This is a genomic window from Terriglobia bacterium (assembly GCA_020073205.1).
In the GTDB taxonomy this organism is placed as follows: Bacteria; Acidobacteriota; Polarisedimenticolia; order Polarisedimenticolales; family JAIQFR01; genus JAIQFR01.
In genome coordinates this window covers 1-54,278 of sequence record JAIQFR010000019.1, presented here as the reverse complement: position 1 = coordinate 54,278, position 54,278 = coordinate 1, and the positions used below count along the sequence as shown (strand labels likewise).

The following is a 54,278-nucleotide window of genomic DNA, read 5'->3' as shown; positions in this document are numbered from 1 at the left end:
CAAGCGCTTCGGCGCCTACGCGCTCGCGAGGGCGCACCGCGGCGTCCACGTCCTGAAGAGCGAGGCGGAAGAGCGCCTGGCGGCGCGCGCCGTCCCGCTCGACCGCCTGGCCCTGCCCCCCGCGGCGCGGGACGCGCTCGCCCGCCTGGGGATCGCGACCGTGGGCTCCTTCACGGACCTCCCCGAGGGGGGGATCGCGGCGCGCTTCGGCCCCGAGGTGCACCGGCTGCACCGGCTCGCTTCGGGCGACCTCGAGGCCCCGCTCCAGCCCGAGCGGCCCGACGTCCCCGCGACGCGCCGCCTCGTCCTCGACCACCCCGAGGAGGACGCGGGGCGCCTGATCGCGGCGATCGAGGGACAGCTCGGCCCGCTCCTCGACGAGGTCGGCGAGAAGGGGAGAACGCTCGCGGATCTCAAGGTGGGCTTCCGGTTCGAGCGGCTGGGCGACCACGTCGAGAGCTTGAGGCCCGCGTCGCCGACGCTCGACGCGAGGCTCCTCATGGAGCTGGTGCGGCTCCGGCTCCAGGCGGTGCGGAAGCTCCCCGACCGGGTGGTCGAGGTGCTCCTCGCGGCCGGCGAGACCGAGGCGGCCCCGCGGCGGCAGCGGCTCTTCGCGGAAGCGGGCGGGCGGGACCTCGCCGCCGCGAACCGGGCGCTGGCGCGGGCGCGGGCGCGCCTCGGCGACGACGCGGTGGTGCGGGCACGGCCGCGCGACGCGCACCTCCCGGAGGCGAGCTTCGCGTGGGAGAGGCTCGAGGCGCTCGGCGACGCCGCGCCGCGCCCCGTGAGCGAGCCGCGCCTCATCCGGCGGATCCACGCGCGCCCGCAGCCGCTCCCGCCGCGCGAGCGGCACGAGCCCGACGGCTGGATGCTGCGCGGGTTGGAGCAGGGACCGGTGGTGCGCGTGCTGGGCCCGTACGTGGTGTCCGGCGGCTGGTGGGACCGCCCCGCGCACCGCGACTACCACTTCGCCGAGACGAAGGACGGCGAGATCCTCTGGCTGTTCTACGACCGGGGGACGCGGAGGTGGTTCCTGCAGGGGAGGGTGGAATGAGCCGGAACAACTTGTCGGTACTCGTATGGAGCGCGAAGCACCCGGTGTGGACGCTGTGGCGGGAGGACACGATGGCGACGAGCTACAAGCACTGCCAGAGCTGCGGAATGCCCCTGAGCAAGGACGAGCGAGGAGGGGGCACGAACGCCGACGGGAGCAGGAGCCGCACGTACTGCAGCCACTGCTACACAGGCGGGCGCTTCACGCGGCCCGACATGACCCTCGAGGAGATGCAGGTCCGGGTGAAGGAGAAGCTCCGCGAGGTCGGCATCCCGGGCGTCTTCAGCTGGATGTTCACGCGGAAGATCCCGAAGCTCGCGCGGTGGAGCGGGACGCGCGACGGAGGATAGCGGACGGGCGGATGCATCCGAAAGAACCGGCTCGCGTGATGGAGTCGCCCTTCCCGAGAAAACGACGATGGCGGTAAGATTCGAGGACTCGCCGACGCCTCAAGTGCCAGCAACACGGCGGCTGAAGGACTCGGACCATGAAGACGAAAGGCCTCGTCTATCAGTTTCGAATCGCGTTCGAGGACGAGGAGCGGTGAGAAGTGGCCGAGCGGTCGCAGGGCGCCGACCGACGCCAACCCGAAGGAGCGTGGGTATGACGGGTGAGAAGAAGAAAGACCCGCAGGCGCTCGTCAAGGCACCCGCCTCCATCCGTCGGATGCGCGGTCGAGCACGGGCCGAGGCCGCCTTCCCGGTGGCGCCGCCGAGGGTGGGACTGCCCGCGAGCTACGGGAAGGTCCTCGCACAACTGAAGGCGAGGGTCCAGCAGGTTCGGCTCGGGACCGTCATGGCCGCGAACTCCGCGCTGATTCTCCTCTACTGGGACATCGGGCGGGTCATCCTCGAGCGACAGCACGAGGAGGGCTGGGGCGCGGGGGTGATCGATCGGCTGGCCGCGGACCTGAGCGGCGCCTACCCCGACATGACCGGTCTGTCTCCGCGGAACCTCCTCTTCATGCGTTCCCTGGCGGAAGCGTACCCGGACGCCGTGAAAGTGAAACAGCTTGTTTCACGATTGCCCTGGGGCCACGTCATCCGCCTCATCCAGCGGGTGAAGGAGCCGGAGGTCCGCGAGTGGTACATGAGACGCTGCATCGAAGAGGGCTGGAGCCGCAGCATCCTGGAGACGCAGATCGCCCGCCGCGCGCACACGCGGCAAGGGAAGGCGCTCACGAACTTCAAGGCGACGCTCCCGCCGGCCGACTCCGACATGGCCGCGCAGGTCTTCAAGGACCCGTACCTCTTCGATTTCCTCGGCACGGCCGATCCTCGCCGCGAGCGCGAGGTCGAGCAAGCGCTGGTGGACCACGTCCAGCGCTTCCTGCTGGAGCTCGGGGCCGGCTTCGCGTTCGTCGGGCGACAGGTGCCGCTCGAGGTGGGCGACCGGGACTTCTACGTCGACCTGCTCTTCTACCACCTCAAGCTGCGCTGCTACGTCGTCATCGAGCTGAAGGCGGTCGCCTTCGATCCGGCCTTCGTCGGACAGATCAACGTCTACCTCTCGGCGGTCGACGATCTCCTGCGCCACCCCGACGACAAGCCGACCATCGGCCTGCTCCTGTGCCGCTCGAAGGACAGGATCGTGGTCGAGTACGCGCTCCGCAGCCTGAAGAAGCCGATCGGCGTCGCCGAGTGGGAGACGAAGATCGTCGAGAAGCTGCCGAGGGAGCTGAAGGGCAGCCTGCCGACGGTGGAGGAGATCGAAGCGGAGCTGAGCAGCGAGGCGAAGGCGGGTACGTGACCATGGCACGAGTAAAGCGACTTCACGGCGGAGCGGAGTGTGGGTTAGGATCGGGCGAGAAGAAACCGCCCGAGGCCAAGGAAGACACGCGATGACAGAACAACCCCTGACCCTCCCGAACGGGGCGCCGTGGCCGCCGAGCGAGTGAGTTGAAAGATGCCCGACCACACCTACTTCTCGAACCTCATCTGGCAGATCGCCGACCTGCTGCGTGGCCCCTATCGCCCGCCGCAGTACGAGCGGGTCATGCTGCCCATGACCGTGCTCCGTCGCTTCGACTGCGTGCTCGCACCCACCAAACCGAAGGTGCTGGCGGAGTACGAGAAACGCAAGGGCGGGAGGCTGGAGGGTGACGCCCTCGACAGGAAGCTCAACGACGCCGCGGGCGAGCGCTTCCACAATCACTCGCCGCTCGACTTCGAGAAGCTCAAGGGCGACCCGGACCACATCGAGAAACACCTCGTCAGCTACATCAAGGGGTTCTCGGCCAACGTGCGCACCATCTTCGATTTCTTCGAGCTCGAGAACGAGATCGAGAAGATGCGCGAGGCGAACATCCTCTACCTCGTCGTCTCGAAGTTCTGCGACGTGGACCTGCACCCGAGCTCGGTGCCGAACGAGCAGATGGGATTGATCTTCGAGAATCTCATCCGCCGCTTCAACGAGTTGGCCAACGAGACCGCCGGCGATCACTTCACGCCGCGCGAGGTCATCCGGCTGATGGTGAACATCCTGTTCATCGACGACGACAAGCTGCTCGCCACGCCCGGCACGGTGCGGAAGCTCCTCGATCCCGCCTGCGGCACAGGTGGGATGCTGGCCGAGTCGCAGAACTACCTGCGGGAGCACCACCTGGCGGCGAAGCTCTACGTTTATGGCCAGGACTACAACAAACGCGCCTTTGCCACCGCCGCCTCCGACATGCTCATGAAGCAGGTGAACCACAGCGGGGGCGGCGACAACGTTCGCTTCGGAGATTCCTTCACCGATGACCGGTTCCAGGGCGAGACGTTCGACTACTTGCTCACCAACCCACCTTTCGGCGTGGACTGGAAGAAGCAGCAGCGGGAGATCGAGCGCGAGCACGACAAGCTCGGCTTCGCCGGGCGTTTCGGTGCCGGTCTTCCTCGCGTCAACGATGGCGCGCTTCTGTTCCTTCAGCACATGATCGCAAAGTTCGAGCCGGTGCTGCCCACCCAGCAGAAGCAGGGCTCCCGTTTGGCCATCGTCTTCAGTGGATCGCCGCTCTTCACCGGCGGCGCGGGCTCGGGCGAGAGCGACATCCGGAAGTGGATCATCGAGAACGACTGGCTCGAGGCGATCATCGCCCTGCCGGAGCAGATGTTCTACAACACCGGCATCGGCACCTACGTCTGGATCGTCACCAACCGCAAGGCGAGGCGCCGCAAGGGCAAGATCCAGCTCCTCGACGCCCGCGAGTTCTACGTGCCCATGCGCCGCAGCCTCGGCGACAAGCGCCGCAAAATCGGCGAGAAGGAGGACGGGCGCGATCAGATTGCCGAGATCGTTAGGCTTTACGGGCGCGTCGCGGACGGTGAGACCTCGAAGATCTTCGACAACGCGGACTTCGGCTACACTCGGGTGACCGTTGAGCGGCCGTTGCGGCTGCGCTACCGGATGACCGTCGAGGACAAGGCCCGGTTCCTCGACGCCTGCCCGCACCTGCTCGACGACGTGCAGGCCATCAATAGAGCCCTCGGCCGCGAGCCACAGCGCGACTGGAACGCCGTGTGGAAGCGGATCGAGGAACTGCTGCACAAGCGGGAGTCGCGCTGGAAGGCTACGGAGCAGAAGCTCTTCCGCAGCGTCTTCACGCAGAAGGATCCCGAGGCAGAGCCGGTGTTGAAAGGCGGCCGCAACGAGGGTTACGAGCCCGACCCCGATCTGCGCGACTTCGAGAACGTGCCGCTCAAGGACGACAGTGACGCTTACTTCGAGCGCGAGGTGCGGCCCCACGTTCACGACGCATGGATGGACCGCAGTAAAGACAAGGTGGGCTACGAGATCAACTTCAACCGCCACTTCTACAAGTACACGCCTCCGCGGTCGCTCGCGGAGATTGATGCGGAGTTGAAGCAGGCAGAGGCCGAGATCATGCGGTTGCTCCGGGAGGTGACGGAGTGAGGCACCTGGACTGGGTCGACGGACTCCCGGACCAGTGGGAGGCGAAGCCTCTTCGCGCGACTGCAGGCTACGTTGTCAGTAACGTGGACAAGGTGCCGGCGGAGTGCGAAATGCCCGTTCGCCTCTGTAACTACACGGACGTTTACAACAACGAGTTCATCACGCTCGCTTTGGACTTCATGCAGTCGACCGCGTCGGAGGACGAGATCAGAAAGTTTAAGTTGCTGGTTGACGATGTGGTCATCACGAAGGACTCGGAATCCTGGGATGACATCGGCGTACCTGCACATGTACGGGAGACCGCCGGCGATCTGGTCTGCGGCTATCACCTCGCGCTTCTTCGGCCGCACAAGCAGAGGGTGGACGGGGCGTTCCTATTCCGGTGCCTCCAGGCGAAGCCGATTCGTGTGCAGTTGGAGTTGGCGGCGAATGGTGTGACGCGTTTCGGGATTCCGAAATCGGAGATCGGGGCGATGATGCTACCCGTTCCGCCACTGCGGCAGCAGCGCATCATCGCCGACTACCTAGATCGCGAAACCGCGCGGCTAGATGGACTGGTGGCGGCGAAGGAGCGCGTGCTGGGCCTGTTGGCCGAAAAGCGCCGGGCGCTCGTCACTCGCGCCGTCACCCGGGGCTTCGATCCTCGCGCCCCCCTCCGCTACTCGGGCATCCCTTGGCTTGGTGAAATCCCGATACATTGGGAACTGAAGCGGGCGAAGTGGCTGTTCCGAGAGCGAGATGAGCGATCCACTACGGGAGAGGAGACCCTCCTGTCCCTACGCATGGAACTCGGGCTGGTTCCACACAACGAAGTGTCGGAAAAACAAACGCGAGCCGAGGAACTGATCGGGTACAAGAAAACGTCGCTCAACGAGATCGTTCTGAACCGGATGCGCGCGGCGAGCGGCTTGGTCGCGGTATCCCCGAAGGACGGGTTGGTGAGTCCGGACTACGCGGTCTTTCAAGCTGCGCCTGATACTGATCCGCGTTACTTCGCGCATCTATTCAGGACCGAACTGCTTCAAGCTGTTTTCCGTTCGGAATCAACGGGTCTAGGTACGGGATCATCCGGGTTTCTTCGGCTCTACTCTGAGAACTTCCTGTCCTTATGGCTTCCCTGCCCGTCATATCGAGAGCAGCGCTCGATCCTCGAACACGTTGCGAACGAGACCGCCAGGCTGGATGCCCTTCGCGCCGCGACCGAGCGCACAATCGCTCTGCTCAAGGAGCGCCGCGCTGCGCTCATCGCCGCGGCGGTGACGGGGCGGATTGATTTGCAAGGAGTCGGGCACGAGAATGATGTTGCGGCAGTCCATGACGACCGGGTCCTGAGGCGGCAATGATGCGTGTCGAGGTGAAACCGGAGTTGCTGCGCTGGGCGCGGGAGCGTGCCGGGTTCGATCTCGACGCGCTGATCCAGCGCTTCCCGCGGCTCCCGGCCTGGGAACTGCGCGAGGCGCAACCGACGCTCAAGCAACTCGAGCGATTCGCCAACGCCACGCATACGCCCGTAGGCTTCCTCTTTCTCCCAGAGCCTCCTGTCGAGCGCGTTCCGATCCCGGACCTCCGCACCGTGGGCAATGCGCATATCGAGCACCCGAGCCCGGACCTGCTCGACACCGTCTACATCTGCCAGCAGCGCCAAGAGTGGTATCGCGACTTCGCGCGATCCGTGGGAGAGAAACCGGTTCCGTTCGTCGGCTCCGTGGATCTGGCGGCCAACGTCGAGGAAGCCTCGGCGAGCATCCGGCACGCACTTGGGTTCGATGTCGAGGAGCGTCGCCAGACACCGACCTGGACCGACGCGCTGCGCCGCTTCATCGAGCAGGCGGACGAGTTGGGCGTGCTCGTGATGGTGAGCGGTGTAGTCGGCAGCAACAACCGGCGCAAGCTCGATCCGGAGGAGTTCCGCGGTTTCGCCCTGTCCGACGACCTCGCACCGCTCGTGTTCATCAACGGCGCGGACACCAAGGCCGCGCAGATGTTCACGTTGGCGCACGAGCTGGCCCACGTTTGGCTCGGTCAATCCGCGCTCTCCGACGTCGGACCAGTATCCATGCCGTCGCACCGCGTCGAGGATTGGTGCAACCGGGTCGCCGCCGAGTTGCTGGTGCCGCTCGCGTTTCTGCGGGACGAATACCGAGGAGGCGCCGAGCTGCGGACTGAAATCGAGCGACTCGCTCGGCGCTTCAAGGTCAGCACGCTGGTTGTCTTGCGACGGATCCACGACGCCGGCGGGATGACGCGCGACCAGCTCTGGGAGGCGTACGAGGTGGAGCTGGAACGGCTGCGCGTGATTCCGAGGGGAAGTGGCGGTGACTTCTACCTGACGCTCGGTGCCCGGGCGAGCAAACGATTCGCCCGCGCTCTCGTGGCCAGTACGCTGGAGGGGAGATCGTCGTTCACCGAAGCGTTCCGGCTTCTCGGGTTCAAGAAGATGGCGACGTTCCGCGAGCTCGGGCACAACCTCGGGATGGACTTCTGATGGCCTACTTGCTCGATGCCAACGTCTTCATTGCCGCGAAGACCTTGCACTACGGGTTCGACTTCTGCCCGGCGTTCTGGGATTGGCTCATCGTCAACAACGCCGCCGGGACGGTGTTCAGCGTCGAGAAGGTGGGCGACGAGGTGCAGGCCGTGGCGGACGAACTGTCGGGGTGGGCGACGGCCCGAGGCGACGGCTTCTTCCTACGTCCCGACGCGACGATATTTCCGGCGCTGACTGCGGTCAGCACCTGGGCACAGGGTCAACACTACGAGCCGGCCGCGGTGAGCACGTTCCTTCAAGTGGCCGATTACTACCTCGTCGCTCAGGCTCTTGCAGGACGACACACCATCGTCACGCACGAGGTTCCCGCCACATCGACTCGCAAGATCAAGATTCCGAGTGCCTGTATCGGGCTCGGGATCAAGTGCATGACGCCGTTCGAGATGCTTCGGCGCGAGCGAGCGCGATTCGTGCTGGGACCGCGGCCATGAGCCGGACGAGCGAAGCGGCCTTCGAGACCGTCATCGAAGCCCACCTGCTTGCGAACGGCTATGTGCAGGTTGACCGGGACGGCTTCGACCGCGATCGCGCGATCTTCCCCGAGGTCGTCCTCGGTTTCATCCACGAGACCCAGCCGAAGGAGTGGGCCAGGTTGGAAGCGCTGCACGGGGAGAAGACCGGCGAGCAGATCCTCGGCGACCTGTGCAAGTGGATGGACGCCGAAGGGGCGCTCGCGACGCTACGCCATGGGTTCAAGTGCTATGGACGGACTCTCCATGTCGCCTTATTCAAGGCGGCGCATGAGCTGAATCCCGAGTTGGAGGCGCGCTACGCGGCAAACCGCCTGGGGATCACCCGGCAGCTGCATTTCTCGCCGCGCTCGGAGAAGTCGGTCGACATGACGCTGAGCCTGAACGGCATCCCCATCGCCACGCTGGAACTCAAGAACCCGCTCACGAACCAGACGGTCGAGGATGCGCGCCGGCAGTACAAGCAGGACCGTGACCCGCGGGAGCCGATCTTCGAGTTCAGGCGGCGCACGCTGGTGCATTTCGGAGTGGACACCGAATCGGTGCTGATGACCACGAGGCTCGCGGGCACCGCGACGCACTTCCTGCCGTTCAACAAGGGCTGCCAGGGTGGGGCCGGAAACCCGCCGGATCCGGCGGGGCGTACCTATCGCACGGCCTACCTGTGGGAGGAAGTGCTTCAGCGGGACAGCCTCCTCGACCTGTTGGCCCGGTTCATCCATCTCCAGGTCGAAGAGAGGCGGGACGATCAGGGTCGGAAGGTCAAGACGGAAACCATGATCTTTCCGCGCTACCACCAGCTTCAGGCGGTGCGCACGCTGGTGGACGCGGCCAAACGCGAAGGCGTGGGACACAACTACCTGGTAGAGCATTCCGCTGGAAGCGGAAAGAGCAACACGATCGGCTGGCTGACGCATCGGCTGGCATCGCTGCACGACGCGCGGAATCAGCGGGTCTTCGACAGCGTGGTCGTGGTGACCGATCGGGTCGTGCTCGACCAGCAGTTGCAGGACACGATCTACCAGTTTGAGCACAAGCGCGGCGTCGTCCAGAAGATCGACGAGAGCTCGCTCCAGTTGGCGGAGGCGCTGGATAACGCGGTGCCGGTGATCATCACGACGTTGCAGAAGTTCCCATTCGTCTCGCGCCAACTACTGAAGCTGGCCGAGAAGCGCCGGGAGACGAGCACCGGCGCGCTCCCGACTCGCCGGTGCGCGGTGATCATCGACGAGGCGCACAGCTCGATCGGCGGGGAGCATCTGCCCACGAAACTAAAAGGAGTGCTCGGGGGCGAGGAGCTGAGGAAGGAGGCGCAACGGCGGGCGGCCGCGGAGGGCCAGGAAGGCTGGGAGGAGCTCTTCCGCGCCATGGCCGAACGGGGCCGACTGGCCAACCTGAGCTTCTTCGCGTTCACCGCCACGCCCAAGCACAAGACGCTCGCGGTGTTCGGCCGTGACGGCGAGCCGATCCACCGCTACACCATGCGGCAGGCGATCGAGGAGGAGTTCATCCTCGACGTCCTGAAGAACTACACGACGTACGCCACCTACTTCAAGCTGCTCAAGTCCTGTGACGACGATCCGAACGTGGAGCGCAAGAAGGCGGCGCGCGCGCTGGCGCGTTTTCTCAGGCTGCACCCGCACAACATCGCGCAGAAGACCGAGGTGATGGTCGAGCACTTCAACGCCGTGACCCGACACAAGATCGGCGGCCGCGCGAAGGCGATGCTCGTGACGGGCTCCAGGTTGGAAGCGGTGCGCTACAAGCAGAGCTTCGACCGGTACATCCAGGAGAAGGGATACCCGATCAAGACGCTCGTGGCGTTCTCGGGCATCGTGCAGGACGACAAGATCGCGAACGTCACCTACACCGAAGAAGGCATGAACCTCGGCATCCGGGAAAAGGAGCTTCCCGAGAAGTTCGCAACCCAGGAGTACCAAGTGCTGTTGGTCGCGGAGAAGTACCAGACAGGCTTCGATCAGCCGCTCCTGCACACGATGTACGTGGACAAGCGGTTGGCGGGCATCCAGGCGGTGCAGTCGCTTTCGCGGTTGAACCGGACCCATCCGCTCAAGGAGGACACGTTCGTCCTCGACTTCGTGAACGACCGGGAAGAGATCCGCGAGGCGTTCAAGACCTACTACGAAGGCGCGCAGATGGGCGAGGAGGTCGATCCGGCGCGCATGTATCAGCTCAAGGGAGAGCTGGATGCCTCCGGAGTCTATCTGGCGGAAGAGGTGGAGCGGTTCTACTCGGTCTACTTCAAGCCGAAGCAGCGGCAGAGCCCCGCGGACCACCAGGCCATGAACGCGACGCTCGATCCTGCGGTGGCGCGGTTCACGGTACGCCTGAAGGAGGACGAGGAGGAAGCCGAGCTGTGGCGGGGGAAGGTCCAAGCGTTCCGAAGCCTGTACGGGTTCCTGAGCCAGATCATCCCATACCAGGATTCCGACCTCGAGAAGGCGTACGTCTTCCTGCGCCACCTTGCCGCGAAGCTGCCTCGGCGTGGCGTTGGTCCGTCCTACCAGTTCGACGACGAGGTGCGGCTCGAGTATTACCGCTTGCAGAAGATCAGCGAGGGGTCGATTACCCTTCGGGAAGGGGACGCTTCACGCCTGGACGGCCCGACGGAGGTGGGGAGCGGTCTCGTCCGGCCCCAGCCGGTGCGGCTGTCGCAGCTCATCGACATCGTGAACGAGCGCTTCGGCACGGACTTCAACCAGGCGGATCAGCTGTTCTTCGATCAGATCGTCGAAGCCGCCATGGCCGACGACGACTTGAGGCAAGCCGCGGCGGTCAATCCCGGGGACAAGTTCGAGCTGGTGTTCAGGAACCTGCTCGAGACCCTTTTCGTGGAGCGCATGGACCAGAACGAGGAGATCTTCGTGCGCTTCATGAACGACTTGCCGTTCCAGAAGATCGTCACGGCATGGATGGCCGCGGAGGCGTACCGGAGGCTTCGCGACGGATCGGCCCAAGAGAACGCTGGCGGGGAGCCCGAGACTCGCGACGCGGCCAGGCCAGCACGACTCCGGGTCGTTCGTCCACGTCCGGAGGATCGCTACGTCACCTGCGTCCCCCTGGTGCCGATCGAGGTCGCCGCGGGGGCGTTCGGCGGTCCCCAACATGTCGAGGATGAGGCGTGGGAATGGGTCGCGGTCGACACGCGGCATCGTCTGCGTCGGGGAATGTTCGTCGCACGGGTCGTCGGTCAGTCGATGGAGCCTGCCATCCCGAACGGATCGTACTGCCTCTTCGCGGCGCCTGTCACCGGCACGCGGCAGGGCAAGACCGTCCTCGTCCAGTTGCGTGACGCCGTCGATCCGGAAACCGGGGAACGGTACACCGTCAAGCGTTACGAGAGCAGCCGGGCCCGGGACGGGGGCTCCTGGCGCCACGTCGGAATCACCCTGAATCCCGTCAACCCGGACTTCAAGCCGATCGAGCTCACGGGCGCCGACGAAGGACAGGTCCGGGTCATCGCGGAGTGCGTCGAGGTGCTGCAGGGTTCCGAGTAATCGAGACGACTCCCATGTCCCCCTACGCCCCCCTCTGGTGCAAGTCCTGCTTCTCGTTCCTCGAGGGCGCTTCCCACCCCGAGGAACTGGTGGAGACCTCCGCCGCGCACGGGATCGAGACGATGGCGCTCACGGACCGCGACGGCGTGTACGGCGTCGTCGAGGCGCACGTCAAGGCGCGCGAGACGGGCGTCCGTCTGGTGCTGGGCTCCGAGGTCACGATCGACGACGGCTCGACGCTGGTCCTCCTGGCGACGAGCCGCAAGGGGTACGGGAACCTCACCGAGCTGATCACCGCCGGGCGCCGCCGCTCCGAGAAGGGATCGAGCCGCGTCGGCTGGCACGAGGTGTACGAGCGCGCGGAGGACCTGATCGCGCTCTGGGGGGGCGACCGCGGCCTCCTCGCCGGCGAGGCAGACCCGTTCTTCGTCGCCCACGGCCTCGGGGAGGCGTTCGGCGACCGGCTGTACGCCATGGCCGCGCGGCACCGCCGCGCCGACGAGCCGAGGCGCGAGGCGCGGCTCCGCCAGCGCGCGGAGAAGTACCGGGTCCCGGTGGTCGCCGCCCACGAGGTCCTCTACCACAAGCCGGCCCGCCGCGAGCTGCAGGACGTGCTGACCGCGATCGGCCACCGGGTAAAGCTCCTGGACGCCGGCCGACTCCTGAAGCCGAACCACGAGCACGCGCTCAAGCCGCCGCGCGCGTTCGCCCGGCTCTTCGAGGACGACCCCGCCGCCGTCGCCCGGACCCTCGAGGTGGCCTCCCGCTGCACGTTCTCGCTGGACGGGCTCCGCTACCGCTACCCGTCGGAGAGGCTGCCGGACGGGAAGACCTCCGCCGAGTGGCTCCGGGAGCTGACCGCGGAAGGAGCACGCGGGCGCTGCGGCGGCGTGGTCCCGGAAGACGTGGTCCGCCAGCTCGAGAAGGAGCTCGACCTGATCGTCGAGCTGGACTACTGCGGCTACTTCCTGACCATGTGGGAGATCGTCCGCTTCTGCCGCGAGCGCGGGATCCTCTGCCAGGGGCGCGGCTCGGCGGCGAACTCGGCCGTGTGCTACTGCCTCGGGATCACGGCGGTGGACCCCGTGCGTCTCGGGCTCCTGTTCGAGCGGTTCCTCTCGCGCGAGCGCGCCGAGCCTCCCGACATCGACCTCGACATCGAGCACGACCGGCGGGAAGAGGTGATCCAGCACGTCTACGCCAAGTACGGCAGGAGCCACGCGGCCATGGTCGCCAACCTGATCCGCTACCGGCCGCGCTCGGCGGTGCGCGACGTGGGGAAGGCGCTCGGCCTCGCCGAGACCGCCCTCGACCGGCTGTCGAAGCTGCTGCCGCACTACGGCGACGTGGCCCCCGGGGCGTTCGCGGAGGCGGGGCTCGACCCCGAGCACCCCGTCCACCGGGACGTGCTCCGCCTGTCGTCCGAGGTCCTCGACTTCCCGCGGCACCTCTCGATCCACCCCGGCGGGTTCCTCTTGGGCCACGAGCCGGTGTCCACCCTGGTCCCCATCGAGAACGCGACCATGCCCGATCGAACCGTGATCCAGTGGGACAAGGACATGATCGAGGAGCTGGGCCTGTTCAAGGTGGACCTCCTGGGCCTCGGCGCGCTCAACCAGCTCCACAAGGCGTTCGACCTCCTGGAGCGGCACCACGGCAGGAAGCTCACGATGGCGGAGATCCCGCCCGAGGAGCCGGCCACCTTCGACATGATTTGCAAGGCGGACACCGTGGGCGTGTTCCAGATCGAGAGCCGCGCGCAGATGGCGATGCTCCCCCGCTTGAAGCCGCGGACCTACTACGACCTCGTCATCGAGGTCAGCATCGTGCGCCCCGGCCCGATCACCGGCGGCATGGTCCACCCGTACCTCAAGCGGCGCGCCGGAGAGGAGAAGGTGGTCTACCCGCATCCCTCCCTCGAGCCGGTGCTGGCCAAGACCCTCGGGGTGCCGCTGTTCCAGGAGCAGGTGATCCGGCTCGCGATGGTGGCCGCCGACTACACGCCGGGGGAGGCGGACCAGCTCCGCCGCGACATGGCGGCGTGGCGCAAGAGCGGGCGGATCGAGCGCCACCACGAGCGGCTGGTCCGGAGGATGACCGCGAAGGGGATCGAGCCCGAGTTCGCGGAGCGGGTGTTCGAGCAGATCCGCGGCTTCGGCGAGTACGGCTTCCCCGAGAGCCACGCGGCGAGCTTCGCGCTGATCGCGTACGCGACCGCCTGGGTGCGCCGCCACTACCCGGACGTCTTCGCGTGCTCGCTCCTGAACGCGCAGCCGATGGGGTTCTACTCGCCCGCCACGATCGTCGAGGACGTGAAGCGCCACGGGGTCGAGATCCGCCCGGTGGACGTGACCGCCAGCGACTGGGATTGCACGCTCGAAGCTCGAGGCCGCGGGTCCGCCGACGGCCCGCAGGCGAGACCGGCTGGAGGCGCGGGGCCCCACACGGTCGGCCGCGCGCCGAGCGCGCAGGGGACGGGGCCCCCGAGCGTTCGCGAGGCGCGCGGGCGGCCGAGGTGGGTCGCGCCGAAGCCGGCCGCCGAGGAGCCGTCGGCGGACCCCGGGCCCCGCTTCGCGATCCGGATGGGGCTGCGCTACGTGAAGCGGCTCGGCGAGAGCGAGTGGAGGAGGATCGAGGCGGCGCGGGGCGAGCGGCCGTTCGCGTCGGTCGCCGACTTCGTGCGGCGGACGCGGCTCGACGAGGGAGCGGTGGCGCGGCTCGCCGAGGCCGGGGCGCTCTCGCGCTTCGAGCCGGGGAGGCGGGGCGCGCTCTGGGCGGCCAAGGGAGCGGCGCGGGCCGCGCGCGCGGCCATGGACCTTGAGCGCGAGGAGGCGACGCCGGCGTTCGAGGGGCTCGGCCCCGGCGAGACCATCGGCTGGGATTACCGGACGACCGGCCACAGCCCGCGCGGCCACCCGCTGGCGCCGCTCCGGGAGAAGCTCCGGGCGCGCCGCCTCCCCGACGCGCGCACCGTGTCACGCCTGCCGCACGGCCGCCTCGTCAGCTACGCGGGGATCGTGATCTGCCGCCAGCGGCCCGGCACCGCGTCGGGGGTCGTGTTCATGACCCTCGAGGACGAGACCGGCTTCGTGAACGTCGTGGTCTGGAGCCGGGTGTACGAGAAGCACAAGGTGCTGGTCAAGACCACGAGCTTCCTCGGGGTGACCGGGAAGCTCCAGGTGCAGGAAGGGGTCGCGCACCTCGTCGCCGAGAGCTTCTGGACGCCGAAGGACCTCCTCGAGCCGGCGAAGGTCGGAAGCCGGGATTTCCACTGACGTTTCGAGGCTTGGTTTACCATGGGTGCGGCCGCGCGAGGCCGGGAGGCACCACGATGAAGATGATCCTGCACCTGCTCATCAACGCCGCCGCGCTCTGGGTCGCGGTGCGGCTCATCCCCGGGATCACCTACCACGGGGGGCCGGTGCCGCTGCTCGGCGTCGCGCTGGTGTTCGGCGTCCTGAACGTCCTCGTGAAGCCCCTGGCGACGCTCTTCAGCCTGCCGTTCGTCGTGCTGACCCTGGGCCTCTTCCTGCTGGTGATCAACGCGCTGATGCTGTGGCTCACCAGCGCCCTGTCCGGGACGCTCGGCCTCCGGTTCCACGTCGCGGGGTTCGTCTCGGCGCTCCTCGGATCGATCGTCGTGAGCTTCGTGAGCATGGTGCTCTCCGCGTTCGTGAAGGGTGAGGGACGCGGTTGACCGCGGTACAATCGTGGACAGGGGACGAGGGCTCTCTCCCCGAGGAGACGCCATGCCGACACTCGATCCGCATCCTTCCGATGTGATGGAGCTGCTCCGCCGACGCGGCCCCGGGACCCGCATCGCGGTAGCGGGAGCGAGCACCAACCCGGAGAAATACGGCAACAAGATCGTCCGCAATCTGAAGGGGAAGGGGTACACCGTCCTGCCGGTGAACCCGAAGGAGGACCTGGTCGAGGGTCTTTCCGTCGCGCACTCGATCGGCGAGCTCGAGAAGCCGGTGGACATCCTGGTGATGGTCACGCCGCCGCCGGCGACGCTCCGCCTGATGAAGGAGGCGGCGGACGCCGGCCTCTCCGCAGTGTGGCTCCAGGACGGGAGCTTCGACGACGCGGTGCTCGAGTTCGCGGCGACCGCCCCGTTCAAGACCGTCCACGACGCCTGCGTCATGGTGGCCAGCAACTTCTGAACCGGCCCACGGAGGGGCGCGCCTCGATGGCTCCGCTACCACGGCGCCGCGAGAGGATCCTCGTCGGCGCGCTGTGCGCGGTCGCGGCGATCCGCGTGCTCGTCTTCTCCGCCGCGTTCCCCCTGTTCGACAACGTGGACGAGAAGTCTCATTTCGACGTCGTCTACCGTTACTCCCGCGGCGACCTCCCCAGGGGGCTCGAGCCGAAGAGCGCCGGCGCGGTCCGGATCATCCGGTACTGCGAGACGTGGGAATATCTCTCTGCGCCGGAGAAGTACGAAGAAGGAAGGACCCCGCCCCCGGGCTGGACCGTCGGCCCGGAGGTGCTGCGAATTGCCCTGGATCGGGCCGTCGCCGACGAAGCGCGAGTCACCAACGCGGAGTCGACCCAGCCGCCGCTCTACTACCTCGTCGCCGGAGCATGGTACCGGCTCGGGCAGCTCCTGGGGCTCCGGCAGGGGTTTGGCGCCTACTGGATCCGTTTCCTCAACGTGCCGCTCGTGGCGTTGATCGTGTGGGTCGTGCATCTCGTGGCGCGCGCGCTCGCGCCCGGGGAGGCGGCGATCCGTCTCGGGGCGCCGCTCCTGGCCGCCTTCCTCCCCCAGGACGCCTTCTTCTCCATCGGAAACGACGTGCTCTCGCCCCTCACCGCCGGGCTGGCGTTCTTCGCCCTGCTGAGCATCGGGGCACGGGCGACCGGGGGGATGGGGATTCACGCCCTGGCGGGCCTCGCGGTGTCGGCGAGCCTGCTGACGAAACTGACGAACCTGCCGATTCTCGCGATCGCAGCGGCCGTCGCCGCGATCGAGCTGATCGCCGCTCGGCGCCGCGGGGAGCTGCCTGCGGTCTGGCCGAGGGTCGTCTTGCTCGCATCGACGATCGCGCTCCCGGCGGGGGCGTGGGCACTGCGCAACTACGTGCTCATGGGAGATTTCACGGGCATGGCGCAGAAGGCGGCGCGGCTCGGCTGGACTCCGAAGCCCGCGGCGGAGCTGCTCCACCACCCGATCTTCACGCCCGCCGGATCGTGGCAATTCCTCGGTTTCGTGCTCGCGAGCTTCTGGCGGGGGGAGTTCACCTGGCACGGAACGCCGCTGGCGTGGGGCGGCGTCGACCTTTTCTACGCGGCCTCGTCCCTTCTCCTCGTCGGCGTGGCCGCCGCGGCGGCGTTCGCGCGAGGGCCGGCCGAATCCTGCGGCGAGCGCTTCGGCATTCGCGCGGGCCTCGGGCTCGTGGTCCTGTCGATCCTGCTTCTGGCCTGGGGCTCCATCGCGTACGACTTCGGGCGCTGCCGATACCCGTCTACGGAGTTTCCGTACATCGCGTCCGGTCGCCTGATCGGCGGCGCCATGGCGCCATTCCTGTGTCTGTACGCGATCGGGCTCAAGAGGCTGCTCTCGCGCCTGGGCGCCGGGCGCGCGGCTCTCCCGCTCCTCATTCTCTTGGCGCTCGCCATGGTCTCGATGGAGGTCGTGCTCTCCCTCGATGTGTTCGGGAGCCGTTTCAACTGGTTCCACATGGTCGCGCCGTGACGTTCGTCGCGGACCCCTCCCCGGCGCGCGTCCCCGTATAATCGGGCGCTCCGGACCCCCGGGCGCGCCCGCGCGCGGGAGGCTCCGGCAGGGGGCCTCCCATGCAGCGTCGCCTCGCGTCAGTCCTTCTCCTGCTTCTCGCCTCGGCCGCGGCGACCTGCGGCGGCCCTGCCGGCACCGCGAACGGCGCCAAGGCGGTCGGCGTCACGTTGCTGACGAGGGGCCACCTCTTCTACCGTGACCTCGAGGAAGGGCTCCTCGCGGAGGCGGCGAAGGACGGCTACCGGCTGATCGTGACGTCCGCGGAGTTCGATCTCGGGAAGCAGGCGGCGCAGATCGAAGACTTCGTCGCGCGGAAAGTGGACGCGATCGTGGTCTGCCCCGTGGATTCGAAAGGGGTCGGACCCGGGATCAGGAGGGCCAACGCGGCCGGCATCCCCGTGTTCACCGCGGACATCGCGGCACAGGAGGGGGACGTCGTCTGCCACGTCGCGTCGGACAACGTGGCGGGCGGGAGACTGGCCGGGGAGTACCTCGCGAAGCTCCTGAACGGAATCGGCAAGGTCGCCATCGTGGACCAGCCGGCGATCACGTCCGTGCTGGACCGCGTCCAGGGGTTCCGGGAGGCGATCGCGAAGCACGCCGGGATGTCGGTGGTCGCCGACGTCAACGGGCAGGGAGTGCGGGACCGCTCTCTCGAGGCCGCGTCCGACGTCCTCCTGGCGCACCCGGACCTCGACGGCATCTTCGGGATCAACGACGACTCGGCGCTCGGCGCCCTGGATGCGGTGAGGCAGCTCGCGCGGGACCGGGTCGCGATCGTCGGGTACGACGCCACCCCTCCCGCGGTGGACGCGATCCGGAAGGGGACCGCGCTCAAGGCCGACGTGATCCAGTACCCGCGGAAGATCGGCGCGGCGACCGTCGAGATGATCCGCCGCCACTTCGCGGGCGAGGCGATCCCGAGAACGGTGCCGGTCGACGTGGGCATCCTGGACCGCGCCGCGCTCGACCGATGAGCGCCCTTCTCGAGCTGCGCGGCATCGTCAAGCGGTACGGCGCGGTGCTGGCCCTCGACCGGGTGGACTTCGACGTTGCGCGAGGCGAGGTCCATGCCCTCGTCGGGGAGAACGGCGCCGGGAAGTCCACGCTGATGAAGATCCTCGCCGGCGCGGTTCCCCGTGACGCCGGCAGCGTTCTGGTGGATGGGACGGAGGCCGTCCTCGACTCGCCGGCCGACTCGCAGCGCCTCGGCATCGGGATGATCCACCAGGATCTCAAGATCGTTCCGGAGATGACCGTCGCGGAGAACCTGCTCCTCGGCGCCGAGCCTCTCGTCGAGAGGACGCCGTTCATCGACCGGCGGGCGATGGAGCGGACCGCCCGCGCGGCGCTCGCGCAGCTGGGGGAGGTTCTCGACCCGGCGGCGAAGGCGGGAAGGCTCGGCGTCGCGCGCCAGCAGATCGTCGAGATCGCCCGGGCGATCTCCCGGAAGGTCCGGGTCCTCGCCCTCGACGAGCCGACCGCTCCGCTGACCGGCCGCGAGATCGCGCGCCTGTTCGACGTCGTGCGGCGCTTGAGGGGCGAGGGGGCCGGGATCGTCTACATCTCCCACCGGCTCGACGAGGTGTTCGAGATCGCCGATCGCGTGACGGTCCTGCGCGACGGCCGGACGGTGGCGAGCGCGCCCGCCTCGACGATCGACCGGGCGACCCTCGTCCGGTGGATGGTCGGGCGGGAGATCACGGAAGGCGCGAGGACGGCGGAGCGCGCGCCTGGCGAGGAGATCCTCCGGCTCGAGGAGGTCGCGGCCGGAGGGCTCGGGCCGGTGACCCTGAGACTGCACCGCGGGGAGATCCTGGGACTCGCGGGGCTCGTGGGTGCGGGCAGGACGGAGCTGGCGCGTCTGATCTTCGGCGCGGACCGCGCCGAGAGGGGAAGGATGCTCCTCGAGGGAAAGGTGATCGCCCCTCGCTCGCCGAGGGAAGCGATCGACCTGGGCATCGCGCTCCTCACCGAGGACCGGAACCGGCTCGGCCTCGTTCCCACGATGGGCGTCAGGGAGAACGTGACGCTCGCGGACCTCCGGGCGCTCGGCCGTGGGATCTTCACCAGCCGGCGGCGGGAGGCGGTGGCGACCAAGCGCCACGTGGACCGGCTCCGGATAAGAACGCCTTCCCTCGACACGAGGGTCGACGAGTTGAGCGGAGGCAACCGGCAGAAGGTGGTGCTCGCGCGCTGGCTCGAAGCCCGATCCAAGGTGCTGATCTTCGACGAGCCCACCGCCGGCGTCGACGTGGCCGCGAAGGCGGAGATCCTCGCGCTGGTGCGCGAGCTGGCGGCAGGCGGCGCGGGGGTGATCGTGATCTCGTCGGACCTGCCGGAGCTCCTCGGCCTCAGCGACCGCGTCCTGGTCCTCTGCTCCGGGCGGATCGCCGGGGACCTGGCCGCGTGCGACGCCACGCCGGAGCGGGTCATGTCCCTGGCGACCGGCGGCGGGAGTGAGGCCGCGTGAGCCCGGGGGGGCGCGGGGCGGCGTGGCGGAGGATCGCCGAGCTGGGGCTCGCCGTGGCGCTCGCGGCGGAGTGCGTCGCGTTCGCGGCCCTGTCCCCGCATTTCCTCACCGCCGAGAACCTCCTGAACGTCTCGCTCCAGGCCTCGATCACCGCGATCATCGCCGCCGGGATGACCTTCGTCATCCTCACCGGCGGGATCGACCTCTCGGTGGGGTCGGTGGTCGCGGTCGCCGGGATCGTCGCCACGTCGACGCTCAAGGCGGGCCTCCCGCCGTCGGCCGGCATTCCGCTCGCGATCCTCGCCGCCCTGGCGTTCGGCGCGCTCTCGGGGTCGATCGCGGGCCTCTTCGTGACCCGGTTCAGGGTGGCGCCCTTCATCGTGACCCTGGCGCTGATGACGGTCTGGCGCGGGACCGCGTTCGTGGCGACGGAGGGACGGCCGATCTGGGAGCTGCCGGAGAGCTTCGGCACTCTCGGAAGCGGGCGTCCTCTGGGCGTTCCACTCCCGTCTCTGGTGATGCTCGGGGTGTACGCCGCCGCGCACGTCGTCCTCCTCCACACCCGGTTCGGCCGGTACGTGCTCGCGGTCGGCGGGAACGCCGAGGCCGCCCGCCTCGCCGGGATCAGAACCGGTCGCGTGGTCGCGGGCGTCTATGTGCTCTGCGGCGTCCTCTCGGCGGCGAGCGGGGTCCTCCTCGCGTCGAGGATGAACTCCGGCCAGCCGAACGCGGGGATGATGTACGAGCTGGACGTGATCGCGGCGGTGGTGGTCGGGGGCACGAGCCTCTCGGGCGGGCGCGGCTCGATCGCGGGGACGTTCCTAGGGGCGATGCTGATCGCGGTGCTGAGGAACGGCCTGAACCTCTTGAACGTGAACTCCTACGTCCAGCAGGTGGTCGTCGGCGTCGTGATCCTGCTGGCGGTGCTGGCGGACACGACGAGGAAGAGATGAGGTGGGGCATGTCGATCCGTGGGGCGATCGCGATCCTCCTGCTCGCGGCCACGCCGGCCCTCGGCGGGACTGCCGTGGACCGGCTGGTGGCGCGTCTCGACGCGCAGACCCGATTGTCGCTCGACGACTGGAAGGCGAGCCCCGACCTCAAGACGGCCAGGATCGACGGCGACGCGCCGGCGCGCCCCGAGTTCGACGACTCGCGCTGGGACGATCTTAAGCTCGAGGAGAAGATCTACCCCGACTCGTGCTGGCTCAGGAGAACGGTCGTCCTGCCCGAGACCTACCTCGGCCGGCCCCTCCACGGTCCGGCCCGTCTACTCCTCACCGTGGACGATGCCGGCACCCTCTTCGTGAACGGCGAGAGCAAGGGGTATTTCGGTTGGGACGGCGTCTTCGAACTTTCCGCGGACGTCAAGCCCAAGGACCGCTTCGTGATCGCGATCAAGGCGGTCAACACCGGCGGGCCGCTCCGGATCCTCCGGGCGGAGATCGAGCTCCGCGGTGAAGAGGATCTGCGCCGCAAGGTGGAGGACCTCTCCCTGAGTCTCCGCGTGGGGCAGAAGCTGGCGGGGTTCGACACGTATCAAACGAGCTCCCACGGCAAGGTGGACCCGGGGATCGACGCCTCCACGATTCGCAGGGAGGAGAAGACCCGGCTCGGCGCGCTCCTCGAGGAGACCGCGGGACGCGTGGACGCGGAGGCCCTCGAGCGGGGCGACGTGGACCGCTTCCTGGCTTCCCTCGACGCGGCGCGATCGGCGCTCAAGCCGGTGAGCGAATTCGCGAAGCGCTTCACCCTCTACTTCGACGCGAACGCCCACATCGACGCCGCCTGGCTCTGGCGCGAGCGGGAGACGGTCGAGGTCTGCCGGAACACCTTTTCCTCCGTCCTCAACATGTTCGACGCGCGGCCGGACTTCACGTACACCCAGAGCTCCGCCGCGTACTACGACTGGATGGAGCGGCTCGATCCCGCTCTCTTCCGCCGCATCCGCGAGAAAGTCCGGGAGGGCCGGTGGGAAGTGGTCGGCGGGATGTGGATCGAGCCGGACTGCAACCTGCCGTCGGGCGACTCCTGGGCGAGGCACCTCCTCTACGGCAAGGGATTCTTCCGGGACGAGCTGGGCGTCGACGTGAAGGTCGGGTGGAACCCCGATTCCTTCGGGTACAACTGGAACATGCCGCAGTTCTATCGGCAGGCGGGGATCGACGCGTTCATCACGCAGAAGATCGGGTGGAACGCGGTCAACGTGTTCCCGCACCGGGCGTTCTGGTGGGAGGGGCCGGACGGCTCGCGGGTGCTGAGCTACTTCCCGTTCGACTACGTCGACACCGTCGAGGACCCCTACCGCCTCGTGGATTGGCTCCGGCAGTTCGAGGCGAACACCGGGTTCCGGAAGATGATGGTGCTGTTCGGCGTCGGCGACCACGGCGGGGGACCGTCTCTCGAGATGCTCGGCCGGGTGGACCGCCTCCGCTCGCTCACCGTGTTCCCGGCGGTCGAGTACGGCACCGCGGGGAAGTACCTCGCGTGGCTCCGCTCGCAGGACCTGTCGAAGCTCCCGGTCTGGAAGGACGAGCTGCACCTCGAGTACCACGAGGGGACGTTCACGACCCAGGCGCGGATGAAGGAGTGGAACCGCCGGAGCGAGATGGAGCTGACCAACGCCGAGAAGTTCTCGACGATCTCCACCCTGACCGGCGGCACCTACGACGGCGCCGGCTTGAAGGAGGCGTGGGAGCACGTGCTGTTCAACCAGTTCCACGACATCCTCCCCGGCTCCGGGATCCGCGAGGTGTACGTCGACGCGCCCGAGCGCTACCGGGCAGCGGAGGAGATCTCGACGCACGACCTCGACCGCGCGCTCCTGTCGCTCGCGAGGGCCGCCGACACGTCGAAGACCCAGGGACTCCCCGTCGTCGTGTTCAACCCACTGGCCTGGGAGCGGCGCGACACGGTCCGCGTCGCCTTGCCGGAGGATGCCGGGGACGGGGTGGCGGTCTTCGACGCACGGGGGCGGGAGGTCCCGTCCCAGGTCGTTCCCACCGGCCGGTACGCGCGCGAGGTGCTGTTCGTGGCCGACGCGGTCCCGCCGCTGGGATACGCGGTCTACGACGTGAGAAGGGGGAAGGCGAGCGCGGCGTCCTCGGTGAGGATCTCCGAGAGCCGTGTCGAGAACGAGTTCTTCACGATCGGGCTCGATCCTGCGACCGGGTGGATCAAGAGCATCCTCGACAAGCGAAAGGGCAAGGAAGTGCTCGCCGGCCCCGGAAACGAGCTGCAGCTCCTCGAGGACAGGCCCTCGGCCTGGGACGCGTGGAACATCGGCCTGACGGGCACCCGCTACCCGTCCAAGCTCCGCTCGATCGAGGTGGTCGAGCGGGGGCCCGCGCGGGTGGTCCTGCGCGCGACCCGCGATTACCTCAAGCCCGGCGTCAGGAAGGACTTCCCCACCGAGGATTTCCCGACGAGCTTCTTCACGCAGGACGTGGTGCTCTACCCCGGCGTCGACCGGATCGACTTCGTGACCACGGCGGACTGGTGGGAGGAGAAGACGATGCTCAAGGTCGCCTTCCCCGTGACGGTCGCCGCCGCTCACGCGAGCTACGAGATCCCCTTCGGCTCGATCGCGCGCCCGACGGGGGAGCGCGACAGCTGGGAGAAGGCGAAGCGCGAGGTCCCCGCCCAGAGGTGGGCCGACCTTTCCCAGGACGACTACGGGGTGAGCCTCCTGAACCGCGCGAAGTACGGGTACGACATCAAGGGCTCCACGATGCGGCTGTCCCTCCTGAGGTCGCCGGTCTGGCCCGATCCGACCGCCGACCGGGGCAAGCACACGATCGAGTACGCGCTCTATCCCCACGCCGGGCGCTGGCGGGCCGCGGCGACGGAGAGGCGCGGGGCCGAGTACGGAACGCCGCTGCTCTCCGTCGCCACCGACCGCCACGCCGGCTCGCTCCCGCCGGAGAAGTCGTTCGTGAGCCTGGGCCCCGACCACTACGTGCTCGCCTCGATCAAGTGCGCCGAGGACTCGGGCGCCTGGGTGGTCCGCTGGTACGAGTCCCGTGGCGAGGCCGGCACGGCAGAGCTGACCCTTCCGTTCGCGCCGAGGAAGGTCGTGGCGTCGAATTTCTTGGAGGAGGACGGCGAGCCGGTCCCGGCGATCGGGCGCGTGGTGAGATTCACGACGCCTCCGAACGGGGTCGTGACGCTGAAGGTGTTCCCGTGAGCGGCGCGCCGGCGGGGCCCGGTACAGAGGCGCGGGCCTAGTTGCACACGCAGGGGACCGTCTCGCCGTTCATGCCGCTACCCGAGAGGAAGCAGCTGCCGGAGCGCTCCTCCGCGTTATTCGCCGCGGTGCACGGGAGCCACGCGCCGGTCCCGTGGTCCACGGAGCAGTTGCAGCCGCTCGCGTCGCATCCCCAGCTCGACGCGGCGTTGCATTGCTGGACGCAAGCCGCCGGGTCCCGGAAGCTGTAGCCGATTCCCATGGAGCCGCAGTAGTAAGTGGCGAAGTACTTGTGATCGTAGAACCCGCAGACCTTGCCCGCCGAGCAACCACCGCTGAGGCCGGAATCGCTCGACTGGCAGGTGAGACAGGTCACCGCGAGCAAGAGCACGACGAGAACGCGGGTCCGCATGGCCGCCCCGGACCTGGGCCCGGTTTCCGCCGAGCCCGAAACAAGCCCCGATCCTGACCCGATACGAGCATACCGCCGTTCAGGCAAGGAGTTTCGGACGACCTCCCTCCCGCCGGCGTCCCGGCGTACTAAACTCCGGCAGAGGCCCGGGGCGCCGAGATCGCGAGGAGGTCCGAATGCACGTCACGCTGGTGCACGTTCGCGTCAAGCCTGATCGGGTCGACGAGTTCATCGCCGCGATTCGTGAGAATCACGACGGTTCGGTGAAGGAGCCCGGGAACCTGCGGTTCGACGTCCTCCAATCCGAGGACGACCCGACGCGCTTCGTGCTCTACGAGGTCTTCCGCACCTCGGACGACGCGGCCGCTCACAAGAGGACGCCGCACTACCTCGCCTGGCGAAGGACCGTGGAGGCTTGGATGGCGGCGCCGCGCGAGGGGAAGAACTACCGGGCGCTCGCGCCCGAGGACCCCGGGCGGTGGTGACGCCTTCCTTCGAGATCGCGAAGCTGCCGGCGATCGCGTTCGGCGAGGGCTCGCTGTCCCGCGTCCCCGGCATCCTGGCGTCGTACGGGCGCCGGCTGCTGCTGGTGCGGGGTGCGAGGTCTTTTCGCGGGTCCCGCTATTGGCCTCCGCTCGCGGAAAACCTGACCGCGCTCGGCACCTCGTGGGAGGAAATGGAGGTCTCGGGGGAGCCTTCACCGGCGCTCGTGGACGAGGCCGTCTCCCGGTTCCGCGGCGCGGGTCACGACGCGGTCCTGGGCGTCGGCGGAGGAAGCGTCCTCGACGCGGCCAAGGCGATCGCCGGCTTGCTGCCCGGCGGCCGGTCGGTCATGGACCACCTCGAGGGGGCCGGGCGAGGCGTTCCCTACGCCGGCCCGTCGCTCCCGTTCGTCGCGGTCCCGACCACCGCGGGAACGGGGACGGAGGCGACGAAGAACTCGGTGCTCAGCGTCCGAGGGGAGAGAGGCTTCAAGCGCTCGTTCCGCCACGACGATCTCACGGCGCGCTGGGCGGTGGTGGATCCTCTCCTGCTCGAGAGCTGTCCACCTCGTCTCGTCGCCGCCGACGGCATGGACGCGCTGACGCAGCTCCTCGAGGGATACGTCTCGAGCCGAGCGAATTCGCTCACCGACGCCCTGGCGGTGAGCGGACTCGCCGCGGTCCGGGACGGCTTGCTGCCGTGGCACGACGGGACGGGAGAGCTTCGAACCGCGCGCTCCCGGATGGCATACGCGTCGCTTCTCTCGGGAATCGTGCTGGCCCAGACGGGGCTCGGGTCGGTGCACGGCGTGGCCTCGCCGCTGGGAGCGTTCTTCCCGATTCCGCACGGCGTCGTGTGCGGGACCCTGGTCGCGGCGGCGGTCGAGGTCAACGTGGAGGCGATGCGCCGACGGGAGCCGGAGTGCGCGGCGCTCGGAAAGTACGCGCGTGCCCACGCGATCCTGGCCGGCGCGGCCGAGGACGTCGACCGCGGCCCCGAGGCGCTTGCGAGGCTCCTCCGAGAATGGACCGACCGTCTCGACCTTCCGCGACTCGGCGCCTTCGGCGTCGGCGAGGCCGATCTGCCGCACATCGTGGCCGACAGCCGCGGCGGAAGCATGAAGACCAACCCGATCGCGCTGTCCGACGCCGAGGTCGCCGAGGTCGTCCGGCGGAGGTTGTGACGCGCATCCTGCCGATCCTTGACTTCACCTCCGCACGGCTCCAAGCTCGGTGGAATGACCCGTTCCCCGTGGAGTCGCGCGGCCCGCGGAGACGCGGGCGCGGGGGCCGTCGCGCCGCCCGCACATCTCGCTCTCGGCGCGCTTCTCGCCGTCGCGCTGGGCCATCTGCTGGTCGAGGTCGGGCTCAACGGGTTCCACGCGTACGGCTACTTCAACGACGAGTTCTACTACATCGCCTGCTCGAAACGGCTCGGCTTCGGCTTCGTGGACCATCCCCCCCTTGCGCCGCTGCTCCTTCGCGGAGTCCGCGCGATCCTGGGAGACTCGCTGCCGGCGATCCGGCTCCCCGCGGCGGTCGCGGGGGCGGCGACCGTGTTCCTCACGGGGCGGATGGCCTTCAGGCTCGGGGGAGGGAAGTTCGCCCAGACGCTCGCGGCGCTCGCGGTCGCGGTCGCCCCTGGCCTCCTGGTCCTGTTCGGGTTCTTCTCGACGAACCCTTTCGAGATCCTCGTGTGGACGGCGTCGGCGGACCTCGTCCTGGCGCTGGCGGCGGGAGCCGATCCGCGATGGTGGCTGGTTCTGGGCGGCATCGCGGGTCTCGGCCTCGAGAACAAGCACACGACGGCCGTCTTCGTCGCGGCGCTGGCGATCGCCGTCCTCGCCAGCCCCTTGCGGGAGCGGCTCCGCGAGCCGTGGCCGTGGCTCGGTCTCCTCGTCGCGTTCCTCCTCTTCCTGCCAAACCTCGTCTGGGAAGTCCGCCACGATTGGATCTCGCTTCAGTTCTACCGGGCTGCGGAGACCGTCAAGAACGTCCCCACCTCGTCGCTCCGGGCGGCTCTCGATCAGGTGCTGTTCATGAACCCGGTGACGATGCCGCTCTGGCTGCTTGGGCTGCGGTTCTACCTGCTGGACCGGGAGGGGAGGCCGTGGAGGGTCCTGGGTTGGACCTTCGGAATGCTGTTTGCGCTGACCCTCCTGGTGCCCACGAGCCGCCCGGACCGGATCGCGGGCGCGTATCCGATGCTCTTCGCCGCCGGCGCCGTGGTGTTCGAAAGGTGGGGACGGCGGCCGGCGCGGGTCGCCGTGGTCGCGGCCTGCGCGGTGAGCGTCGCCGTCTTCGCCCCGCTCACGCTGCCGCTCATCCCTCCTCACGCGCTGGCGACCTACGCGCGCGTGCTCCATCTCAATCCGCAGGTCGAGCTGCAGAGGCACAACGCGCTTCCCCAGTGGGCAGCCGACAGCCTCGGCTGGGAGGACCTCGCCGACGCCGTTGCCGCCGTCGCTCGGACGCTACCGCCCGAGGGCCGCGACCAGGCCGCCGTGCTGGCCGGCGACTACGCCTATGCGGGATCGCTCGAGTTCTTCGGCCCCGCGAGGGGAGTGCCCCGCGTGATCTCGGCCCACAACCAATACTTCCTGTGGGGACCGGGCGGCCCTCCGCCGCGGGTCGTCATCGCGCTCGGCACCTCGCGAACCGACCTCGAACGCCTGTTCACGGACGTGGAGCAGGCCGCGACCTTCCGCTGCGAGTTCTGCTATCAGGACGGCATGCCGATCTGGGTGGCGACGCGTCCGCGAGTGTCCCTCAGGGACGCCTGGCCCGGCCTCGAGCACTTCGAGTAGGGTCAGCGTGCCCAGACGACTCCGGCACCGAGCGAGAGGCGCGGCGCGGCATCCGTGAGACCGGCGGACGCGAGGACCTGGACTCGCCAGCTCGTGGAAAGGGTCCACCGGGCGCCTCCGGTCAGGCGGACGGTGTCGTCGCCTCCTTCGTACCGGCTCGTCTCGAGGAGGAGCGAGGAGAACACCTCGATCCCCGAGGCGGCCTCGTAGACGCCGCCGAATCCCGCCAGGATCGAGTTCTTCGCGTCGAGGTGCACGAGCCGGTTGTCGAAGTCGCGGTTCCACCGGACCCCGACGTGGGCTTGCACGAACCCGTCCCCCCGCGTGCGCACGCCGCCGGAGAAGAACACTCCGCCCTCGAGGTTCCCGGTCCCGAGGAAATCCTCCTCGTCGCCCGTGGGGACCGAGGCGAAGCCGCCCACGCTGAACACCGCGCTGCCGGCCCCGGGGAACCGGTACTTCGCCCAGCCCAGCGTGTCCCCCAGCCCCGACGGGCTCCCCAGCTCCCGGTCGTCGAAGTCCCGCGAAACGTAGCTCCCCGCGACGCCCAGCTCGACGCTGGGCGTGAAGGACCAGGCCGCTCGCCCGTCGAGGACCAGGTCGCTTCCCTTTCGGCTCGTGTCGGAGTCCTCGAGCTTGCGATAGCTCATCGAGAGGTCGAACCAGCTCCGATCGATGGTGTCCGCGTCGAACGGGAGCGTCTCCGACTGGCGAGGGGCGGGCTCGGCGGCGCGGGCCGGGTGCGGCGCCAGCGCGAGGAGCGCGAGCGCGGCGATCACGATGGACCTAAGGAGCGAGCGGTTCCGCATCGGGTCTCCTCGGCGCGGTCCCGCCGGGCCGCGCGGGCAGCTTACACCTTCGACGCGATACGACGAAGGAGGAGCCGCGTGCCCTCCGCGAACGCGCCCGGCTCCGGCAGGAGGCTCACGACCACGTACCCGTCGCCGGGGAAGTCGAAGAAGTACCCCGGGTGGACGGCGACGCCGTCCTGCTGCAGCAGCTCGAGAGCGAGCGCCTCCTCGCCGATGGTGGACGGGAACCGCAGGACCGCGCTCCAGCCGCCCTGCGGCGCCGGAACGGAGACCGCCGGGACCGACGAGGCAGCGGCGCGGAGGGCGCCGAGGTTGCGGCGGCAGCGGTCCAGGATCGCGTCCCTCACCGGCGCGGCCTCGATCAGCAGGAGGGGAAGCGCGAGCTGGACCGGCGTTCCCACCGAGAGATAATTGTCCGCGATGAACTCGAGGCGGCGGAGCGCTTCCTCGACGGCCTCGTCCGGACCGCTCACCACGATCCAGGAGAGCTTGAGCTGCGGCAGCCCGAGGGATTTCGACACCCCGCCCAGCGTGAACGTGAGGACGTCGCCGCGCACGGCGAACGTCGGCGCCGCGACGGCACGCACCAGCGGGTAATCGAGGAACACCTCGTCCGCAATCAGCGCCGTCCCGTTACGCATGCACGCGAGAGCCAGCGAGGTTGCCGCGGAGGGCTCGACGTAGGAGCCGGTCGGGTTGTTCGGGTGGACGGCGATCACGGCCCGCGTCCGCTCCGGAAGATCTCCCGGCAGCGAGGGCCGCCAGCCGTCTCCCGGGTCGAGGCGGTAGGGGAGGGCGCGCACGCCGTCGAGGGCGGCGAGGTGCTCGAAGAGAGGGTAGGAAGGGGCGGGGATCATCACCGCGTCGCCGGGGTCGCACAGGAGCTTGAAGAGGAACGCGTAGGACTCGCTCGACGATGAGGTGATCACGATTCGCCGTTGATCCACCTCCACGCCATGCCGCCGGTAGTCGGCCGCGATCGCGCGACGCGCGCCCTCGTTCCCCAGCGCCTCGGGCCGGTACGCGAGGGCCGCAGGACGGGCGAGCGGCGCCATGAGCGTCCCCGGGTACGCGATCCCGCACTGGGTCGGGTTCGACACCGTGAGGTCGAACGAGACCTCCCCCTCGCGGCGCACTCGGGCGATCGCGTTCGGGCGGAGATCGCCAGGGACTCTGGCCGAGAACATGGGACCCATTCTCGCACAGGCAAAGAACCGCTCAAGCCGCCGCCGAGGAGGCGCGGCGACGGGGCCGTCGGCGGGTGCCGAAATCGCCGACAGGCCGTCGCGGGCTTGACGGCGGCCTCCCCAAGCCTAGGTTTACCTCAGGCGGAGCACGCCATGGCGCTTTTCGGCGACCTTTCCAGCATCTCGCTGTCCGACCTGCTCCAGTGGGCGGGGCAGTCCGCCAAGACCGGCGCGCTGGAGCTCGAGCGCAACAAGCACGTCAAGCGGATCCACTTCCGCAACGGGAGCCTGATCGGCTGCTCGTCCGAGGACCCGCCGTCGCTCCTCGGCCAGTTCCTCCTCTCACGAGGGAAGATTACCGCGGCGCAGCTCAAGGAGGGGCTCGAGCGCCAGCAGGTCAAGCGCGAGAACCTGGGGGACATCCTGGTCGCCATGGGCGCGATCTCGCGAGACGAGCTGCTCCGCCACGTCGCGGAAAAGGCGGAGGAGACCATCTACGGCCTGTTCGACTGGCCGGACGCCGCGTTCCGGTTCATCGACGGCGCGCCGCCCGACCCCGGTTTGATCGAGGTCGACCTCAGGGTCGAGGACGTTCTTCTCCACGGCATGAGGCGCTTCGACGAGATGAAGCGTATGCGAGGCGTGTTCGACAATCCCTCGATCGTCCTTCGCAGGACGGGAAAGACGGCGCCGCCGGAAGTGACCAGCCACAAGGCCGCCAACGCGATCTACGCCTCCGTGGACGGTCACCGGACGCTGGAGGAGCTGTCGCTCCACGCGCACGCGTCCGAGTACTTCGTCCTCAAGCTCCTCTTCCAGCTGCTCCGGGTCGGTCTCGTGGAGGTCGCAGGCTCGGCAGGACGGACCCCGGAGGTCCGGCAACCGCCGGCCGTCGCGAAGCCCTCGGCGAAGGCGACGCCCGCCGATGGCACCGAGAGCGACACGGGTCTGGGCGGCGAGATCGCCGTGGCCCTGCGCCTCCTCTCGCGGAACGAGCCCGAGGCCGCGCTCGCGATCCTCGCCGCCGCGTACCGCGACCACCCGGGCGACCCCACGCTCCGGGAGTTGGTCGGCAAGGCGGAGGGCGCCTGCCGCGAGAGCGCGTTCCGGGTCCTCGATCCGTCGAAGGTCCCGTGCCTCAAGCGCTCGGCGGCGGAGCTCGCGGGCGAGCCTCTCTCCCCCACCGAGTCGTATCTCACCAGCCTGCTCGATGGGCGGAGCGACGTCAGGACGGTCCTGTGGCTCGCGCCGATGCGGGAGATCGAGGTGCTCCAGGCCCTGAAGAGCATGCTGGAACGCGGACTGATCGAGCTCCGCAAGCCCGCGCTCGCCGGCTCGTTGTAGCATTCCGTCCGTGGCCCACGGTGCTTCCTCCTCCTGGCGCGCCGCTTTGCGCGGCAACGTGCTGGCGCTCGGCATCGTCAGCTTCTTCACCGACTTCTCCAGCGAGATGATCTACCCCTTGCTCCCCACCTTCATCACCGGACTCGCCCCCGTGGGGACCGCGGCGGTGTGGGTCGGCCTGATGGAGGGGACCGCCGAGACCGCCGCGAGCCTCCTGAAGCTGGTGTCGGGCCGGGTGAGCGACGCTCTCGGACGCCGGAAGGCGCTCGTGGTGCTCGGCTACGGTCTCTCCACGGTCTGCCGCCCCCTGATGTCGATCGCCGCGGCGGCCTGGCACGTGGTCGGGCTCCGCTTCGCCGACCGGGTCGGGAAGGGGATCAGGACGTCGCCGCGGGACGCGATCGTGGGGGACTCGGTCGACCCCGGTCACCGCGGGCTCGCCTTCAGCTTCCACCGCGCGATGGACCACGCGGGGGCGGTCCTCGGCCCGGTCGCCGCGTCCGCGATCCTCTGGGGGTTTCTCGGGCGCGCGGCTTGGGGGAGCGCCGCGGGTGTTGCGCCCGGCGAGATGAGGGCGCTGCGCTGGGTGTTCGCGCTCGCCCTCGTGCCCGGACTCTTCGCGCTGGGCTCGCTCCTGCTCGGTGTCCGCGAGGTCGCGAGGGACCGCGCCGATCCCGCGCGGCCCCCCGGTAGCTGGCGGGACCTTCCTCCGAGGCTCTACGGCTTCGTCGCGGTCACGACCCTCTTCGCCCTCGGCAACAGCTCGGACCTCTTCCTGCTGCTCCACGGGCAGATCCGGTTCGGGCTCGGTACGGGTTCCGCGATCGCGCTCTGGGTGGCGCTCCACCTCTCGAAGATCGCGTTCAGTCTCCCGGGAGGGATCCTCTCCGACCGGCTCGGGCGGCGTGGCGTGATCGTCGCGGGGTGGACCGCGTACGCCCTCGTGTACCTCGGCATGGCGGCGGCGACGACGGTGGGGGAGTACTGCGCGCTGTTCGTCGCATACGGTCTCTACTACGGGATGACCGAAGGAGCGGAGAAGGCCCTGGTGGCCGACCTCGTGAGAAGCGAGCGCCGCGGCACGGCCTACGGCATCTACCACGGCGCGATCGGCCTCGCCGCGCTTCCCGCCAGCGTGCTGTTCGGTTGGATCTGGAGCGCCGCGGGGCCCGCGACCGCGTTCGGGTTCGGGGCGGCGCTGGCCGCCCTCGCGACGATCCTCCTGCCCTTCGTGCCGAGAGGCGAGCGGTGATCGAGATCGAGGGAGGCCTCGCGATCCCGGACGACGAGGTGAGGTACGTGTTCTCGCGGAGCGGCGGCCCGGGAGGCCAGAACGTGAACAAGGTGGCCACCCGCGTGACGCTCCTCTTCGACGTCGCGGGGTCGCCGAGCCTCACGCCCGAGCAGAAGGCCAGGGTCGCGGCGCGGCTCGCCACGCGGGTGAGCCGCGCGGGCGTGCTCCGGGTGGTCTGCCAGACGACGAGGAGCCAGACGGCGAACCGGGATGCCGCCGTCCTGCGATTCGCCCAACTGCTCCGCGCGGCGCTTAGGCGACCGAAGCCGAGGGCGAAGGCGCGGGTCTCGGCGGCGGACAAGGCGCGCCGCCTCGAAGAGAAGCGGCGAAGGAGCCGCGTGAAGCGGGACCGCGCCGCGCGCGGCGAGGAGTAGCGGGCTCGGCGCCCTACCGTGCGGGGACGATTCCCTGGACGTGCGTCGGTGAAACGGACAGGGGGGCGCGGCGCGGCGGACCCGATCGACCTGTGGCGCTCCTCGAGTCGCTTGCTCCTCGAGCCACGGTCCGACGCCTGTGGCGGCCACCGTCTCTCGGCCGCCCCGCCGCGCCCCCCGGGGGAGGAGCGGGATGAAACCTCGGCCCTCAACGCATGCCGGCGGCGAGGACCACGAGCGAGCCCGAAAGCCCCGAGGACGACGCCAGGTGGTCCCCCTCGAGCGGCATGTCCACGCTCGCGCTCAGCACGTACGTGACCCCGCTCCGGCGCGGTGCGGGCAGGACGTAACCGACGAGATCGAGGGCGCCGCGGTCGCGCTGGAACACGACCACGGGAGGCTCGGCGCCCTTGGTCTCGTTGGCGCGCCTGCGACTCACCAGGATCCCGATCGGACGGCCGTTCACGTACGTCTTGTGGAGCGTCGCGACCGGCGAGAGTTCCGCCGTGTCGCACAGGGTGAGCACACCCGCGGGATAGACGTTGCCGTCCGGCAGCCGGACGGGCTGGTCCACGTCCACGCGGATGCAGCCTCCGCCGGAGCCGGCTGACGCGGCTCCGGTCGTGAGAAGGGACGCCGCGGCGAGCGCCGCGATCGCGATCGCGAGCGTCCGTCCCCGGGCGTCGGGGAACCATCGCCGTTCGAACATCCCGCACCTCCTTCGGCCCTGCGTCTCGACCCGTGCCTCGAGAGGATTCGCATCGGGCAGGAAGTGTCCATCGCAAGAGCGGCGCCGGAGGCGAGTGCAGGCGTTCACCGGGTTCAACTCGCTGTGAGTCAACGGCTTACGATACGAGGCGCTCGAAGGCCGGATAGCGCCGATGTCTCGTTACCGAGGCACGGCCCGGCGCCCCGTCGGCGGAAGTGCTAGAAGGGGCGACGCTTGACCAACTTTTGCGGCTTCCTGTCTAGCCGTCTCGGATTCGAGACACGAACCGCACGTGAGGCACTCGATCCAGGTCCGGGGGACCGTCGCGCACCCCGCTACGGCACCACCGCGGCGACGACGGGCACGAACCAGACCCCGTAGCCTTCGGACTCCCGCAGGGTCCCGATCATGTCGTCGAACTGTGAGATGACCTCTTCGCGCGTGAAGTGCGTCTGCTCCGCGATGATGTCCGCGTAACCGTCCCGCCAGGCTTCCCAGATGGCGGCGAACGTCTCCCGGGGCACCCGCGTCGTGTCGACGACGACGTAATCCACGGTGACGTCCTTCAATCCGAGCCGGCGGAGCAGCGAGGGGGTGCGGCGTCCGACGTGGAGATCCGTTCCCATCGCCGCGCCGAAGGACCGTGGCGCCTCGTGCCAGAACCCCGCCGGGTCCAGCCTCCTGGGCTCGAAGTGGATCATGCCGTAGTCCTCGGCGATCAGGTGAAGCCTGCCCCCCCGGCGGGTCACGCGAGCCAGCTCGGCCAGCACGCGGTCGGGGTGGGGAATCGCGTGGATGAGGTGCCGGCAGACGGTGAGGTCGAACGATCCATCGGGAAGCCCCGAATCGAAGACGCTCCGGTTCTCGAAGCGGACGCGGTTCCCGAATCCCGCGCATCGCGAGCGGGCGAGGTCGAGGTGGCTCTCGATGATGTCGACCCCCAAGATGCCCGCGCACGGATACAGCTCCGCCAGCCGGAGCGTGATCTCTCCGGTCCCGCAACCCGCGTCGAGGATGCGCGCGGACTCGGGGAGACCGTAGCGCCGGAGCAGGTCGACCTCTTGGGGCCAGATGGCGCGGGCCTGCGCAGAGAGGTTCCGCACCATGGACTCGTCGGCCATTTGGCTGGCCTGCGGATTCAGACGGTCCGTCATGGACACGATTGTGCCACGCCGCATCGCTCGCCGCCGCGTCCCCCTGAGGGTGGAGAAACCGCCCGTCGAGAGCATCGATAGCTCTTATAATCCGGCCGATGCCTGGACGGGACGGTTCCGGCGACCGGTACCTCCTGCGGCGGGTCCTCGGCGAAGGGGGGGCCGGTCGGGTTTGGCTGGTGGAGGACAGCCTCCGCCCCGGGTCACCTCTCGCGCTCAAGGAGCTTCACGCGGGCGGAGCGGGGGGGCCGCGCCACGAGGAGGAGCTCCGGCGGGAATTCGCGACGCTCGCGCGGCTCAAGCATCCGAACCTGGTCGAGGTCCATGAGTTCGACGCTTCGCCGGAATCCGGCCTGCCGCGATTCACCCTGGAGTTCATCGAGGGGCGGAGCATCGTGGACGCGATCGCGCACGAGGGTCCCGCGCTCCTCCTCGATCTCGCGGCCGAGGCGCTCCGCGCTCTCGCGTTCCTCCACGAGTTCGGCCTGATCCACCGCGACCTCAAGCCCGGCAACCTCCTGGTCCGCGACCGGCCCAAGCTCGGCTGCCGCTTGGTGCTGGTGGACTTCGGCCTGGCCGAGCCCGGTGCGGAGGATCCGCTCGAAGTCCATCGGGCCAGGGGGACGCTGCCGTACATGGCGCCGGAGCTGTTCCGGAACGAGAGAGCGACCCCCCGCTCCGACCTCTACGCGCTGGGCGCCGTCCTATTCGAGGCGGCACACGGCCATCCGCCGATCTCGCCTTCCGGTCCGGACCTCACGCGCTTCGTGCTCGCGGTATCGGAAGGCCGGCGAGCGCGGCCTCCGCTGCCCGCCGGCCATCCCACCGGGCTCGACCGCTGGCTCGAGGAGCTGCTCGCTCCCGATCCGGCCCTGCGGCCCGCGACGGCCTCGGAGGCGCTCGCCCGTCTCAACGAGGCCTGCGGATTGCGGTTTCCGATCGAGACTCCCGCGGGCCGGGCGGCCCGGTTGATGTCGGGGCCGCCCGCGGGTCGCGAAGCGGAGATCGCGGCACTCCGGTCCGCGCTCGACCCTTCTTCCGGACCCCGCGTGGTGTGGCTCGACGGAAGCCCCGGCTCCGGGAAGACGCGGATACTACGCTGGCTCGAGGCGGAGGCGGTGCTCGATGGGTGGAAGGTGGTTTCGTCGGATCCCGACGCGATACCGTCGGTGGAGGTGCTGCGTGAAGCTGCCTCGCGGTCGCCGGTGCTCGTGACCCTGGACGACGCCGACGCGGCGGGGAGCCGAGCGGCCGAGTTCCTCGACAGGATCGCGCGGGAAGGCGACCGGCCTCCGGTCCAGGTGGTGGCCGCGATGGGGCCGGGTCCCGCCGCTCATCCCGTCCTGCGGAAGCTCGTCGCCGACACCGGCAGCGTGCCGACCCTGCGCCGCGTCGAGGTGCCCCGCCTCGGCGCTGAGGCGATCCGCGCGATGGCGACCCGGGCCGCGGGCGGCGCCGTCTCCGAGGAGCAGGTGCAGTGGCTCCTCGATGCTTCGGAGGGTTCCTCGGCAAGAGCGGACTCGCTCTTGATCTCGGGAGCGTGGGAGCGCGGCGAGCTCGCGGGGCCGGAGGAGGACGACGACGTTCTCTCCGCCGGGCGGCTTCGCATGCTCGCCCCCGGCGCTCGAGCGTGGCTCGAGGCGTTGGCCGTCCTCGAGACCGACGCGGAGGAAGGCGCGCTGCTTCAGCTGTCCGGTCTCGACGCCGCGGAGGGACGCGCCGCGGCGGAGGAAGCCGCCGCCGCCGGTCTCGCGCACCGAAAGAAGGGGAGGTGGCAGACGGACTCCCGCGCGCTCGCCGACCGGCTGCGCGCCGGTATGGAGCCGGCGCAACGGTGCGCGCTCCACCGCGCCGCCGCGGAGGCTCTCGAGGGCGCGGGGGCGGAGACCGCCGATTCGCGGCTCCTGGCGCGGCTGTGGGAGGAAGCCGGAGAGCGCGAGCGGGCGGCCGCATGGGCCGTGCGCGCCGCCGAGCGCGCCGGGGGGGCGGGAGATCCCGTGGCGGCGGCGGCGATGTGGGCGCGCGCGCTGCGCCTCCTCGGCCGGGAGCGGGCGGGTCGATACCGGCTCCGGGAGCGGCAGGCGGGGGCGCTCGCCGACGCCGGCCTCCAACCCGCGGCCGCGAGGGCGTGGGGAGCCGCTTCGCGCCTCGCGCCGACCCTGGCCGACCGCGCGGGGGCCCTGGCGCGACAGGCGCACGCCCTCGTCCAGGCGGGGCGCTTCGAGCGGGCGCTTCGCGTCGCGGACCGCGCGGCGGAGCTGGCAGGGAGCGCGGGCGGCACGGAGCAGCTGGCTTTGGCCCGGAAGGCGGCCGGCATCGTGCTCGGGCGGCTGGGGCGTGAAACGGAGGCGATCCCGCTCCTGGGAAGCGCGCTCGCGATGATCGAGGGCCGGGGCGACCTCGAGGCCGAGGCCGATGTCCTGCAGCTCCTGGCCACCTGCAGGGTGAGGCTCGGGGCGGACGGCGCGGAGGGGGACTTCGCGGAAGCGATCGAACGCTACCGCGCTGCGCGCGGAGGCGCGGGCGAGCCCGGGGCGCAGGAGCTGAAGGCGCTCCTCGGACTCGGGTTCCTCAAGGCCCGCGCGGGCGCAAGGGTCGAGGCGGTCTCGATCCTCGAGGGCGTGCGCGACGCGGCCGCGAGGCGCGGCACCCTCGGCCTCGAAGAGTCTGCGATCTCCCGGCTCGCGATGGTGGCCATCGATGCCGGCGAGCTGGACCGCGCGATCGCTCTCGCGGAGCAGGCGGCGGACCTCGCGCTCCACCTGGGTGACCCGAATCTCCTGCTGGTGGACCAGTGCCGCCTGGCGGACGCGCGGATCCGCTGCGGCCGCGCCGGAGAGGCCGTGACGCTTCTCCAGGAGGCGCTCTCCCGGCCCACCGCCCGAGTCGAGCCCGAAAACGAGGACTACGCGCGAATGCTCCTCGCGAGCGCGTGGATGGAGACCGGCTCCGCCGAGGAGGACCGGGTCCGCTCGCTCCTCGAGGAGAGCCTCGCGCGCTGCCGCGGCCGCATCAAGAGACGCCCGCTCCTGATGGCGCTCGCGCTCGAGCTGGAGCGCAGGTCGCGGCCGGGATGCCGTGACCCGTTCGAGCCCGCGGCCCTCGAGCTCGACGCGGTCGCGGAGGCCACCCGGGAGCCGATCGATCCCGAAGTCCGGATCCGCCGCTCCCTCGCGCGTGCCGAGTGGCGGCTCGCGCGAGGCGACGCCGAGAGCGCCCGGCACGAGGCAGAGGAGGCCGCGGAGGCGGCCCGCTCGGGTGGAGCGCTGGCATTCGAGGCTCGATCGCGCGCGCTGCTCTCGCACTCGCTCGCCCGCGCCGGACGCGACGACGAGGCACGCCTGGCGCTTCAGGAGGGGAGGCGGCTCCTGTCGGAGGCCGCGGACCGGATCGCGGACGAGGACGTGCGGAGCGATTTCCTCCGTTGCCCCGTCTTCTCGCGCCTCGCGGAGGAGCATGCGCCGGGCGGAGGCGGGCCGGACCGCCGCCTCCGGGCGCTCTACGACATGATCCACACGCTGAACTCCGAGACGGACCCCGAGGCGCTCCTCGAGGCGATCCTCGACATGGCACTCGGCGCGGTCGGCGCGGAGCGCGGCATGATCCTGCTCAAGGAGGAACGGGACGGCGCGCCCGGCGACGAGTCCTCGGTGCGGCTCGCGCGCGGGCTCGAAACCGAGACCGAGCGGGACGTCGAGTCGTACAGCCGGAGCGTGGTGGCGGCGGCGGGAGAAGGGCGCTCGCTCCTGGCGCTCGACGCCGGGAGCGATCCCCGCTTCCGGGACCTCCGCAGCGTCAGCCTCTACGGCATCCGATCGCTGATGTGCGTTCCGCTCCGCTCGCGCGGCCGCATCATCGGAACCGTGTATCTCGACTGCAGGCGCGGCGGGGCCCTGTTCACCCCGGACGACCTGCGGTTCGTCGAGGCGTTCTCCGACCACGCCGCCCTCGCCCTCGAGAACACCCGGGCGCGGGCTCGGCTCGAGCGGCGGAATCGCGAGCTCTTGGCGGCCGCGGACGTGCGGACCTCGTTCGCGAGCCTCGTCGGGCGGTCGGCGGCGATGCAGGGCGTGTTCGACCTGATCGAGAAGGTCGCGGCCACGGTTCTACCCGTCCTGATCCAGGGGGAGAGCGGAACCGGCAAGGAGCTGGTCGCCCGCGCGATCCACGCCCACGGGACGCGCCGCCGCCTGACGTTCCTCACCGAGAACTGCGCCGCGATTCCGGAGACGCTCCTCGAGAGCGCGCTGTTCGGTCACGTGAAAGGCGCGTTCACGGGCGCCGATCGCGCCCACCCCGGCCTCTTCGAGCAGGCCGACGGGGGCACGCTCTTTCTGGACGAGGTGGGAGACATGTCTCCGGGGATGCAGGCCCGGCTCCTGCGCGTCCTCGAGCAGGGAGAGGTCCGCCGCGTCGGGGCCGAGACGACCTCGAGGGTCGACGTCCGGGTCCTGGCGGCGACCCATCGCGATCTCGCCGCCTTGAGCAAGGCCGGGCGCTTTCGAGAGGATCTCCTCTACCGCCTTCAGGTCCTCACCATCGAGCTGCCGCCTCTCAGGAAGCGCCCCGGCGATGTCGCGCTCCTCGCGAGCCACTTCCTCTCGCGGATCGCCGCCGAGCGCGGCCGGCCGGCACCTCCGGTCGAGGACGACGTGCTCGCGGCGTTCGAGCGGTACGCCTGGCCCGGCAACGTCCGCGAGCTGCAGAACGCGCTGCAGCGGCTCTCGATGCTCGCAGGCGCAGGACCGATCGGCCTCGACACGATCGAGTCCGACCCTCAGCTGCGACGCATCCTCCTGCCCGTGACGCGGCACAGCGAGCCGGCGTTCTCGCTCAAGACCGGCGAGCGCGAGCAGATCCTGGCGGCCATCGAGGCCGCGCGCGGTAACCGCAAGCGAGCCGCGGCGCTGCTCGGCGTATCCCGCGCGACCCTCTACCGGAAGCTGGGACGCCACCGGATCTGACGCAGAGCCCCGATTCCTCCCGTCCTCAGTCAAGCTGCCGTCCATCTCGATCACGTCGTTGTCCTGGCCGCCAATTCTAATTGTATCAATAATTTAAACTTGATATATGCGTGTGCGATATTACGACTATTGCACATGCGAAACTGCAATATATATTTCACCGCTGAAGGGGATTTCCGAATTTTCGGAGGAACGCATGTAGGCGAGAGCCAAGGAGCTTCTGACCATGAATCCCACTCCGAGACTGCTGCGGCGATGGACGGCCCTGGTCGGGATGTTGATCCTGGCCTTGGGGGCCGGTCCGGCGGTGTACGGAGCGGTGGCGGGCGCGAAAGCCGCTCCGCTTCGGATAGTCGGGCTGACCGTGGGGGGTGGCGGGGTCGAGGTCACGGTCCTCAACCCTGCCCCGGAGCGCCGGCACGGGACGGTCGTCGTCCGGGTCCGGCTGGGGGACCGCGAGATGGACCTGAGAGCGTCCTTCGCGGTCACGGGGGGTCAGAAGATCTCCATTGTCCTTGCTCCGCCGGACTTCGGCCGGCGGATCGTCCCGTGCGGCGTCATCCTCGACGACGGGACGCCTTTCTGATCGCAACGCAGGCGGCGGCCGCGCCGCGGCCGCCGCCAACGGCCGGTCTCCCGTGCCGTGACCTTGCGTCCGGAGTCCGCTGAGGGGAAACTTCCCTGCGCCGGCCAGGAAAGGCTCGCGGTGGGAGGCACCCATTCGGCAGCAGGCGACCACGATCACCCTCGAGACCCGGGGACGGGGCCTCCTCGAATTCACCGATCGGATCGTGGAATGGGTCGGCTCGTCGGGGATCGGCGCCGGGCTCCTGACCCTCCACGTCCAGCACACCTCGGCCTCGCTCCTGATCCAGGAGAATGCCGACCCGACGGTGCGGGCGGACTTCGACCGCTTTCTCGCCCGCTTGGCGCCGGACGGCGACCCGATCTTCGAGCACGACGACGAGGGGCCCGACGACATGTCGGCACACGTCCGCTCGGCGCTGACCGCGACGACGCTCTCTATTCCGGTGGTCGGGGGCCGGCCGGCTCTCGGCACCTGGCAGGGAATCTACCTCTACGAGCACCGGCGGTCGCCGCACCGGCGTCGCGTCGTCGCCCACCTGATCGGGGATTGAGCGAGGGTCGGTCGCTACTTCACGTACGAGCAGCAGTAATCGGCGACCTCGCCCACCTTGAGCTTGAACTTCGAGTTCGCCGGAACCTCGTACGACTGACCGGTGGCGAAGGTGGTCCAGGCCGCGCTCCCGGGCAGGAGCACGTCCATCGAGCCGCCGAGGACCTCCATGACCTCTCGGTCGGCGGTGCCGAACTCGTACTCGCCGGGCATCATGATGCCGAGCGTCTTCTTCGATCCGTCCTGGAACAGGACGGTGCGGCTCGTGACCTTCCCCTCGTAGTAGACGTTGGCCTTCTTGACGATCGTCACCTTCTCGAATCGATCCATCGTCTGCGCTCCTCGTCGGCGAAAAGGGTCAATGTCCCCCGCCCGCGATCATCTTCACGACGTGGGGGAGAATCGGCGACAGGAAGTCCATCCCGTCGCGGACGGCGCTCAAGCTTCCCGGCAGGTTGACGATCAGGGTCGAGCCGCGCAGGCCCGCCAGGCCGCGGGAGAGGCACGCGTGGGCGGTCCGCTTCATCCCGTCCCCTCGGAGCGCCTCGACCAGGCCGTCCGCGCGTCGGTCGACGACCCCGACCGTCGCCTCGGGAGTGCGGTCCCGCGGCGAGAAGCCGGTGCCCCCGGTGGTCAGGATGACGTCGACCTTCAGCTCGTCGGCCCACCGCTTGAGGAGATCCGCGATCTCGTCGGGCTCGTCGGGACGGACCTCGGCCGCGACGATCTCGAAGCCTGCGTCTTCGAGCCGCTCGCGGAGGTGCGGCCCGCTCTCGTCGATCCGGGTGCCTCTCGCGCACCCGTCGCTCACCGTCAGGACGGCGGCCCTCACGGATCCTTCCGGACGGCCGGGACCTCGATCGGGTCGCCTGCCGCGATCGTCCCCGCCTTCGTCACGCGCGCGAAAATCCCCTCGCGGGGCATCACGCAGTCCCCCACCTGGCGCCGAATCTCGCAGCCGAGGTGGCATTCCTTACCGATCTGCGTGACCCTGATCTCGGCCTCGGCGCCGAGGCGCAGGGTGGATCCCACGGGAAGGCTCGCCAGGTCGATCCCCGCGGTCGTCACGTTCTCCCCGAAGTCGCCTGGCGCGAGGTCGAGGCCCGAGGCGGGCATCTTCGCGACGCTCTCGCGGGCCAATAGACTCACCTGACGCTCCCACTCGCCGCCGTGCGCGTCTCCCTCGACGCCGAATCCGGCCACCAGGACCGCACGGCCGACGGGATGCTTGCGCGTACCCTTCGTGTCCGAGACGTTCACCGACACGACGCGCGCGCCCGTGCGTACCGCCGGGGGATCTCCCCGTTCGTCGGGCCGGGAGAGCCTGCGGGCCATGCTCATCCTCCGATCTGGGACATCCCGCGCCCGAGGTTCCCGGCGACGTCGGGCCGGCCGGCCGGCTTCTCCGCGACGGCTTCTCGCAGGAGCTCCCGGAGCCGCTCGCGATCGGGCACGGGCCGGAGCGCGGGCTTGAGATCGATCTCGCGAACGTGGAAGAGGCAGAGGCGAAGATGGCCGTCCGCGGTCAGCCGTAGCCGGTTGCAGCGGTCGCAGAAATGGTCGCTCACCGCGGCGATGAAGGCGAAGCTCCCGGGGGCCCCGGGCAGGCGAAGCGCCCGCTCCGCGGGGCCGTGGCCGGGCGGCCTCGCCGCTTCCTCGAACGGTCCGTGCGCCTCGAGCTTGTCGCGGAACGCGGCGGCCGGCACGAACCACCGGTCCGAGGGGACGGGCCCGATCGGCATGTACTCGATGAACCGCACCACGACCGCGTGGCGGCGGGTGAGATCGAGGAACGGGCCCGGATCGTCGTTGACGCCGCGCAGAAGCACCACGTTGATCTTCACCGGATCGAAACCGGCGGCGACGGCGGACTCGACCCCGGCGAGCGCCTCCGCGAGATCCCCGCCCCGCGTGAGATCGCGGTACCTCGCGGGATCGAGGCTCGTGAGCCCGATGTTGATGCGGGCGAGACCCGCCTCCCGCAAAGGTCCGGCCAGCTCCTCAAGGAGGATGCCGTTCGTGGTGAGGGAGAGGTCGAGGAGCCCCTCGAGCCCGGCGAGTTCGCGAACGAGCGAGACGATCCCGCGGCGCAGCAGCGGCTCGCCGCCGGTCACCCGCGCGCTCGTGATCCCCTCCTCGACCGCGACGCGCACGAGGGCCTGGATCTCCTCGTAGCTCAGGACCTCGCGACGGTCGAGGAGCGGGACGCCCTCCTCCGGAAGGCAGTACCGGCAGCGGAGCTGGCAGCGGTCCGTGACCGAGATCCGGAGGTGGCGGATCGTCCGCCCGGCCGAATCGACGAGCATCAGTCGTCCTCCGCGCGCGGCGCCTTCCCGATACTAGCAGGTCGGTCGCGAGGCTCGGGAATCGCGCCGAGACCCCGGCCCCCCGGCGCGGCGGTCAGCCCTCGTCAGAGGCGTCGAGCACCCGACGGTGGAGGAAGGAGTAGTGCCGCCAGGCGCCCGGCATGTGCGAGCCGATCGACGCGACCACCGTCGCCGCCAGGTACCACTCGAGCCGTGCGGACGGGAGGAGCGCGCCGGCGCCGAGAAGGGCGAGCTTCAGGAGCGCGGCCACGCCGCTCCCCTGGTAGAGGATCGCGAAGCTCTTCCCGAGATCGATGCCCAGGAGCACGACGCCGCTCAACGCCGTGATCGCCATCGGCGCGACCAGGTCGCGCGCCGGGGCCCTCCACGCCACCCCTCCGAGCACGAGGGCCATGGCCGCGATGTGCACGGTGCGGGCGCCGATCTGCCACGCCCGCGCCCCCCGGAGCGCGCGCGGCGGGTGGCGGAAGAGAACGCCTCGCGGCTCCGGCGGCGGACCGCCCGCGCGGGCAGGCCGCCGGCCCGATGCCATCAGACCCCGATTCCGGGGAGGCGCGAGACGGTGGTCCGCTCGGAGGTCGTCTTGCCCTGGGTGAAGTTCATGAGGTAGTCGGGGCCGCCGGCCTTGGAGTCGGTCCCCGAGAGGTTGAATCCGCCGAACGGGTGCACGCCGACCAAGGCGCCGGTGCAGCCTCGATTGATGTAGAGGTTGCCGCAGTGGAACTCGCGCTTGGCGCGGTCGATCCGCTCGATGCTCGACGAGAAGAACGCCCCGGTCAGCCCGTAGCGCGTGTCGTTCGCGGTGTCGAGCGCCTCGTCGATCCCGTCGACGGTGATGACCGCCAGCACCGGCCCGAAGATCTCCTCCTGGCCGAGGAACGAGCGCGACTCGACCCCGTCGAAGATCGTCGGGGCGACGAACCAACCGGGACGGTCCATGGCGTGCCCGCCCAGGACGAGGCGCGCCTCCTTCCTGCCGGTCTCGATAGCCTCGAGGATCTTCGCGTGCGCCCCCCGGTTCGCCACGGGCCCCGTGAAGACGCACGGGCCCTCCCAGGGGTCTCCAGCCGGTAGCTTGCCCGCCTTCTCGACGAGCATCTCGACCAGCCGGTCCTTGACGCGCCGGTCGACGATGGCCCTCGAGCACGCCGAGCACTTCTGTCCCTGGAAGCCGAACGCGGAGCGCACGATGCCGGCGGCCGCGGCGTCGAGATCGGCGGTCTCGTCCACGACGATCGCGTCCTTCCCGCCCATCTCCGAGACGTACCGGGTCATCCATCGCCGTCGCGGATCCGGCCGGGCGGCGATCTCGTGGATCCTCAGGCCGACGTCCGCGGACCCGGTGAACGAGACGAAGCGGATCTCGGGGTGCGTGACGAGATGGTCCCCGATCTCGCCTCCCCCGCCCGGCACGAGGTTGATCACGCCGTCGGGGATCCCCGCCTCGCGCGCGAGGCTCACGAGCTTCGAGGCGATCACGGGGGTGTCCGAGGAGGGCTTGACCAGAACCGCGTTGCCGCTCACGACCGCGGCGGTCGTCATGCCGGCCAGGATCGCGAGGGGGAAATTCCAGGGCGAGATCACCGCGCCCACGCCCAGCGGGATGTAGTAGTAGCAGTTGTCCTCGTTCGGGAGGCGGGTGAGCGGCTGGAACTGGAAATGCCTGAGCGCCAGCCGCGCGTAGTACTCGCAGAAGTCGATCGCTTCGGCGATCTCGGCGTCGGCCTCGTACCAGTCCTTGCCGATCTCGTAGGCGAGCAGCGCGACGAAGTCGAACCGGTCGCGTCGGATGAGGGCGGCGAGGCGAACCAGCGTCTCGGCCCGCGCCTCGGGATCGGTGCGGGCCCAGCCGGTCCAGGCCTTCTTCGCCTCCGCGATCGCCTCGTCGACTTGGGCACGCGTGCAGCTCGCGACGTGGCCGACGACGAGATCGGGGCGCGCCGGGCAGACCGACGCGATCCACTTCCCGCTCTCGACTTCCCTCCCGCCGATGATCGCAGGGTACCGCCCGTCGAGGCGCCCCTCGAGCGCCCGGATCGCCCGCTCGGCGCCCCTGGCGTTCTCCTCCTTGCCGTAGTCGCGAATGGCATCGTTCGTGAATCGGCTGCAGAACATGGAGTCCTCCACGGCGGGAAACGAAAGCGGACAGTTTACTCTTCTTTCGCACTCGCGTCACGGCGCGACGGAAGCGGGGACCGCGCTCACCGCGCGGGACGAATGGGGACTCGAGCAGTCCGAATTTGCGCCCATTTCGGAGGAAAACGCGATGCGCGCGGCACGGCGAAACCCCGCGCCGTGTGGCATACTACCCGGCCCTAAACCGAAGCGAGCGGCTGGATGCGGACGGCCATGCGCTGTGCGCGCATCGTCACGCGAAATCCCACGCAGTCGCGTAATAGTCCGCAGCCGAGCGGAGAACGGAGACGCGATGGAGCTCATGGAGATGAGGGCCGCCCACCGGCTGCTCGCCTCGTTCGACTACCCGTCGGGGCACGTGGAGCGCGGCTACGCGGGAAGGACGCTTCACGTCGACCTCACGGAGAACCGGATCGAGGCCAGGCCGGTCACCCAGTACATGAAGGACGTCTTCACGGGCGGAAAGGGGTTCGACCTGTACTTGATGTGGAAGTCCATCCCGGGCCCCATCGCGTGGGACGACCCGCGGAACGGGCTCTACTTCTCCGCCGGTCCCCTGGGCGGCACGCCCTACTTCTCGGGCTCGGGCAAGTGCCTCGTCACGGGGATCTCCCCGACGACCGGCTCCGTGATGGACTCGAACGTGGGCGGGCACTTCGGGCCGCTGCTCAAGTTCGCGGGCTTCGACGCGCTGGAGGTGAAAGGGAAGGCCTCGGAGTTCGTGCTCCTCGTCATCGACGGGGACGAGCACCGGGTGACGATCGAGACGGCGCCGCACGAGGCGTTCAACAGCTATGACGTCGCCCGGCAGCTCCACCGCATGTACGCGAGGAGCCCCGAGGAGATGCAGAGCCTCTCGGTCGTCTCCGCCGGCCAGGGCGCGCTGCACACCCTGATCGGCTGCCTCAACGTCTCGTTCTACGACTGGAAGCGCAGGGAGCCCCGTCTCAAGCAGGCGGGCCGGGGAGGCCTCGGCACCGTGATGATGGACAAGAAGCTCAAGGCGATCGTCGCCAAGTCGGTCGAGAACCGTCCCCGCTGGTCCCTGGCGGTCGAGGCGCCCTGAGCGCGACAGGAGTCCTTCCATGGGATGCGCGGTTTGCCAGGACATGCTCGAGGTCGACGCGATCGTCGACGGGTGGGGTGCCGATGACGAGTTCGTCATCGAGATGCTGCAAGGGGTGCAGGGACGGTTCCGCTACCTGCCCCAGGCGGCGCTCGAGCGGATCTCGGAGCGCACCGGCGCCGACATGGGCCGGCTCTACCACATCGCCACGTTCTTCAAGGCCTTCTCCCTGGAGCCCCGCGGGGAGATCGCGATCCAGGTCTGCACCGGCACGGCCTGCCACGTCCAGGGCTCGGCCCGCGTGCTCGACGCGTTCAGCCGCGAGCTCGACGTGAAGCCGGGCAAGAGCACGAGCGACCTCAAGTTCAGTCTCGACGGCGTCCGGTGCCTCGGCTGCTGCGGCCTGGCGCCGGTGGTGACCATCGGGTCCGAGCTGATCGGCGGGGTGGACTCCTCCAAGGTCGCCCGCCTCCTCAAGAAGCACGGCAGGTCCGCCGCCGGCTCGACGAGGAAGACGGCCAAGGCCGGGGCGGAGGAGGGAGCCAATGCCTAGGGCGACGCTCGACAACCTCGATGCCCTGAGGGAGCAGGCCGAGCAGGGCCACGCCGCGTACCGGGCGATGCTCATGGTCTGCGCCGGGACCGGCTGCGTGTCGGCCAAGTCGCTGCCGATCCGCGACCTGCTTCGGGAGGAGATCGACCGCCGCGGGCTCGGGAGCGCCATCAAGGTCGTCGCCACCGGCTGCAACGGGTTCTGCGCGCACGGACCGATCTGCGTGGTGGAGCCCGAGGGGGTGTTCTATGAGCGGCTCGTGGCCTCCGCGGTGCCGGAGCTGATCGAGTCGCACTTCGTGAAGGGCAAGCCCCTCGAGAAGTTCCTGTACCGGAAGAACGGGAAGGAGCGTCCGATCCCCCTGGAGAAGGACATCGAGTTCTTCGCCAAGCAGCAGTGCCTCGCCCTCAGGAACCGCGGCAAGATCGATCCCGAGGACATCGCGGACGCCATCCGCGCCGGCGCCTATCGCGGGATCCACAAGATCCTCGAGCAGGGGACCGAAGGCGACGCGATCGTGGCGCAGATCATCCGGTCCGGCATCCGCGGGCGGGGCGGAGGAGGGTTCCCGACCGGGCTCAAGTGGAAGACCTGCCTCGAGGCGGCGCAGAGGCGCGCCGTCCGGCCGTTCGTCGTCTGCAACGCCGACGAGGGCGACCCCGGCGCGTTCATGGACCGCAGCATCGTCGAGGCCGATCCCCACGCGGTCCTCGAGGGGATGCTGATCGGCGCCCGGGCCGTCGGCGCGACGGAAGGGTTCGTCTACATCCGACTCGAGTACCCGCTGGCCCTCGAGCGGCTTCGCAAGGCGATCGCCGAGGCCCGCGCATGGGGGCTCCTCGGGAAGGGGATCCTGGGCACCGACATGGAGTTCGACGTCAGGATCCACCAGGGGGCGGGCGCGTTCGTGTGCGGCGAGTCCACGGCGCTGATGGCCTCGATGGAAGGCCGCCCCGGCGAGCCGCGCGCCAAGTACGTCCACACGGTGGAGTACGGCTACCGCAACCAGCCCACGGTCCTCAACAACGTGGAGACCTGGGCCAACATCCCGCAGATCATCCTGCGCGGCCCGGAGTGGTTCGCGTCGATCGGCACCGGGGACGTGTCGGAGTCGCCGTGGAGCGGCAGCTCCGGAACGAAGGTCTTCTCCCTCGTCGGGAACGTCAGGAACTCCGGGCTCGTCGAGGTCCCGATGGGGATCACGCTCCGCGAGATCGTGTTCGACATCGGCGGCGGGATCCCCGACGGGCGCACGTTCAAGGCCGTGCAGACCGGCGGCCCCTCCGGCGGCTGCCTGCCCGCGTCGAAGCTCGACCTGCCGGTGGACTTCGACACGCTCGTCGAGGCGGGCTCCATGATGGGCTCCGGCGGCATGATCGTCATGGACGACCGGACCTGCATGGTCGACGTGGCGCGCTACTTCGTCGATTTCCTCTGCGACGAGTCGTGCGGCAAGTGCACGCCGTGCCGCGAGGGGCTCGTCAACCTCCGCGAGGTCCTGACCCGCATCACGCGGGGGGAGGGACGCGAGAGCGACCTTAACCTGCTCGAGGACCTGGGCGCGGTGCTCGCCGACGGCTCGCTCTGCGGGCTCGGCCAGACGGCGGCCAATCCGGTCCTGTCCACGCTCCGCAACTTCCGGGAGGAATACGAGGCCCACATCCACGACCGCCGCTGCCCCGCGGGAATCTGCAAGGAGCTGGTGAGGTACTCGATCGCCTTCGAGTGCACCGGGTGCGGGGCCTGCGTCAAGGTCTGCCCGACGAACGCCATCGCGGGCGAGCCGAAGAACCTCCACCTGATCGACGAGGTGCTGTGCATCAAGTGCGGAACCTGCATGGACGTCTGCACGTTCGACGCCGTGAAGGTCCGGTGAGGTCGAGAGGAAACCCCAGATGATAGAGGTCATGATCGACGGCAAGACGACCGAGGTCGCCCCCGGCACGACGATCCTCGCGGCCGCGAAGAAGCTCGGGATCTCGATCCCCGCGCTCTGCGACAGCGAGATGGTCGAGCCGTACGGCGCCTGCCGGGTGTGCAGCGTCGAGATCGACGAGGGGCGTCGCAAGCGCATCGTCACCGCCTGCAATTACCCGCTGAACAAGCCGGCGGAGGTTTCCACGGCGAGCGACCGAGCGCTCCGGGTCCGCCGGCTCGTCCTCGAGATGATGCTCGCCCGCTGGCCCAACGTGAGGGTGGTTCGGGATCTGGCGCTGGAGGCCGGTATCGACGGCGCGCGGTTCGTCCACCCGAGGCGCAACGAGAGCGAGCACGCCTGCATCCTCTGCGGCCTGTGCGTGCGCCTCTGCCACGAGGGGGTCTGGCACCGGATCCTCGCCTTCGAGGGGCGCGGCGACTCCCGCAAGGTGACGATGCCCTACGGGAAGCAGCCCAAGGAGTGCGTCGGCTGCATGCAGTGCGCCTCGATCTGCCCGACGGGAGCGATCCGGTTCACGAGCGACCCGAACCACCCCGTGGACGCCGAGCGCATCCGGCGGGCCGGCTCGGAGCTCACCCGGGAAGTGCTGGTGCTCGACAAGAGCCAGTGCCGCATGCGCGAGGCCGGCACGGCGCACCTCGTCGAGATCATGAACGACTACGATCTCCTCCCGGTGATGAACTACAAGTTCGGAGCGCACGCCGACACGCACAAGATCGCCTCGGACAAGTTCGTCAAGATCTTCTCCCAGGGGGTGGCCGACGGCTGCGCCCTCGGCTGCGACATGGCGTGCGCCAAGGCCGTGGAGGGCCACGAGCTCCGCACCGGACCCGACAAGGGCCAGAGCGTCCTGGTGGACGGTCCCGAGTACGAGACCGCCTCGGGCTGCGGCAGCAACATCGGGATCTTCGAGCCGTGGGCGATCGTGGAGATCAACTACTACTGCGACCACTACGGCGTCGACACGATCTCCTTCGGCACGCTGATGGCCTTCGTCATGGAGTGCTTCGAGGCGGGGATCCTGAACGAGGAGCGGACGGGCGGCATCGACCTTCGCTTCGGCAGTGTCGAGGGCACCCTCGAGGTGCTTCACCAGATGGGGCGCGGGGAGGGGTTCGGCCTCATCGCGGGGCAGGGGATCCGCCGGATGAAGCGGATCTTCGTCGAGCGCTTCGGCGCGGACCCGGCGTTCGTCCAGGACATCGGCATGGAGGCGAAGGGGCTCGAGTACTCCGAGTACGTGACCAAGGAGTCGCTGGCCCAGCAAGGGGGGTACGGGATCGCCCTCAAGGGGCCGCAGCACGACGAGGCGTGGCTCATCTTCATGGACATGGTGAACAAGCAGATCCCGACGTTCGAGGACAAGGCGGAGGCGCTCCACTACTTCCCGATGTGGCGCACCTGGTTCGGGTTGAACGGCCTCTGCAAGCTCCTTTGGAACGACGTCGAGCCGGAGGACAACGCCGAGTCCGGCGCGCCGGCGAAGGTGCCGAGGCACGTTCAAGGATACTGCGAGTTCGTCGCCGGGATGACCGGCCGCGAGGTCACCCCCGACGATCTCATCACCCAGAGCGAGCGGGTGTACAACTTCCAGCGGATCTTCAACCTGAAGATGGGCTACGGCCGGCGCCGGCACGACGCGATCCCCTACCGGTCGCAGGGGCCCGTCACGGCCGAGGAGTACCTCTCGCGCCAGGACCGGTACGACAAGCAGCTCCGGGAGGAGATCGGCGTCGATCCTGCGACGATGACCCTCGACGAGAGGCGCGCCGCGCTAAGGCGGCACCGCGAGGGTCGCTACCAGAAGCTCCTCGACGCGGTCTACAAGCGGCGCGGCTGGACGCCCGACGGGATCCCCACCCTCGCCAAGGCGCGCGCCCTCGGCATCGACAAGGTCGAGGGGCTCGTGGAGCTCCTGGCGGCGCACGGCGTCACGGAATAGCCATGACGCTCACGGTCAACGGCGAGCCGCATCCGTGGCGAGAAGGGCTCACGGTCGCGGCGCTACTCGAAGAGAAGACCTTCTCGTTCCCGCTCAAGATCGTCCTCGTGAACAAGCGTCTCGTCAAGAAGGGCGAGCAGTCCGCGACGCTTCTCGAGGACGGGGACGTCGTCGAGGTGGTCCACCTGATCGGCGGCGGCTGATCTCCCGAGTCCTCGACTCGATTCCGTCCCGAGGAGGGCTCATGACGATGCGCCCGATCGCGATCTCGGTTCTCGCGGCTCTCCTGCTGCTCCCGGCCTCCCACGCGGCGGACTCGCTGATCCTCGCCACCACGACCAGCACCCAGGACTCGGGTCTCCTGGACGTCCTCATTCCCGCCTTCGAGGCCCGATTCCCGATCAAGGTCAAGACGATCGCCGTCGGCTCCGGCGAGGCGATCGCGATGGGGCGGCGAGGAGACGCCGACGTCCTCTTGGTCCACTCGAAGGCGGCCGAGGACGCGTTCATGGCCGAGGGGTTGGGCTCGCTCCGCCTCGACGTCATGTACAACGATTTCCTGGTGGTCGGACCGCCCGCCGACCCCGCCGGGGCGAAGGGCCTCGAGGCCGCCGAGGCGCTCGAGAAGATCGCCGCGGCCAGGGCGACGTTCGTCTCCCGCGGCGACCAGTCCGGCACGCACGTCAAGGAGCTGGCCCTCTGGAAGAAGACGGGGGTCGACCCGGCGGGGAAGGACTGGTACGTCTCGACCGGCCAGGGCATGGGCGAGACGGCGCGCATCGCCTCCGAGAAGCGGGCCTACACGCTGATCGACCGGGGGACGTATCTGGCGATGAAGGCGAAGCTCGACCTGGCGCCCGTGGCGGAGGGCGACGAGGACCTCCTCAACTCCTACCGCGTGATCGTCGTCGATCCGGAGAAGCATCCGAAGACCCATGCCGCCGCGGCCCGGAGATTCGCCGAGTGGCTCGTCAGCCCCGGGACCCAGAAGATGATCGGCGAGTTCGGACGCGAGAGGTACGGCCGGTCCCTGTTCGTCCCGGACGCGAAGTGACCTCGATCGCGGAGGCGGTCCGTTCGGCCCTCGCCGTTCGCGGTGAGCTCGCCGGCATCCTCGCGCTCTCGCTCTTCGTCTCGGGCGCGGCGGTCGTCGCCGCCATGGCCCTCGGCGTCCCCGCCGGGATCGTCCTCGCGCTCCGCCGCTTCCCCGGGCGACGAATGCTGGTCACGCTGGTCAACACCGGGATGGGGCTTCCGCCGGTCGTGGTGGGGCTCTTCGTGTTCCTCCTGCTCGCGCGCTCGGGACCTCTCGGCGCGCTCGAGATCCTCTACACGCCGTGGGCGATGATCCTGGCCCAGATCGTCATCGCCACTCCCCTCGTGACCGGCATCACGCTGGCCGCGATCCAGGGACTCGACCCGCGCGTCCACCTGCAGATCCTCTCGCTCGGCGCCTCGAGGCTCCAGGTCCACTGGAAGCTCGTCCAGGAAGCGCGGCTCTCGCTCGTGGCGGCGCTCGCGGCGGGGTTCGGCTCGATCATCTCCGAGGTCGGCGCCGTCATGATCGTGGGGGGGAACATCAAGGGGCAGACGCGGGTGATGACCACGGCGATCGTCCTCGAGACGCGGCAGGGGGAATTCGCGGCCGCGGTCGTCCTCGGCGTGATCCTGCTGGCGCTGACCATGCTGTTCAACTGGCTGTTCACCTGGATCCAGCAGAGGCAGAAGGGATGAGCCTCCTTCGCCTCGAGGACGTCGGGGTCTCCGTCTCGGGCCACCCGATCCTGGACCTGCCCGCGCTGGGCGTGGAAGAGGGGGAGATCCACGTCGTCCTCGGCCCGACGGGCGCCGGCAAGAGCACGCTCCTGCGCGTGATGAACCTGCTCCAGCGGCCGGATCGCGGAGCGATCTTCTGGCGGGGCGAGAGGATCCCGTGGCCCGCTCCCCTCGCGCTGCGCCGCCGCATGGCGATGGTCTTCCAGTCCCCGCTGCTCTTCTCCGGCAGCGTTCTCGACAACGTCGCGTACGGCCTCAAGATCCGCGGGGAGCGGGGGGCGCGCGCCCGCGCGAAGGCGGAGGCGATGCTGCGTCGCATCCACATCGATCATGCGGCGCGTCAGCGGGCCTCGACGCTGTCCGGAGGCGAAGCGCAGCGGGCCGCCATTGCCCGTGCGATGGTGCTCGACCCCGATCTCCTCCTCCTCGACGAGCCGCTCTCCGCCCTCGACGAGCCGATCCGCGAGCACCTCCTCGAGGAGCTCCGCCAGATCGTCCGGGAGCGGCGGATCACCTGCGTGTACGTGACCCACGAGCAGTCCGAGGCCTTCGCCCTCGCCGACCGGATATCGATCCTGGGCGTAGGGAAGCTGCTTCAGACCGGGGCACCGGAAGAGGTCTTCTACCGCCCGAGTGGACGCGCCGTCGCGGAGTTCCTGAAGACCGGGAACATCCTCTCCGGGGAGATCGTCGCCCGTGACGGAAACCTCGCGCGGGTCCGGATCGGCGGCCGGACGTTCTGGGCTTCGTCCGATCTCCCGCCCGCGAGCCGCGTGCTCGCCTGCATCCGACCCGAAGAGATCCATCTGACCCGGAACGGGGACGCGGGCGCCAACCGGCTCGACGGCACCGTGACCGCGCTCCTCAACGGGGGGCCCACGATCAAGATCGAGATCGACTGCGGCTTCCCCGTCTCGGCCCTGGTCACGCGAAGGACGGTCCGGGAGCTCGACCTCCGGCGCGGCGAGCGTGTCGGCCTCGCCTTCGAGCCGGTGACCGTGCACTTGATACCGGACGAGGAGACGCAGAGTATGGCCGCGGATCCGTCGACCGGGAGGCTTCCTCCATGACCCTGAGCGGCGACGAACGGTACTCGCGGCAGGTCCTGTTCTCGCCGATCGGCGCGGAAGGCCAGGAGCGCATCCGCGCCGCCCGCGTGCTTCTCGTCGGGTGCGGCGGCCTGGGCGGCGAATCGGCGAGCCTGCTCGCGCGCGCCGGGGTCGGGCTCCTCAGGATCGTGGACCGCGACGTCGTGGACCTCTCGAATCTCCAGCGGCAGGCCCTCTTCGACGAGGAGGACGCCCGCGACTCTCTGCCGAAGGCGGTCGCCGCGGCCCGCCGCATCGGTCGGATCAACTCGGACGTCGCCGTCGAGCCGGTCGTGGCGGACGTCCACGCCGGGAACATCCTCGGCCTCCTCTCCGGCATCGACCTGGTCGTGGACGGCTTCGACAACTTCGAGGGTCGGTTCCTCCTCAATGACGCGTGCGTCCGGCAGGGCTTGCCCTGGGTCTACGGCGCCTGCGTCGGCGCGTCGGGGGTCAGCACGCTCGTCGTCCCGGGGCGGACGGCTTGCCTCCGCTGTATTCAGCCGGACCTGCCGGCGGCCGGAGCGGCGCCCACATGCGACACGGTGGGGATCCTCGGACCCGCCGCCCACCTCGTCGCGTCGCTCCAGGTCGCGCAGGCGCTCCGCTGGATCGTGACCCGGGAGGCGCCCGAGCCGGCGGTGCTCCTGAGCGCGGATGTCTGGACCCCGAGTCTGCGCCGGACCGACCTGCCCCCCCGCGACGCGCTGCCGCGATGTCCGTGCTGCGTCGAGCGCCGGTTCGAATTCCTCGACGCGGCCACGAGCCCGGCCGAATCGCTCTGCGGGCGGGACGCCGTCATGGTGCGCTCCCTCGCCGGGTCGCCGCCGAGCTTCCCCGAGATCGCGGCGAGGCTCAGGCCCCTCGGCGAGGTCCTCGTCAACGCCTTCG

General features: G+C 69.5%; 45 protein-coding genes. 34 read left to right on the top strand and 11 right to left on the bottom strand.

Annotated features, from left to right (window positions below; translation table 11 throughout):
* The 16 genes from LAO51_06285 to LAO51_06210 form a co-directional block, all read left to right on the top strand.
* The coding region (locus tag LAO51_06285; protein MBZ5638352.1) for a DNA polymerase Y family protein at window positions 1–1,054 on the top strand (1,054 nt) is incomplete at its 5' end.
* A gap of 71 nt (window positions 1,055–1,125) precedes the next feature.
* Window positions 1,126–1,404, top strand: coding sequence for a zinc ribbon domain-containing protein (locus tag LAO51_06280; protein ID MBZ5638351.1), 279 nt, complete (start codon window positions 1,126–1,128; stop codon window positions 1,402–1,404).
* Window positions 1,405–1,720: 316 nt separating this feature from the next.
* Window positions 1,721–2,803 carry a PDDEXK nuclease domain-containing protein gene (locus LAO51_06275; protein ID MBZ5638350.1) on the top strand — a complete coding sequence of 361 codons (1,083 nt, stop codon included), beginning with the start codon at window positions 1,721–1,723 and terminating at the stop codon, window positions 2,801–2,803.
* Window positions 2,804–2,959: 156 nt separating this feature from the next.
* Window positions 2,960–4,948, top strand: coding sequence for a type I restriction-modification system subunit M (locus LAO51_06270; GenBank protein MBZ5638349.1), 1,989 nt, complete (start codon window positions 2,960–2,962; stop codon window positions 4,946–4,948).
* Window positions 4,945–6,291: a restriction endonuclease subunit S gene (locus LAO51_06265; protein ID MBZ5638348.1), complete on the top strand. Its 1,347-nt coding sequence runs from the start codon at window positions 4,945–4,947 to the stop codon at window positions 6,289–6,291. Before LAO51_06270 ends, LAO51_06265 begins: the two co-directional genes overlap by 4 nt.
* A complete protein-coding gene (locus LAO51_06260; GenBank protein ID MBZ5638347.1) occupies window positions 6,291–7,433 on the top strand; it encodes an ImmA/IrrE family metallo-endopeptidase in 1,143 nt (380 codons plus the stop codon). Before LAO51_06265 ends, LAO51_06260 begins: the two co-directional genes overlap by 1 nt.
* Entirely contained in the window at window positions 7,433–7,927 is a 495-nt protein-coding gene (locus LAO51_06255) for a DUF4411 family protein (GenBank protein MBZ5638346.1), read from the top strand. Before LAO51_06260 ends, LAO51_06255 begins: the two co-directional genes overlap by 1 nt.
* Window positions 7,924–11,484 carry a DEAD/DEAH box helicase family protein gene (locus tag LAO51_06250; protein ID MBZ5638345.1) on the top strand — a complete coding sequence of 1,187 codons (3,561 nt, stop codon included), beginning with the start codon at window positions 7,924–7,926 and terminating at the stop codon, window positions 11,482–11,484. Before LAO51_06255 ends, LAO51_06250 begins: the two co-directional genes overlap by 4 nt.
* Before the next feature lie 14 nt (window positions 11,485–11,498).
* Window positions 11,499–14,759: an error-prone DNA polymerase gene (locus tag LAO51_06245; GenBank protein MBZ5638344.1), complete on the top strand. Its 3,261-nt coding sequence runs from the start codon at window positions 11,499–11,501 to the stop codon at window positions 14,757–14,759.
* A 56-nt stretch (window positions 14,760–14,815) separates the two neighbouring features.
* The gene (locus tag LAO51_06240) at window positions 14,816–15,181 is read left to right on the top strand and encodes a phage holin family protein (protein ID MBZ5638343.1); all 366 of its coding nucleotides are present in this window, start codon (window positions 14,816–14,818) and stop codon (window positions 15,179–15,181) included.
* Window positions 15,182–15,233: 52 nt separating this feature from the next.
* On the top strand, window positions 15,234–15,650 hold the full coding sequence (locus tag LAO51_06235) for a CoA-binding protein (protein MBZ5638342.1): 417 nt from the start codon (window positions 15,234–15,236) through the stop codon (window positions 15,648–15,650).
* A 26-nt stretch (window positions 15,651–15,676) separates the two neighbouring features.
* Complete coding sequence (locus tag LAO51_06230; protein MBZ5638341.1) at window positions 15,677–17,182, top strand: DUF2142 domain-containing protein; 1,506 nt, start codon at window positions 15,677–15,679, stop codon at window positions 17,180–17,182.
* 101 nt (window positions 17,183–17,283) lie between these two features.
* Complete coding sequence (locus LAO51_06225) at window positions 17,284–18,201, top strand: substrate-binding domain-containing protein (protein MBZ5638340.1); 918 nt, start codon at window positions 17,284–17,286, stop codon at window positions 18,199–18,201.
* Window positions 18,198–19,697 carry a sugar ABC transporter ATP-binding protein gene (locus LAO51_06220; GenBank protein ID MBZ5638339.1) on the top strand — a complete coding sequence of 500 codons (1,500 nt, stop codon included), beginning with the start codon at window positions 18,198–18,200 and terminating at the stop codon, window positions 19,695–19,697. The genes LAO51_06225 and LAO51_06220 overlap by 4 nt, the downstream gene beginning before the upstream one ends.
* Window positions 19,694–20,650 carry a ribose ABC transporter permease gene (gene rbsC / locus LAO51_06215; protein MBZ5638338.1) on the top strand — a complete coding sequence of 319 codons (957 nt, stop codon included), beginning with the start codon at window positions 19,694–19,696 and terminating at the stop codon, window positions 20,648–20,650. Before LAO51_06220 ends, rbsC begins: the two co-directional genes overlap by 4 nt.
* Window positions 20,651–20,658: 8 nt before the next feature.
* The gene (locus tag LAO51_06210) at window positions 20,659–23,883 is read left to right on the top strand and encodes a hypothetical protein (GenBank protein ID MBZ5638337.1); all 3,225 of its coding nucleotides are present in this window, start codon (window positions 20,659–20,661) and stop codon (window positions 23,881–23,883) included.
* 37 nt (window positions 23,884–23,920) lie between these two features.
* Here LAO51_06210 and LAO51_06205 read toward each other — a convergent pair whose 3' ends face one another.
* The gene (locus LAO51_06205; protein MBZ5638336.1) at window positions 23,921–24,295 is read right to left on the bottom strand and encodes a hypothetical protein; all 375 of its coding nucleotides are present in this window, start codon (window positions 24,293–24,295) and stop codon (window positions 23,921–23,923) included.
* 176 nt (window positions 24,296–24,471) lie between these two features.
* Between LAO51_06205 and LAO51_06200 the strand changes: the two genes are divergently transcribed.
* From LAO51_06200 to LAO51_06190, 3 genes are read left to right on the top strand one after another with little or no spacing between them, the layout of a single operon-like run.
* Window positions 24,472–24,780, top strand: a complete 309-nt coding sequence (locus LAO51_06200; protein MBZ5638335.1) for an antibiotic biosynthesis monooxygenase — start codon at window positions 24,472–24,474, stop codon at window positions 24,778–24,780.
* Window positions 24,774–25,961: an iron-containing alcohol dehydrogenase gene (locus LAO51_06195; protein ID MBZ5638334.1), complete on the top strand. Its 1,188-nt coding sequence runs from the start codon at window positions 24,774–24,776 to the stop codon at window positions 25,959–25,961. The genes LAO51_06200 and LAO51_06195 overlap by 7 nt, the downstream gene beginning before the upstream one ends.
* Window positions 25,962–26,015: 54 nt before the next feature.
* On the top strand, window positions 26,016–27,584 hold the full coding sequence (locus tag LAO51_06190) for a glycosyltransferase family 39 protein (GenBank protein MBZ5638333.1): 1,569 nt from the start codon (window positions 26,016–26,018) through the stop codon (window positions 27,582–27,584).
* Between the two features lie 2 nt (window positions 27,585–27,586).
* Here LAO51_06190 and LAO51_06185 read toward each other — a convergent pair whose 3' ends face one another.
* Together LAO51_06185 and LAO51_06180 are read right to left on the bottom strand one after the other, a co-directional pair.
* On the bottom strand, window positions 27,587–28,393 hold the full coding sequence (locus LAO51_06185) for a hypothetical protein (protein ID MBZ5638332.1): 807 nt from the start codon (window positions 28,391–28,393) through the stop codon (window positions 27,587–27,589).
* 41 nt (window positions 28,394–28,434) lie between these two features.
* Window positions 28,435–29,583, bottom strand: a complete 1,149-nt coding sequence (locus LAO51_06180) for a pyridoxal phosphate-dependent aminotransferase (protein MBZ5638331.1) — start codon at window positions 29,581–29,583, stop codon at window positions 28,435–28,437.
* Between the two features lie 153 nt (window positions 29,584–29,736).
* Here LAO51_06180 and LAO51_06175 point away from each other — a divergent pair, with 153 nt between their 5' ends.
* From LAO51_06175 to arfB, 3 genes are all read left to right on the top strand, one after another.
* Window positions 29,737–30,927: a DUF4388 domain-containing protein gene (locus LAO51_06175; GenBank protein ID MBZ5638330.1), complete on the top strand. Its 1,191-nt coding sequence runs from the start codon at window positions 29,737–29,739 to the stop codon at window positions 30,925–30,927.
* A gap of 106 nt (window positions 30,928–31,033) precedes the next feature.
* Window positions 31,034–32,179 carry an MFS transporter gene (locus tag LAO51_06170; protein MBZ5638329.1) on the top strand — a complete coding sequence of 382 codons (1,146 nt, stop codon included), beginning with the start codon at window positions 31,034–31,036 and terminating at the stop codon, window positions 32,177–32,179.
* Window positions 32,176–32,595, top strand: a complete 420-nt coding sequence (arfB, locus tag LAO51_06165) for an aminoacyl-tRNA hydrolase (protein ID MBZ5638328.1) — start codon at window positions 32,176–32,178, stop codon at window positions 32,593–32,595. Before LAO51_06170 ends, arfB begins: the two co-directional genes overlap by 4 nt.
* A 208-nt stretch (window positions 32,596–32,803) precedes the next feature.
* Here the strand turns inward: arfB and LAO51_06160 are convergent, their stop codons facing one another.
* Both LAO51_06160 and LAO51_06155 read right to left on the bottom strand, forming a co-directional pair.
* A complete protein-coding gene (locus LAO51_06160; protein ID MBZ5638327.1) occupies window positions 32,804–33,304 on the bottom strand; it encodes a hypothetical protein in 501 nt (166 codons plus the stop codon).
* Window positions 33,305–33,639: 335 nt separating this feature from the next.
* Window positions 33,640–34,458, bottom strand: coding sequence for a class I SAM-dependent methyltransferase (locus LAO51_06155; protein ID MBZ5638326.1), 819 nt, complete (start codon window positions 34,456–34,458; stop codon window positions 33,640–33,642).
* Between the two features lie 98 nt (window positions 34,459–34,556).
* Between LAO51_06155 and LAO51_06150 the strand changes: the two genes are divergently transcribed.
* From LAO51_06150 to LAO51_06140, 3 genes are all read left to right on the top strand, one after another.
* Complete coding sequence (locus tag LAO51_06150; protein MBZ5638325.1) at window positions 34,557–39,422, top strand: sigma 54-interacting transcriptional regulator; 4,866 nt, start codon at window positions 34,557–34,559, stop codon at window positions 39,420–39,422.
* 226 nt (window positions 39,423–39,648) lie between these two features.
* Complete coding sequence (locus LAO51_06145; protein MBZ5638324.1) at window positions 39,649–40,008, top strand: hypothetical protein; 360 nt, start codon at window positions 39,649–39,651, stop codon at window positions 40,006–40,008.
* Window positions 40,009–40,141: 133 nt separating this feature from the next.
* The gene (locus LAO51_06140; protein MBZ5638323.1) at window positions 40,142–40,561 is read left to right on the top strand and encodes a secondary thiamine-phosphate synthase enzyme YjbQ; all 420 of its coding nucleotides are present in this window, start codon (window positions 40,142–40,144) and stop codon (window positions 40,559–40,561) included.
* Between the two features lie 14 nt (window positions 40,562–40,575).
* On the opposite strand, the gene LAO51_06135 is transcribed toward LAO51_06140, so the two are convergent.
* The 6 genes from LAO51_06135 to LAO51_06110 form a co-directional block, all read right to left on the bottom strand.
* Complete coding sequence (locus LAO51_06135; protein MBZ5638322.1) at window positions 40,576–40,890, bottom strand: pyrimidine/purine nucleoside phosphorylase; 315 nt, start codon at window positions 40,888–40,890, stop codon at window positions 40,576–40,578.
* A 28-nt stretch (window positions 40,891–40,918) separates the two neighbouring features.
* A complete protein-coding gene (locus LAO51_06130) occupies window positions 40,919–41,392 on the bottom strand; it encodes a MogA/MoaB family molybdenum cofactor biosynthesis protein (protein MBZ5638321.1) in 474 nt (157 codons plus the stop codon).
* Entirely contained in the window at window positions 41,389–41,895 is a 507-nt protein-coding gene (locus LAO51_06125; protein ID MBZ5638320.1) for an MOSC domain-containing protein, read from the bottom strand. The genes LAO51_06130 and LAO51_06125 overlap by 4 nt, the downstream gene beginning before the upstream one ends.
* A gap of 2 nt (window positions 41,896–41,897) precedes the next feature.
* The gene (gene moaA, locus LAO51_06120; protein MBZ5638319.1) at window positions 41,898–42,866 is read right to left on the bottom strand and encodes a GTP 3',8-cyclase MoaA; all 969 of its coding nucleotides are present in this window, start codon (window positions 42,864–42,866) and stop codon (window positions 41,898–41,900) included.
* A gap of 94 nt (window positions 42,867–42,960) precedes the next feature.
* Complete coding sequence (locus LAO51_06115) at window positions 42,961–43,419, bottom strand: hypothetical protein (protein ID MBZ5638318.1); 459 nt, start codon at window positions 43,417–43,419, stop codon at window positions 42,961–42,963.
* Window positions 43,419–45,002 (bottom strand): L-glutamate gamma-semialdehyde dehydrogenase, encoded by a 1,584-nt coding sequence (locus LAO51_06110; GenBank protein MBZ5638317.1) that lies wholly within the window; start codon window positions 45,000–45,002, stop codon window positions 43,419–43,421. The genes LAO51_06115 and LAO51_06110 overlap by 1 nt, the downstream gene beginning before the upstream one ends.
* 313 nt (window positions 45,003–45,315) lie before the next feature.
* Here LAO51_06110 and LAO51_06105 point away from each other — a divergent pair, with 313 nt between their 5' ends.
* The 9 genes from LAO51_06105 to LAO51_06065 form a co-directional block, all read left to right on the top strand.
* Entirely contained in the window at window positions 45,316–46,089 is a 774-nt protein-coding gene (locus tag LAO51_06105) for a hypothetical protein (GenBank protein MBZ5638316.1), read from the top strand.
* A 19-nt stretch (window positions 46,090–46,108) separates the two neighbouring features.
* Entirely contained in the window at window positions 46,109–46,642 is a 534-nt protein-coding gene (locus LAO51_06100; protein MBZ5638315.1) for an NAD(P)H-dependent oxidoreductase subunit E, read from the top strand.
* Window positions 46,635–48,518, top strand: a complete 1,884-nt coding sequence (locus LAO51_06095; protein ID MBZ5638314.1) for a 4Fe-4S binding protein — start codon at window positions 46,635–46,637, stop codon at window positions 48,516–48,518. Before LAO51_06100 ends, LAO51_06095 begins: the two co-directional genes overlap by 8 nt.
* A 19-nt stretch (window positions 48,519–48,537) precedes the next feature.
* Window positions 48,538–50,523: a (2Fe-2S)-binding protein gene (locus LAO51_06090; protein MBZ5638313.1), complete on the top strand. Its 1,986-nt coding sequence runs from the start codon at window positions 48,538–48,540 to the stop codon at window positions 50,521–50,523.
* Window positions 50,524–50,525: 2 nt separating this feature from the next.
* Window positions 50,526–50,726: a sulfur carrier protein ThiS gene (thiS, locus tag LAO51_06085; protein ID MBZ5638312.1), complete on the top strand. Its 201-nt coding sequence runs from the start codon at window positions 50,526–50,528 to the stop codon at window positions 50,724–50,726.
* 47 nt (window positions 50,727–50,773) lie between these two features.
* Window positions 50,774–51,577, top strand: coding sequence for a substrate-binding domain-containing protein (locus LAO51_06080; GenBank protein ID MBZ5638311.1), 804 nt, complete (start codon window positions 50,774–50,776; stop codon window positions 51,575–51,577).
* Window positions 51,574–52,257 (top strand): ABC transporter permease, encoded by a 684-nt coding sequence (locus LAO51_06075; GenBank protein MBZ5638310.1) that lies wholly within the window; start codon window positions 51,574–51,576, stop codon window positions 52,255–52,257. Before LAO51_06080 ends, LAO51_06075 begins: the two co-directional genes overlap by 4 nt.
* Entirely contained in the window at window positions 52,254–53,369 is a 1,116-nt protein-coding gene (locus LAO51_06070; GenBank protein MBZ5638309.1) for an ABC transporter ATP-binding protein, read from the top strand. Before LAO51_06075 ends, LAO51_06070 begins: the two co-directional genes overlap by 4 nt.
* On the top strand, window positions 53,366–54,278 hold a 913-nt coding region (locus tag LAO51_06065), incomplete at its 3' end, for a ThiF family adenylyltransferase (GenBank protein MBZ5638308.1). The genes LAO51_06070 and LAO51_06065, both read left to right, overlap by 4 nt.

What these genes read in the sequence shown, in the direction of transcription:
- LAO51_06280 (MBZ5638351.1), top strand. Translation starts at nt 1,126, where the DNA reads ATGGCGACGAGCTACAAGCACTGCCAGAGCTGCGGAATGCCCCTGAGC.
- LAO51_06275 (MBZ5638350.1), top strand. Translation starts at nt 1,721, where the DNA reads ATGCGCGGTCGAGCACGGGCCGAGGCCGCCTTCCCGGTGGCGCCGCCG.
- LAO51_06270 (MBZ5638349.1), top strand. Translation starts at nt 2,960, where the DNA reads ATGCCCGACCACACCTACTTCTCGAACCTCATCTGGCAGATCGCCGAC.
- LAO51_06260 (MBZ5638347.1), top strand. Translation starts at nt 6,291, where the DNA reads ATGCGTGTCGAGGTGAAACCGGAGTTGCTGCGCTGGGCGCGGGAGCGT.
- LAO51_06255 (MBZ5638346.1), top strand. Translation starts at nt 7,433, where the DNA reads ATGGCCTACTTGCTCGATGCCAACGTCTTCATTGCCGCGAAGACCTTG.
- LAO51_06250 (MBZ5638345.1), top strand. Translation starts at nt 7,924, where the DNA reads ATGAGCCGGACGAGCGAAGCGGCCTTCGAGACCGTCATCGAAGCCCAC.
- LAO51_06245 (MBZ5638344.1), top strand. Translation starts at nt 11,499, where the DNA reads ATGTCCCCCTACGCCCCCCTCTGGTGCAAGTCCTGCTTCTCGTTCCTC.
- LAO51_06240 (MBZ5638343.1), top strand. Translation starts at nt 14,816, where the DNA reads ATGAAGATGATCCTGCACCTGCTCATCAACGCCGCCGCGCTCTGGGTC.
- LAO51_06235 (MBZ5638342.1), top strand. Translation starts at nt 15,234, where the DNA reads ATGCCGACACTCGATCCGCATCCTTCCGATGTGATGGAGCTGCTCCGC.
- LAO51_06230 (MBZ5638341.1), top strand. Translation starts at nt 15,677, where the DNA reads ATGGCTCCGCTACCACGGCGCCGCGAGAGGATCCTCGTCGGCGCGCTG.
- LAO51_06225 (MBZ5638340.1), top strand. Translation starts at nt 17,284, where the DNA reads ATGCAGCGTCGCCTCGCGTCAGTCCTTCTCCTGCTTCTCGCCTCGGCC.
- LAO51_06220 (MBZ5638339.1), top strand. Translation starts at nt 18,198, where the DNA reads ATGAGCGCCCTTCTCGAGCTGCGCGGCATCGTCAAGCGGTACGGCGCG.
- LAO51_06210 (MBZ5638337.1), top strand. Translation starts at nt 20,659, where the DNA reads ATGTCGATCCGTGGGGCGATCGCGATCCTCCTGCTCGCGGCCACGCCG.
- LAO51_06205 (MBZ5638336.1), bottom strand. Translation starts at nt 24,295, where the DNA reads ATGCGGACCCGCGTTCTCGTCGTGCTCTTGCTCGCGGTGACCTGTCTC.
- LAO51_06200 (MBZ5638335.1), top strand. Translation starts at nt 24,472, where the DNA reads ATGCACGTCACGCTGGTGCACGTTCGCGTCAAGCCTGATCGGGTCGAC.
- LAO51_06190 (MBZ5638333.1), top strand. Translation starts at nt 26,016, where the DNA reads ATGACCCGTTCCCCGTGGAGTCGCGCGGCCCGCGGAGACGCGGGCGCG.
- LAO51_06185 (MBZ5638332.1), bottom strand. Translation starts at nt 28,393, where the DNA reads ATGCGGAACCGCTCGCTCCTTAGGTCCATCGTGATCGCCGCGCTCGCG.
- LAO51_06180 (MBZ5638331.1), bottom strand. Translation starts at nt 29,583, where the DNA reads ATGTTCTCGGCCAGAGTCCCTGGCGATCTCCGCCCGAACGCGATCGCC.
- LAO51_06175 (MBZ5638330.1), top strand. Translation starts at nt 29,737, where the DNA reads ATGGCGCTTTTCGGCGACCTTTCCAGCATCTCGCTGTCCGACCTGCTC.
- LAO51_06170 (MBZ5638329.1), top strand. Translation starts at nt 31,034, where the DNA reads ATGATCTACCCCTTGCTCCCCACCTTCATCACCGGACTCGCCCCCGTG.
- LAO51_06160 (MBZ5638327.1), bottom strand. Translation starts at nt 33,304, where the DNA reads ATGTTCGAACGGCGATGGTTCCCCGACGCCCGGGGACGGACGCTCGCG.
- LAO51_06155 (MBZ5638326.1), bottom strand. Translation starts at nt 34,458, where the DNA reads ATGACGGACCGTCTGAATCCGCAGGCCAGCCAAATGGCCGACGAGTCC.
- LAO51_06150 (MBZ5638325.1), top strand. Translation starts at nt 34,557, where the DNA reads ATGCCTGGACGGGACGGTTCCGGCGACCGGTACCTCCTGCGGCGGGTC.
- LAO51_06145 (MBZ5638324.1), top strand. Translation starts at nt 39,649, where the DNA reads ATGAATCCCACTCCGAGACTGCTGCGGCGATGGACGGCCCTGGTCGGG.
- LAO51_06135 (MBZ5638322.1), bottom strand. Translation starts at nt 40,890, where the DNA reads ATGGATCGATTCGAGAAGGTGACGATCGTCAAGAAGGCCAACGTCTAC.
- LAO51_06125 (MBZ5638320.1), bottom strand. Translation starts at nt 41,895, where the DNA reads ATGGCCCGCAGGCTCTCCCGGCCCGACGAACGGGGAGATCCCCCGGCG.
- moaA (MBZ5638319.1), bottom strand. Translation starts at nt 42,866, where the DNA reads ATGCTCGTCGATTCGGCCGGGCGGACGATCCGCCACCTCCGGATCTCG.
- LAO51_06115 (MBZ5638318.1), bottom strand. Translation starts at nt 43,419, where the DNA reads ATGGCATCGGGCCGGCGGCCTGCCCGCGCGGGCGGTCCGCCGCCGGAG.
- LAO51_06110 (MBZ5638317.1), bottom strand. Translation starts at nt 45,002, where the DNA reads ATGTTCTGCAGCCGATTCACGAACGATGCCATTCGCGACTACGGCAAG.
- LAO51_06105 (MBZ5638316.1), top strand. Translation starts at nt 45,316, where the DNA reads ATGGAGCTCATGGAGATGAGGGCCGCCCACCGGCTGCTCGCCTCGTTC.
- LAO51_06100 (MBZ5638315.1), top strand. Translation starts at nt 46,109, where the DNA reads ATGGGATGCGCGGTTTGCCAGGACATGCTCGAGGTCGACGCGATCGTC.
- LAO51_06095 (MBZ5638314.1), top strand. Translation starts at nt 46,635, where the DNA reads ATGCCTAGGGCGACGCTCGACAACCTCGATGCCCTGAGGGAGCAGGCC.
- LAO51_06090 (MBZ5638313.1), top strand. Translation starts at nt 48,538, where the DNA reads ATGATAGAGGTCATGATCGACGGCAAGACGACCGAGGTCGCCCCCGGC.
- thiS (MBZ5638312.1), top strand. Translation starts at nt 50,526, where the DNA reads ATGACGCTCACGGTCAACGGCGAGCCGCATCCGTGGCGAGAAGGGCTC.
- LAO51_06080 (MBZ5638311.1), top strand. Translation starts at nt 50,774, where the DNA reads ATGCGCCCGATCGCGATCTCGGTTCTCGCGGCTCTCCTGCTGCTCCCG.
- LAO51_06070 (MBZ5638309.1), top strand. Translation starts at nt 52,254, where the DNA reads ATGAGCCTCCTTCGCCTCGAGGACGTCGGGGTCTCCGTCTCGGGCCAC.